Source organism: Nocardia terrae (assembly GCF_009760405.1).
In the GTDB taxonomy this organism is placed as follows: domain Bacteria; phylum Actinomycetota; class Actinomycetes; order Mycobacteriales; family Mycobacteriaceae; genus Nocardia; species Nocardia terrae.
Genome location: NZ_WRPP01000006.1, coordinates 455,175 through 511,331 on the forward strand (window position 1 = coordinate 455,175; position 56,157 = coordinate 511,331).

Annotated in this window: 56 protein-coding genes (2 of these 56 running past the window's edge); 32 read left to right on the plus strand and 24 right to left on the minus strand. The window is 69.3% G+C overall.

Annotated elements, in window-relative coordinates:
• On the minus strand, positions 1–2,358 hold the 5' portion of the coding sequence (locus GPX89_RS30000; protein WP_328602452.1) for an arabinosyltransferase domain-containing protein. 1,413 nt of this gene lie to the left of the window's left edge; the window shows 2,358 of its 3,771 coding nt (coding positions 1–2,358); the start codon lies at positions 2,356–2,358; its stop codon lies beyond the left edge, outside the window.
• Positions 2,359–2,584: 226 nt separating this feature from the next.
• Between GPX89_RS30000 and GPX89_RS30010 the strand changes: the two genes are divergently transcribed.
• Positions 2,585–4,087: an MFS transporter gene (locus GPX89_RS30010; RefSeq protein ID WP_157391030.1), complete on the plus strand. Its 1,503-nt coding sequence runs from the start codon at positions 2,585–2,587 to the stop codon at positions 4,085–4,087.
• A 23-nt stretch (positions 4,088–4,110) separates the two neighbouring features.
• On the opposite strand, the gene GPX89_RS30015 is transcribed toward GPX89_RS30010, so the two are convergent.
• Both GPX89_RS30015 and GPX89_RS30020 read right to left on the minus strand, forming a co-directional pair.
• Positions 4,111–5,124, minus strand: a complete 1,014-nt coding sequence (locus GPX89_RS30015) for an alpha/beta hydrolase (protein ID WP_328602453.1) — start codon at positions 5,122–5,124, stop codon at positions 4,111–4,113.
• A gap of 2 nt (positions 5,125–5,126) precedes the next feature.
• Positions 5,127–5,480, minus strand: coding sequence for a hypothetical protein (locus GPX89_RS30020; protein ID WP_157391031.1), 354 nt, complete (start codon positions 5,478–5,480; stop codon positions 5,127–5,129).
• A gap of 123 nt (positions 5,481–5,603) precedes the next feature.
• On the opposite strand from GPX89_RS30020, the gene GPX89_RS30025 reads away from it, so the two are divergent.
• Positions 5,604–6,644: a hypothetical protein gene (locus GPX89_RS30025; RefSeq protein WP_157391032.1), complete on the plus strand. Its 1,041-nt coding sequence runs from the start codon at positions 5,604–5,606 to the stop codon at positions 6,642–6,644.
• Here GPX89_RS30025 and GPX89_RS30030 read toward each other — a convergent pair.
• From GPX89_RS30030 to GPX89_RS30040, 3 genes are all read right to left on the minus strand, one after another.
• The gene (locus GPX89_RS30030; protein WP_328602454.1) at positions 6,641–7,432 is read right to left on the minus strand and encodes an SAM-dependent methyltransferase; all 792 of its coding nucleotides are present in this window, start codon (positions 7,430–7,432) and stop codon (positions 6,641–6,643) included. The genes GPX89_RS30025 and GPX89_RS30030 overlap by 4 nt on opposite strands.
• 151 nt (positions 7,433–7,583) lie before the next feature.
• Positions 7,584–8,375 carry an SAM-dependent methyltransferase gene (locus GPX89_RS30035; protein WP_328602455.1) on the minus strand — a complete coding sequence of 264 codons (792 nt, stop codon included), beginning with the start codon at positions 8,373–8,375 and terminating at the stop codon, positions 7,584–7,586.
• A gap of 122 nt (positions 8,376–8,497) precedes the next feature.
• Positions 8,498–9,310 (minus strand): IclR family transcriptional regulator, encoded by an 813-nt coding sequence (locus GPX89_RS30040; RefSeq protein ID WP_157391033.1) that lies wholly within the window; start codon positions 9,308–9,310, stop codon positions 8,498–8,500.
• Between the two features lie 74 nt (positions 9,311–9,384).
• Here GPX89_RS30040 and hutH point away from each other — a divergent pair, with 74 nt between their 5' ends.
• The 5 genes from hutH (at position 9,385) to hutI (ending at position 16,587) form a co-directional block, all read left to right on the plus strand.
• Positions 9,385–10,929, plus strand: coding sequence for a histidine ammonia-lyase (gene hutH, locus GPX89_RS30045; protein WP_157391034.1), 1,545 nt, complete (start codon positions 9,385–9,387; stop codon positions 10,927–10,929).
• Positions 10,926–12,575, plus strand: a complete 1,650-nt coding sequence (hutU, locus tag GPX89_RS30050) for a urocanate hydratase (RefSeq protein ID WP_157391035.1) — start codon at positions 10,926–10,928, stop codon at positions 12,573–12,575. The genes hutH and hutU overlap by 4 nt, the downstream gene beginning before the upstream one ends.
• 318 nt (positions 12,576–12,893) lie before the next feature.
• Complete coding sequence (locus GPX89_RS30055) at positions 12,894–14,114, plus strand: allantoate amidohydrolase (RefSeq protein WP_328602456.1); 1,221 nt, start codon at positions 12,894–12,896, stop codon at positions 14,112–14,114.
• Entirely contained in the window at positions 14,111–15,406 is a 1,296-nt protein-coding gene (locus GPX89_RS30060; protein WP_157391036.1) for a formimidoylglutamate deiminase, read from the plus strand. The genes GPX89_RS30055 and GPX89_RS30060 overlap by 4 nt, the downstream gene beginning before the upstream one ends.
• Entirely contained in the window at positions 15,397–16,587 is a 1,191-nt protein-coding gene (gene hutI, locus GPX89_RS30065; RefSeq protein WP_157391037.1) for an imidazolonepropionase, read from the plus strand. The genes GPX89_RS30060 and hutI overlap by 10 nt, the downstream gene beginning before the upstream one ends.
• Before the next feature lie 5 nt (positions 16,588–16,592).
• Here hutI and GPX89_RS30070 read toward each other — a convergent pair whose 3' ends face one another.
• From GPX89_RS30070 to GPX89_RS30080, 3 genes are all read right to left on the minus strand, one after another.
• Positions 16,593–16,985 (minus strand): nitroreductase/quinone reductase family protein, encoded by a 393-nt coding sequence (locus tag GPX89_RS30070; protein WP_157391038.1) that lies wholly within the window; start codon positions 16,983–16,985, stop codon positions 16,593–16,595.
• A gap of 29 nt (positions 16,986–17,014) precedes the next feature.
• On the minus strand, positions 17,015–17,362 hold the full coding sequence (locus GPX89_RS30075; RefSeq protein WP_157391039.1) for a DoxX family protein: 348 nt from the start codon (positions 17,360–17,362) through the stop codon (positions 17,015–17,017).
• A 215-nt stretch (positions 17,363–17,577) separates the two neighbouring features.
• Positions 17,578–18,441: a helix-turn-helix domain-containing protein gene (locus GPX89_RS30080; protein ID WP_157391040.1), complete on the minus strand. Its 864-nt coding sequence runs from the start codon at positions 18,439–18,441 to the stop codon at positions 17,578–17,580.
• A gap of 55 nt (positions 18,442–18,496) precedes the next feature.
• Here GPX89_RS30080 and GPX89_RS30085 point away from each other — a divergent pair, with 55 nt between their 5' ends.
• Positions 18,497–19,294: an alpha/beta fold hydrolase gene (locus GPX89_RS30085; protein ID WP_157391041.1), complete on the plus strand. Its 798-nt coding sequence runs from the start codon at positions 18,497–18,499 to the stop codon at positions 19,292–19,294.
• On the opposite strand, the gene GPX89_RS30090 is transcribed toward GPX89_RS30085, so the two are convergent.
• Complete coding sequence (locus GPX89_RS30090) at positions 19,272–19,844, minus strand: TetR/AcrR family transcriptional regulator (RefSeq protein WP_328602457.1); 573 nt, start codon at positions 19,842–19,844, stop codon at positions 19,272–19,274. The genes GPX89_RS30085 and GPX89_RS30090 overlap by 23 nt on opposite strands.
• 96 nt (positions 19,845–19,940) lie before the next feature.
• Here GPX89_RS30090 and GPX89_RS30095 point away from each other — a divergent pair, with 96 nt between their 5' ends.
• Complete coding sequence (locus GPX89_RS30095) at positions 19,941–20,375, plus strand: DoxX family protein (RefSeq protein ID WP_157391042.1); 435 nt, start codon at positions 19,941–19,943, stop codon at positions 20,373–20,375.
• A 15-nt stretch (positions 20,376–20,390) separates the two neighbouring features.
• Here the strand turns inward: GPX89_RS30095 and GPX89_RS30100 are convergent, their stop codons facing one another.
• Positions 20,391–21,374 (minus strand): cyclase family protein, encoded by a 984-nt coding sequence (locus GPX89_RS30100; protein ID WP_328602458.1) that lies wholly within the window; start codon positions 21,372–21,374, stop codon positions 20,391–20,393.
• A 95-nt stretch (positions 21,375–21,469) separates the two neighbouring features.
• On the opposite strand from GPX89_RS30100, the gene GPX89_RS30105 reads away from it, so the two are divergent.
• From GPX89_RS30105 to GPX89_RS30115, 3 genes are all read left to right on the plus strand, one after another.
• Positions 21,470–21,904 (plus strand): T6SS immunity protein Tdi1 domain-containing protein, encoded by a 435-nt coding sequence (locus GPX89_RS30105; protein ID WP_157391043.1) that lies wholly within the window; start codon positions 21,470–21,472, stop codon positions 21,902–21,904.
• Between the two features lie 56 nt (positions 21,905–21,960).
• Positions 21,961–23,307, plus strand: coding sequence for a hypothetical protein (locus GPX89_RS30110; protein ID WP_198347657.1), 1,347 nt, complete (start codon positions 21,961–21,963; stop codon positions 23,305–23,307).
• Positions 23,308–23,496: 189 nt separating this feature from the next.
• Positions 23,497–24,654 (plus strand): lipase family protein, encoded by a 1,158-nt coding sequence (locus tag GPX89_RS30115; RefSeq protein WP_157391045.1) that lies wholly within the window; start codon positions 23,497–23,499, stop codon positions 24,652–24,654.
• On the opposite strand, the gene GPX89_RS30120 is transcribed toward GPX89_RS30115, so the two are convergent.
• Entirely contained in the window at positions 24,655–25,314 is a 660-nt protein-coding gene (locus GPX89_RS30120; RefSeq protein WP_157391046.1) for a TMEM175 family protein, read from the minus strand.
• Positions 25,315–25,362: 48 nt separating this feature from the next.
• Positions 25,363–25,683 carry a hypothetical protein gene (locus GPX89_RS30125; protein ID WP_157391047.1) on the minus strand — a complete coding sequence of 107 codons (321 nt, stop codon included), beginning with the start codon at positions 25,681–25,683 and terminating at the stop codon, positions 25,363–25,365.
• Positions 25,684–25,939: 256 nt separating this feature from the next.
• On the opposite strand from GPX89_RS30125, the gene GPX89_RS30130 reads away from it, so the two are divergent.
• Positions 25,940–26,818, plus strand: a complete 879-nt coding sequence (locus GPX89_RS30130) for an alpha/beta hydrolase family esterase (protein WP_157391048.1) — start codon at positions 25,940–25,942, stop codon at positions 26,816–26,818.
• A gap of 27 nt (positions 26,819–26,845) precedes the next feature.
• A complete protein-coding gene (locus GPX89_RS30135) occupies positions 26,846–27,412 on the plus strand; it encodes a YbhB/YbcL family Raf kinase inhibitor-like protein (protein WP_157391049.1) in 567 nt (188 codons plus the stop codon).
• Positions 27,413–27,477: 65 nt separating this feature from the next.
• Here GPX89_RS30135 and GPX89_RS30140 read toward each other — a convergent pair whose 3' ends face one another.
• Both GPX89_RS30140 and GPX89_RS30145 read right to left on the minus strand, forming a co-directional pair.
• Positions 27,478–28,266 carry a hypothetical protein gene (locus GPX89_RS30140; RefSeq protein ID WP_157391050.1) on the minus strand — a complete coding sequence of 263 codons (789 nt, stop codon included), beginning with the start codon at positions 28,264–28,266 and terminating at the stop codon, positions 27,478–27,480.
• A 94-nt stretch (positions 28,267–28,360) separates the two neighbouring features.
• Positions 28,361–28,927, minus strand: coding sequence for a lipoprotein LpqH (locus GPX89_RS30145; protein ID WP_157391051.1), 567 nt, complete (start codon positions 28,925–28,927; stop codon positions 28,361–28,363).
• A gap of 130 nt (positions 28,928–29,057) precedes the next feature.
• Here GPX89_RS30145 and GPX89_RS44925 point away from each other — a divergent pair, with 130 nt between their 5' ends.
• From GPX89_RS44925 to GPX89_RS30180, 6 genes are all read left to right on the plus strand, one after another.
• The gene (locus GPX89_RS44925; RefSeq protein WP_235948334.1) at positions 29,058–30,719 is read left to right on the plus strand and encodes a hypothetical protein; all 1,662 of its coding nucleotides are present in this window, start codon (positions 29,058–29,060) and stop codon (positions 30,717–30,719) included.
• The gene (locus GPX89_RS30160) at positions 30,716–31,795 is read left to right on the plus strand and encodes a hypothetical protein (protein WP_157391052.1); all 1,080 of its coding nucleotides are present in this window, start codon (positions 30,716–30,718) and stop codon (positions 31,793–31,795) included. The genes GPX89_RS44925 and GPX89_RS30160 overlap by 4 nt, the downstream gene beginning before the upstream one ends.
• 184 nt (positions 31,796–31,979) lie before the next feature.
• Complete coding sequence (locus tag GPX89_RS30165; protein ID WP_235948336.1) at positions 31,980–33,455, plus strand: tetratricopeptide repeat protein; 1,476 nt, start codon at positions 31,980–31,982, stop codon at positions 33,453–33,455.
• Positions 33,452–34,759 (plus strand): CHAT domain-containing protein, encoded by a 1,308-nt coding sequence (locus tag GPX89_RS30170; protein WP_157391054.1) that lies wholly within the window; start codon positions 33,452–33,454, stop codon positions 34,757–34,759. The genes GPX89_RS30165 and GPX89_RS30170 overlap by 4 nt, the downstream gene beginning before the upstream one ends.
• Before the next feature lie 52 nt (positions 34,760–34,811).
• A complete protein-coding gene (locus GPX89_RS30175; protein WP_157391055.1) occupies positions 34,812–35,144 on the plus strand; it encodes a hypothetical protein in 333 nt (110 codons plus the stop codon).
• Between the two features lie 145 nt (positions 35,145–35,289).
• Positions 35,290–36,576: a serine hydrolase domain-containing protein gene (locus GPX89_RS30180; RefSeq protein WP_235948339.1), complete on the plus strand. Its 1,287-nt coding sequence runs from the start codon at positions 35,290–35,292 to the stop codon at positions 36,574–36,576.
• 1 nt (position 36,577) lies between these two features.
• Here GPX89_RS30180 and GPX89_RS30185 read toward each other — a convergent pair whose 3' ends face one another.
• The gene (locus GPX89_RS30185; RefSeq protein ID WP_157391057.1) at positions 36,578–37,228 is read right to left on the minus strand and encodes a double zinc ribbon domain-containing protein; all 651 of its coding nucleotides are present in this window, start codon (positions 37,226–37,228) and stop codon (positions 36,578–36,580) included.
• Between the two features lie 144 nt (positions 37,229–37,372).
• On the minus strand, positions 37,373–38,095 hold the full coding sequence (locus GPX89_RS30190; RefSeq protein ID WP_157391058.1) for an SDR family NAD(P)-dependent oxidoreductase: 723 nt from the start codon (positions 38,093–38,095) through the stop codon (positions 37,373–37,375).
• A 110-nt stretch (positions 38,096–38,205) separates the two neighbouring features.
• On the opposite strand from GPX89_RS30190, the gene GPX89_RS30195 reads away from it, so the two are divergent.
• The 5 genes from GPX89_RS30195 (at position 38,206) to GPX89_RS30215 (ending at position 41,219) form a co-directional block, all read left to right on the plus strand.
• Complete coding sequence (locus GPX89_RS30195; RefSeq protein ID WP_157391059.1) at positions 38,206–38,844, plus strand: TetR/AcrR family transcriptional regulator; 639 nt, start codon at positions 38,206–38,208, stop codon at positions 38,842–38,844.
• Positions 38,845–38,935: 91 nt separating this feature from the next.
• Positions 38,936–39,247: a hypothetical protein gene (locus tag GPX89_RS30200; RefSeq protein ID WP_157391060.1), complete on the plus strand. Its 312-nt coding sequence runs from the start codon at positions 38,936–38,938 to the stop codon at positions 39,245–39,247.
• A gap of 90 nt (positions 39,248–39,337) precedes the next feature.
• Positions 39,338–39,805, plus strand: a complete 468-nt coding sequence (locus GPX89_RS30205) for a hypothetical protein (RefSeq protein ID WP_157391061.1) — start codon at positions 39,338–39,340, stop codon at positions 39,803–39,805.
• A 93-nt stretch (positions 39,806–39,898) separates the two neighbouring features.
• Positions 39,899–40,234 (plus strand): hypothetical protein, encoded by a 336-nt coding sequence (locus GPX89_RS30210; RefSeq protein ID WP_157391062.1) that lies wholly within the window; start codon positions 39,899–39,901, stop codon positions 40,232–40,234.
• Between the two features lie 55 nt (positions 40,235–40,289).
• Complete coding sequence (locus GPX89_RS30215; protein ID WP_157391063.1) at positions 40,290–41,219, plus strand: DMT family transporter; 930 nt, start codon at positions 40,290–40,292, stop codon at positions 41,217–41,219.
• On the opposite strand, the gene GPX89_RS30220 is transcribed toward GPX89_RS30215, so the two are convergent.
• Positions 41,205–41,864, minus strand: coding sequence for a TetR/AcrR family transcriptional regulator (locus GPX89_RS30220; protein WP_157391064.1), 660 nt, complete (start codon positions 41,862–41,864; stop codon positions 41,205–41,207). The genes GPX89_RS30215 and GPX89_RS30220 overlap by 15 nt on opposite strands.
• A gap of 113 nt (positions 41,865–41,977) precedes the next feature.
• Between GPX89_RS30220 and GPX89_RS30225 the strand changes: the two genes are divergently transcribed.
• Positions 41,978–43,432, plus strand: a complete 1,455-nt coding sequence (locus GPX89_RS30225; RefSeq protein WP_157391065.1) for a DHA2 family efflux MFS transporter permease subunit — start codon at positions 41,978–41,980, stop codon at positions 43,430–43,432.
• On the opposite strand, the gene GPX89_RS30230 is transcribed toward GPX89_RS30225, so the two are convergent.
• Genes GPX89_RS30230 through GPX89_RS43990 form a run of 3 tightly spaced genes read right to left on the minus strand, consistent with a single transcriptional unit; the run spans position 43,377 to position 46,115 of the window.
• Positions 43,377–44,492, minus strand: a complete 1,116-nt coding sequence (locus GPX89_RS30230; protein WP_157391066.1) for an alpha/beta hydrolase family protein — start codon at positions 44,490–44,492, stop codon at positions 43,377–43,379. The genes GPX89_RS30225 and GPX89_RS30230 overlap by 56 nt on opposite strands.
• A gap of 43 nt (positions 44,493–44,535) precedes the next feature.
• On the minus strand, positions 44,536–45,765 hold the full coding sequence (locus GPX89_RS30235) for an RNA polymerase sigma factor (protein ID WP_328602459.1): 1,230 nt from the start codon (positions 45,763–45,765) through the stop codon (positions 44,536–44,538).
• Positions 45,762–46,115, minus strand: a complete 354-nt coding sequence (locus GPX89_RS43990) for a YciI family protein (RefSeq protein WP_198347658.1) — start codon at positions 46,113–46,115, stop codon at positions 45,762–45,764. The genes GPX89_RS30235 and GPX89_RS43990 overlap by 4 nt, the downstream gene beginning before the upstream one ends.
• Positions 46,116–46,327: 212 nt before the next feature.
• On the opposite strand from GPX89_RS43990, the gene GPX89_RS30240 reads away from it, so the two are divergent.
• Positions 46,328–46,618, plus strand: a complete 291-nt coding sequence (locus tag GPX89_RS30240) for a YciI family protein (RefSeq protein ID WP_157391067.1) — start codon at positions 46,328–46,330, stop codon at positions 46,616–46,618.
• 130 nt (positions 46,619–46,748) lie between these two features.
• Complete coding sequence (locus GPX89_RS30245) at positions 46,749–49,181, plus strand: heavy metal translocating P-type ATPase (protein ID WP_157391068.1); 2,433 nt, start codon at positions 46,749–46,751, stop codon at positions 49,179–49,181.
• A gap of 286 nt (positions 49,182–49,467) precedes the next feature.
• Here GPX89_RS30245 and GPX89_RS30250 read toward each other — a convergent pair whose 3' ends face one another.
• Entirely contained in the window at positions 49,468–50,067 is a 600-nt protein-coding gene (locus GPX89_RS30250; protein ID WP_198347659.1) for a GNAT family N-acetyltransferase, read from the minus strand.
• 37 nt (positions 50,068–50,104) lie between these two features.
• On the opposite strand from GPX89_RS30250, the gene GPX89_RS30255 reads away from it, so the two are divergent.
• A complete protein-coding gene (locus tag GPX89_RS30255; protein WP_157391069.1) occupies positions 50,105–51,322 on the plus strand; it encodes an alkaline phosphatase family protein in 1,218 nt (405 codons plus the stop codon).
• 197 nt (positions 51,323–51,519) lie between these two features.
• On the opposite strand, the gene GPX89_RS46015 is transcribed toward GPX89_RS30255, so the two are convergent.
• Positions 51,520–52,104: a QsdR family transcriptional regulator gene (locus GPX89_RS46015; protein ID WP_328602460.1), complete on the minus strand. Its 585-nt coding sequence runs from the start codon at positions 52,102–52,104 to the stop codon at positions 51,520–51,522.
• Entirely contained in the window at positions 52,101–53,048 is a 948-nt protein-coding gene (locus GPX89_RS30265; protein ID WP_328602461.1) for a patatin-like phospholipase family protein, read from the minus strand. The genes GPX89_RS46015 and GPX89_RS30265 overlap by 4 nt, the downstream gene beginning before the upstream one ends.
• Positions 53,049–53,166: 118 nt before the next feature.
• Here GPX89_RS30265 and GPX89_RS30270 point away from each other — a divergent pair, with 118 nt between their 5' ends.
• The 3 genes in view from GPX89_RS30270 to GPX89_RS30280 are tightly spaced (at most 9 nt apart) and all read left to right on the plus strand, a layout consistent with a single transcriptional unit that may run on beyond the window.
• A complete protein-coding gene (locus tag GPX89_RS30270; protein ID WP_157391071.1) occupies positions 53,167–54,333 on the plus strand; it encodes an acyl-CoA dehydrogenase family protein in 1,167 nt (388 codons plus the stop codon).
• A 9-nt stretch (positions 54,334–54,342) separates the two neighbouring features.
• Positions 54,343–55,467: an acyl-CoA dehydrogenase family protein gene (locus GPX89_RS30275; RefSeq protein WP_157391072.1), complete on the plus strand. Its 1,125-nt coding sequence runs from the start codon at positions 54,343–54,345 to the stop codon at positions 55,465–55,467.
• Positions 55,467–56,157 carry the 5' portion of a zinc-binding dehydrogenase gene (locus GPX89_RS30280; protein WP_157391073.1) on the plus strand. The gene runs 422 nt beyond the window's last position, so 691 of the gene's 1,113 nt are visible here — the first part of the coding sequence; its start codon is at positions 55,467–55,469; its stop codon lies off the right edge, out of view. The genes GPX89_RS30275 and GPX89_RS30280 overlap by 1 nt, the downstream gene beginning before the upstream one ends.

The following is a 56,157-nucleotide window of genomic DNA, read 5'->3' on the forward strand; positions in this document are numbered from 1 at the left end:
GAACGCCACCAGGAACAGCACCGCGGCCGCGAACAGCGAGCGCAGATAGCGCACGCGAATACCGTTGCCGCCCACCGCGACCGCGGTCACCGCCGCCAGCGCGGCGGCCAGACCCGCGTAGACGCCGAAGTGGTGGGTCCACTTGGTGGGAGTGAACGCCATCAGCAGCAGCGACATCACCGCGATGCCGAGCACCCGGGCCACGGGCCCCCGCGCGGTGTCGGGAATCCGCCCGCCCTTGCGCAGCACCACGGCGAGGCAGACCGCCAGGCACAGCAGCATGGCGAGGACACCGAAGCGCCGCGCGAGCGATCCGTCGGGCGTCAGCGACAGCAGGGAGATCCAGCGGGTGGGTTCGTCCGGCCAGGACAAATTGGGGCCGACCAGCTTTCGCACCCGGGTCGCCTCCATGACCGAGGCGAAGGTCTGATCCGCGAAGACGACGGTCAGCACCAGCGTGCCCGCCGTCAGCACCGGCGCGATGCGCGCGAGATGGCCCAGCGCCCGGCCTGATTCGGCCCGGACCTGGGTGACGAGGATGGCCAGCACCCGCCGCGATCCCGCGAAAAGCGCGGCCAGGCAGATCAATCCGGACGGACCGGCGGCCAGCGAGAACGCCGCGATGAGCACCGCGACGGCGGCGGGCAGCAGCCGCCGGGTGGCGATGGCGCGTTCGATGGAGCACCAGGTCAGCAGCGCGCCCAGCGCGATGAAGGGTTCGGGGCGCAGGCCGTTGTTGTAGGGCAGCCACATGGCCAGGAACACCAGCGCGGCCGTCCACCGCGCCGCGGAGCTGGTGCGCACGCGAGAACCCAAGCGCGGGAGCACTTCCCGGCTGATCACCCACCAGCACAGGACAGCGGCCAGCAGGGCGGGCGCGCGCATCCACAGACTCGCGTCGGTGAGCCGGGTCATCTGCGCCAGCAGTTCGTAGGGCCAGCCGAACGGCGCTTCGGCGACCCCGTACCAGCGGTAGTAGTTCGCGGTGTAGCCCGCGAACCTGGAAACCCGCGCCATCGTCAGGATGTAGCCGTCGTCGGAGGTATTGGCCCCGATCACATGCCACACGCCGAGCACGAGCAGCACGACCGCGTCGGTGAGGGTGATCCGCCACCAGCGCGCGGGCAGGAACCGGCGCCTGCGGCGGCCGTCGGCGGCGTCGATGAAGTAGAGGCAGACCAGGGCGATGAGCGTGCACAGCGCCGCGCCCGCCATCGCCGCCAGCTTCAGCGCGCTCGGACTCGACGAGAAGCGCGAATCGATCTCGGCGTGCAGGCGGGCGTCACCGAGCCGCGCGCGGTCGAGATCGGTGTACACGCCGACGATCTGGGGGCGCACATCCTTGTCGAGCTTGGTGCGCAAGGGAGTGCCGTCGGCGCGGTTCAGCCCGGTCAGCTCGGCGGTGGTGGCGGTCGCGCTCGAATGCACCACGAGCGCACCACAACCCGGACGCTGCGGAATGTTCGGCGTCAGACCGGCACCCGCGCCGGGACCGATCGCGGTGTCGGTGCCGGGGGCGGCGCTGCTGGCGGGCGGCACGGGCGCGTCGGCGGGCGGCGTGCTGCCCGGGGGCGGAGTCGAACCAGGAGGCGGAGTCGAACCGGGCGGCGGAGTCGAACCGGGCGGCGGAGTCGAACCGGGCGGCGGAGTCGAACCGGGCGGCGGAGTCGCGCCGGGCGGCGGAGTAGATCCCGGCGGCGGAGTGGCACCGGGCGGCGGAGTAGATCCCGGCGGCGGAGTCACGCCGGGAGCCTGGGGCGCACCGGTGGCGGGAGCGGCCCCGTTCGGCGCTGTAGGTGCGGCGGCCGGATTCGCGCTGGGCGTCACGCCTGGGGCAGGAGCCGGGATCTGGGTAGTGCCCGGGGAAGGGGGCGGGATCGGCGTGGCGCTCGCACCCGGTGTCGGGGTCGGGGCGGCGGTCGGCGCAGAACCGGACGGGGTGGCGCTGGCGGGCTCGGAAGCCGTTCCCACCCCGGTCATTTCGAAGATCGACGCGGTGAGCAGCGGAATGCTCCGCAGCGTCACCGACAGCGTGCGCCCGGTTCCCGGCTTGTCCTCGATCCGTGCGATCAGCCCCTTGGCGTCCCCGCCCGGCGCCTGCGCCGGAACGGTCGACAGCACCGTCCCGCTCGGCATGTCCCGCAGCACCGCGCACGGCACGCTCACATCCAGCGTCAGCGGCACGTAATCCACCAGCGGTGCGGTCATCTGCGCCGCCTGCGCCTGCGGCCAGTCGATACTCGCCCGATCCTGCCGGACCGGTAGTAGCGGTGTGAGCACCGCCAGGACAACACCGAGCACCCCCGCGATGAGGGCGATCAGTCGAATTCGGAAATCTCCCCCGGAAACTGAACGCACGAACGCCGATGCTAGCCACAACCTTCGCGAAACTCATCGCGGAATATTCGGGCCGGTCCGGATGCGCCCCGCCACCTGCGCCGCTGTGCGGGCCGTCCGGGAGGCGCTGTGCGCGAAGTTCCGCGGGCTGCGCCGAGTTCCCGGTCGGGGCGATAGCGGTGCTCTATCGTTTGTCCCGGCGGTCGATGGGTAGACAGAGTACGCGGAATCGGACTCGGGAGTTGCGATGTCGGAGGTGCTCGGCGGCGGAGTGGTGCGGACCCTGGTGCCCGCGCGAATAGATCGGTTGCCCTGGTCGAGATTTCATACCCGCCTGGTGATGGCGCTGGGCGTCGCCTGGATTCTGGACGGGCTCGAGATCACGGTGGCCAGTGCGGTCGCCGATACGCTGACCAAATCAGAGACGCTGCACATGTCCTCGACCGCGGTCGGGCTGATCGCGACGGTGTACCTGGCCGGCGAGGTGGTCGGCGCGCTGGTCTTCGGCAACCTCTCCGACCGGCTGGGGCGACGGAAACTGTTCCTGGTCACCCTCGGCGTGTACCTGGTCGGAAGCGGGCTCACCGCCGCCACTCTGGGCAATGGCGCGGGCTGGGTGGCATTCCTGTACGTCACCCGATTCATCGCGGGCACCGGCATCGGCGGCGAGTACGCGGCCATCAATTCGGCCATCGACGAATTGATTCCGGCCCGATATCGCGGACGCGTGGATATCGCGGTGAACGGAACCTATTGGGCCGGAGCGATCATCGGCACGCTCGGCACCTATATTCTGCTCAACCACCTGAGCCTGTCGCTGGGCTGGCGGCTCGGGTTCCTGATCGGGCCGGTGCTGGGCCTGGTGATCCTGTTCGTGCGCCGTCATCTGCCCGAGAGCCCGCGCTGGCAGATCATGCACGGGCGGGCAAGCGACGCCGAGGATTCCATCGAGGAGATCGAGCGGGAGGTGGAGGCGACCGGGGTGCGGCTGCCGCCGGTCGACGAGTCCCGCGCGATGGACGTCAAGCCCGCCGATCGCATCGGCTACCTGGCGCTGACCCGCGTGCTGTTCCGCGAGTACCCGCGCCGCGCCATTCTGGGCGCGAGCCTCATGATCAGCCAATCGTTCCTCTACAACGCCATCTTCTTCACCTACACGCTGGTGCTCGGCAAGTTCTACGGCGTGCCGTCGGGCTCGACGCCGATCTACCTGATCGCCTTCGCGATCGGCAACTTAGCCGGGCCGCTCACCATCGGGCATTTCTTCGACACCATCGGCCGCCGCCGCATGATCACGGGCACCTACATCCTCTCCGGTGCGCTGCTGGCGATTTCGGCCGTGCTGTTCTACGCCGGAGTCCTCAACGCCATCACCCAGACGGCCTGCTGGTGCGTCATCTTCTTCTTCGCCTCGGCGGGCGCGAGTTCGGCGTATCTGACCGTCAGCGAGATCTTCCCGCTCGAGGTGCGGGCCAAGGCGATCGCCGTGTTCTTCGCCATCGCACAGTGTTTCGGTGCGCTGGGGCCGGTCATCTACGGTGCGCTGATCGGGGAGGGCACCCATCCGGTTCGCCTGTTCCTGGGCTATCTGCTCGGTGCGGGCGTCATGATCACGGGCGGCTTGGTCGCCTGGTTCCTGGCCGTCGACGCGGAGGGACGCTCGCTCGAGGACATCGCGCTGCCGCTGGCGTCCACCCGTCGGGAGGGGCCGATGCGCGCCGAGGGCGCGGGCGCACCGTTCTCGATCTGAGTTCGGCACGCCCGCGGACGATCTCAGCCGCTGATGGACCTCATCCAGTCGAGGACCACGGCGTGGTAGTCGCGGGTGTTGGGCGCGAGGTTGATGGCGTGCCCGCTGTCGGGCAGCACGTAGGTGCGCAACTTCGCGTCGGGGGAGAAGTAGGGGTTCTCCCTGGCGAACAGCGTGGCCGTGTCGGTACAGGTGCTGAAGCCCGGCCCGCACACCATGCGGTCGCGGCTGCCGTCCACGATGAGTACCGGAGCGGTGATGAAGCTGGACATACCGGGCAGGGTGGACAGCAGGCCGTCGGGATACTCGGTGAGCGAGAAGGTTTCCTTGGTGGCCTCGTCGAGCGCGAGCACCTGCGGATCCGGATCGATCCCGAAGAAGTCGGCCGCCCGGGTGCCGGGCCGGGTCACCAGGTAGCCGGGATCGAGGCCGCGCCCGGCGAATTGGGGATCATCGACGGCCTGGTAGTAGGTGCTGATGACGCCGAGCACGTCGGGCACGCTGAGGGTGTGCGAGTAGCCGGTGAGCAGAATGCCGTCGACGTCGTGGTGGCTGGTGGCCTCCATGATGGCGGTGCCGGAGGTGAGCGAATGGCCCGCGGTGACCACCTTGGCGAAGGGCGGATTGCCCGCCAGACCGGCGCGCAGCGCCTGCACCATGGTGTGCAGCGAGTCCGCGGTCTCGGTGGCCGTCAGCGTGAAACTGGGCGGTCGGCTACTTGCGCCGTTGCCGAGCCGGTCCGCCACCAGCGTCGCGTACCCGGCGGCGTTCATGGCGCGCCGGAAGTTGTACGTCTCCGGCTGATACGGGAAGTCCCAGTACAGGTGGTTGTAGTTGGACCCCGACTCCAGGACCATGACCGTGTCGGTCGGCCCGTCCGGCAGGCACAGGGTGCCCGCGACGGTGCCCTGCGGCACCGCGAACGTCACGTCCTGACAGCGGTCCGCCGGCGCCTGATCGGCGTGGGCCAGTCCGGGGGTGAAGGACAACAGGGTTGCCGCCGCGCCGACGGCCAACGCCCTGAGCGAGGTGCGCACGTCTATGAATTCCCTTGGGTGAAGTCCACTTCCGCGACATCGCCGGCGACCTCTCCCGCCACCACCTCCAGGGCACGCGCGTCGACGGGCGTGTAGCCCAGCCGCGCGAGGGTGGAGTAGCGATGCTCGCTGTCGGCATCGCGCATGGCGTGTTCGAGGTCTTTCTCCGTGTCGTACAGCGTGATCGAGAACATGGTCCCGTCCTGCTCGTCGAGGAAGAAGAAGATTTGACGGGCGCCGGGATCCGACATGGCGTACGGAACCACTTCGCCCTGGATAATGGGAAGACTGGCCGCGAGCAACTCCGGATCGGCGGGATATGACGCCTTCAGCAAACGGGCATAGAGCTTCTTCATCACCGAATCCCTTCCCAGGAGCGGTTCTGAGTTCCGGCCATCTTCTGGCGAATGACGATACCCCACACGGAGTTCCGCGACCTGCCCATTCGGGAACGTGGTTGAAGATCTAATATGCACGGTATGGGCGCGCGAAATGTGCACTTCGTCGGCAGCTTTCCCGCCGATGGCACGGCCGATGCGATGCGGGCGATGCTGGACGGCGCGGGTTCGCGGATGCGGACGCTGCCGACGGGGGAAACGCGTCGCTACGAGTGGTACATCCAGCCGATCATCGACGACCTGGTGGCGCAGGGCGCGCTGGAGGTGAAGAAGGAGGGCTCCTGGCTCTCCAGCCACGAGCGCACCATCCACCGCGCCGCGCGCGGCGTCGAGTTGACCGGCGGCATGATGGAACTGGGTTACCTGTCCGAGGCGCAGGAGGCGCTGCCCATCTTCCGGGGACTGCGCGCGGAACGCGATCTGCCCGAACTGTCCCTGCAGATCGGCATGCCCACCGCCTTCACGATGGCGTTCATCGCCATGGGCATGTGCGGGGTGCGGCGGCATCGGAAAGCCTTCCAGGACGCCAGTATTCGTGATATCGAGGCGATTCGCGCGCTGGCCGGCGACGATGTGGTGCTGCAGTTCGAGGCGACCGCCGAGATGGTGATCATGGCCAAGACCCAGCCGTTGCACCGACGTGTCGACGCCGCACTGGGTTTGGCGAGCGGCATCGCCGAGATGGCCGCGGCGACCCCGCCGGGGACCCGCATCGGGGTGCACCTGTGCCTGGGCAGCCTGAAGAACAAGGCCCGAACCACGTTGCGGGACACGCGACCTCTGGTGGCCTTGGCGAATTCGATTGCCCGGCAATGGCCTTCGGGAAGAGTGCTGGAGTTCGTGCACGGTCCGCTCGCGGCCGGTGACATTCCGCCGTCGACCCGTCCCGACTTCTACGCGCCCCTCGCGGGGCTGGACCTGCCCTCGGGTACCCGTTTCTACGCCGGTTGCGTCCATGAAAGCCCCACTGACGCCGAGCAGATCGAGACGCTGCGCACCGTCGAAGCCGCCCTGGGCCGCCCGGTCGACGGCGTGGCGAGCGCCTGCGGGCTGGGTCGCCGCCCGCGCCCGATCGCCGACGCGCTCGTGGCCCGGGCCGACTTTCTGGCGGCGGTGGGCTAGTTCTTGCGGCCGATGCCGCAGAGCACGACCAGTTTCGTCGGCTTCAGGTCTTCCTCGAGCCATTCGTTGGCCGCTGCTAGGCCCGGGGGCAGCATCTCCAGGCCCTCGAAGAAGCGCTGCACCTGTTCCGGCGGGCGGAAGTCGACCTGGGCCGGGCTGCCGACGGTGTCATTGCTGGAGGTGGTCTTGAAGAACGGGTGGGTATTGGTGGAGGCGTGCTGAATGGCCAGCAGACTGCCCGGCGCCATGACCTCGCGGAATCGGGCTATGGCGTCGTAGGGCCCCTCGTCGTCCATGACGTAGTGCAGGACGCCGACGATCAGGAAGGCGACCGGTTGGGAGAAGTCGATTCCCGCTTCGGCACTGGCCAACTCGAGTAGTTTGTCGGGTTCGCGAATGTCGGCGAGGATGGGCGTCACGCCCGGCGCTCCGGTCAGCAGGGCATTGCTGTGGGCGTGCACGACGGGGTCGTAGTCGATGGAGGCCACGATCGCGGTCGGCTCGATGCCCTGGGCGACCTCGTGCACATTGGGGGTGATGGGGATTCCCGCGCCGATGTCCACGAATTGGCGGATCCCGGCCTCGGCGGCCTTGCGCACCGCCAGCAGCAGGAAATTCCGGCTGTGCCAGGCGGTGTCCTTGGTGTCGGGGGCGACCTGCAGCATGCGGTCGCCGACCAGCCGATCGGCGTCGTAGTTGTCCTTGCCGCCGAGCATGTAGTTGTAGACCCGAGCGGGGTTGGGACGGAACGGGTCCACACCCACCGGTACTCGCTTGCTCTCGGACACCGCACCTCCCTCGGCCTGCTCGCCGATCGTAACCAATCCACGACGCCCGTCAGAGGGAAATGCGCAGCTTGACGGCAACCTCTCAGGGATTGCCGCCGGATTCGAACCGGCTATCGGGTTCGACCCGAGTTCGGCGCGGCCCCAGGCGATCTCAGTTCTTGCGGCCGATGCCGCAGAGCACTACCAATCTGGTCGGTTTCAATTCGCCCTCCAGCCATTCGTTCGCGGGGACCAGGCCCGGGGGCAGCATCTCCAGGCCGTCGAAGAATTCCCGCACCTGCTCCGGTGTGCGGAAGTTGGGCTGGGAGGGGGTGCCGGCGGCATTGCTGGTCGTGGCGTTCATGAAGAACGGGTGGGTGTTGACCGAGGCGTGCTGGATGATCAGCAGACTGCCGGGCGCCATGGCCTCGCGGAATCGGGCCACCGCCTCGTAGGGGCTCTCGTCGTCCATGACGAAATGCAGGACGCCGACGATCAGGAAGGCGACCGGTTGGGCGAAGTCGATTCCCGCTTCGGTGTGCGCCAATTCGAGTAGTTTGTCTGGTTCGCGAATGTCGGCGAGGATGGGCGTCACGCCCGGCGCTCCGGTCAGCAGGGCGTTGCTGTGAGCGTGTACGACGGGGTCGTAGTCGATGGACGCCACGATCGCTGTCGGTTCGATCTCCCGCGCCACCTCGTGCACGTTCGGCGAGATGGGAATGCCCGCACCGATATCGACGAACTGACGGATGCCCGCTTCGGCGGCCAGCCGCACCGACTTCAGCAGGAATTGCCGGCTGTGCCAGGCGGTGATCTTGGTGTCGGGCGCGACCTCGAGCATCCGATCGCCGTAGTCGCGATCGGCGTCGTAGTTGTCCTTGCCGCCGAGCATGTAGTTGTAGACGCGAGCGGGGTTGGGCCGGAACGGGTCCACGCCCACCGGCACTCGCTTGTTCTCGGCCACCACACCTCCCTCGACGCCCCCGCCGATCCTAACAATCCGGGATTCCCATCAGAGGAGAACGCGCAGCTCCACGGCAATCCGCGAGGGATTGCCGCGCTGCATGATTCGACCGCTCGGTCGGCTCAGGTGGTTCGGTGCGGACGGCCCGGCCGGACTGGTCGGCGGCCGCCGATCGTGGCGGTGAGCGCCGCTGCGGCGGCCCGCACCGGACCGGCGAGTTCGGGCCAGGTTTGTCCGCATTCGGGGGCGTCCGCCGGGCAGTGATGACGGATCGTGAGGCTCATCGCCGCGATCGGGCGGCCCCCATGATCGAAGACCGCCGCCGCGACGGTGGCGAATCCGGTTGTGACGTACCCGTCTTCGATCGACCACCCGCGCTCGCGCTCGATCTGCAGCAGGCTGCGCAGGGAGCGCAGATCGCGGGGGCCGCGCGCGGTCCGCATCGGAAACGCGGCCGGATTCGGGAACAGGGCGCGCACGTGCGCCGACTCCAGGCGGGCGAGCATGGCGCGGCCGGTGGCGGTCAGCTGCGCGGGCAGCCGCACCCCGACATCGGTCACCAGGGTCTGCGGCCATCGCGGCCGCTGCTCGATCAGATACAGCGATTCGTTGCCGTGCAGGATGCCCAGGTGCCCGGTCCCGCCGACGGCGTCCACCAGCCCGCGCAGCAGCGGGGCGGCCACCCGTTCCAGCGGGTCCTGCCGCAGGTAGGCCGAGCCGAGCTCGAAGGCGGCCAGCCCGAGCCCATACTTGCGTTCGGTCGCCAGATACGTCACGTACCCGGCGGCCCGCAGCTCGTTGAGCAGCTGGTAGGTCGAGGATCGGGGCAGGCCCAGCTCCCGGGCGATGAGCGCGGCGGGTACCGGGTGCGGGCGCTGGGCGAGCAGCTCCAGCACCCGCAGGCCGCGCCGCAGCGCGGGAATGTCACCACCCATCCTGTCTGAAATACCAGACGAAACCCGGTCGCGGGTGCTCGATCCGGAGGGCCCGAGGCGCTGGAATGGTGCCCATGACGCGAATCGGAACCGAGCGGGTGCCGGTCGGCGCGGGACCCTTGAGCCCGGCGGCGGTGGTGGCGGTGGCGCGGCACGGGGCGCGGGTGGAGCTGGCCGCCGACGCGCTGGCCGAGCTGGCGCGGGTGCGTCGCCACATCGACGAGCTGGCCCACAGCGACCGGCCGGTCTACGGGGTCTCCACCGGCTTCGGCGCGCTGGCCCTGCGCCACATCCCGCCCGATCGGCGAATCGACCTGCAGCGCTCGCTGATTCGCTCGCACGCCGCCGGGGCGGGCACGCCGGTCGAACCCGAGGTGGTGCGGGCCATGATGGTGCTGCGCCTGCGCACGCTCATGTCCGGGCACACCGGGGTGCGCCCCGAGACCGCGCGGGCGCTGGCCGCACTGCTGGACAGCGGGCTGATCCCGGTGGTGCCGGAATACGGTTCGCTGGGCTGCTCGGGCGATCTGGCCCCGCTGGCCGCGGTGGCGCTGGCCCTCATGGGCGAGGGCGCGGTGCTCGGGCCGGACGGGCCGCGGCCCATCGCGCCGGTCCTGGCCGAGCACGGGCTGACGCCGATCACCTTGGCGGAGAAGGAGGGCCTGGCCCTCACCAACGGCACCGACGGCATGCTGGGCATGCTGGTACTCGCCCTGGCGGACCTGCGGCGGCTGTTCGATCTGGCCGACCTCACCGCCGCCATGAGCGTGGAAGCGCAGCTGGGGACCGATCGGGTGTTCGCGGCCGAGCTGCAGCGGCTGCGGCCGCATCCGGGGCAGGCGGTGGCGGCGGGCCGCATGCGGGCGGCGCTGGCCGGGTCGGAGATCGTGGCCAGTCACCGCGGCGAGGACTGCCCGCGGGTGCAGGACGCGTATTCGCTGCGGTGCGCGCCGCAGGTGCACGGCGCGGCGCGGGACACGCTCGCTCATGCCGAGACCGTCGCCGAGCGCGAATTGTGTTCCGCCATCGACAATCCGGTGGTGCTGGCGGACGGGCGGGTGGAGTCCAACGGCAATTTCCACGGTGCGCCCGTGGGATACGTGCTGGACTTCCTCGCCATCGCCGTGGCGGATGTGGCGAGCATTGCCGAGCGTCGCACCGACCGCATGCTCGACGTGCACCGATCGCACGGGCTGCCCGCGTTCCTGGCCGCCGATCCGGGCGTCGACTCCGGGTACATGATCGCGCAGTACACGCAGGCCGGGGTGGTGTCGGAGCTCAAGCGGTGCGCGGTACCGGCCTCGGTGGACTCGATCCCGTCCAGCGCCATGCAGGAGGACCACGTGTCCATGGGCTGGGCGGCCGCCCGCAAGCTGCGCCGGGCGGTGGACGGGCTGACCACCGTGCTCGCCATCGAATTGCTCACCGCGGCACGGGCATTGGACTTCCGGGAACCGCTGCGGCCCGCCCCGGCGACGGGTGCGCTGCGGGATCTGGTGCGGGAACGGGTACCCGGGCCCGGGCCGGATCGGCACCTCGCGCCGGACATCGCCGCCGTCGCCGACCTGGTGCGGTCGGGGTCGGCGGATCACCTTCTGGAACTGGGGATCTCGTCATGAATCGAACCGTTCGCGCCGCCCACGGCACCACCCTCACCGCACGCTGCTGGCAGACCGAGGCGGCCTGGCGCATGCTGCACAACAATCTGGACCCCGAGGTCGCCGAGCGGCCGCAGGATCTGGTCGTCTACGGCGGCACCGGCAAGGCGGCCCGGGACTGGCCCAGCTTCGACGCCATCGCCCGCACCCTGGTCGACCTGCGCGAGGACGAGACGCTGCTGGTGCAGTCCGGCAAGCCGGTCGGTGTGCTGCGCACCCACGAATGGGCGCCGCGGGTGCTGCTCGCCAACTCGAATCTGGTTCCGGACTGGGCGAATTGGCCGGAGTTCCGGCGGCTGGAGGCGGCCGGGCTCACCATGTACGGGCAGATGACCGCGGGGTCGTGGATCTACATCGGGACGCAGGGGATCCTGCAGGGCACCTACGAGACCTTCGCGGCGGTGGCGGCCAAGCGATTCGGCGGCAGTCTGGCCGGAACGCTCACGCTCACCGCGGGTCTCGGCGGAATGGGCGGGGCACAGCCGCTGGCGGTCACCATGAACGGCGGGGTGGCGCTGTGCGTCGAATGCAATCCGGAGCATGCCCGCCGCCGCGTGCAGACCCGGTATCTGGACGAGATCGCCGACGATATCGACGACGCGCTGCGCCGGGTGCTCGCCGCCAGATCCGAGCGGCGGGCCCTGTCGGTGGGGTTGATCGGCAATGCCGCCGAGGTGCTGCCGGAGCTGCTGCGGCGCGAGGTCGAGGTGGACATCGTGACCGACCAGACCTCGGCCCACGACCCGCTGACCTATCTGCCGATCGGCATCGCCGTCGAGGACTGGGACGACTATGCGAGCAAGAAGCCGGACGAATTCACCCGGCGCGCACGGGATTCCATGGCCGTTCACGTCGGGGCGATGGTCGGGTTCATGGATCGCGGCGCGGAGGTCTTCGACTACGGCAACTCCATTCGCGGTGAGGCGAAGCTCGCGGGCTACGAGCGGGCCTTCGATTTCCCCGGCTTCGTCCCCGCCTACATACGCCCGCTCTTCTGCGAGGGCAAGGGCCCCTTCCGCTGGGTCGCGCTGTCCGGCGACCCCGCCGATATCGCCGCCACCGACCGCGCCATCCTCGACCTGTTCCCCGAACACGAATCCCTCGCCCGCTGGATCCGCCTGGCCGGTGAGCGCGTCGCCTTCCAGGGCCTGCCCGCCCGCATCTGCTGGCTCGGCTACGGCGAGCGCCGGGCGGCCGGACTCCGATTCAACGAAATGGTCTCCCGCGGCGAGGTTTCCGCACCCATCGTGATCGGCCGCGACCACCTCGACTGCGGCTCGGTCGCCTCCCCCTACCGCGAAACCGAGTCCATGGCCGACGGTTCCGACGCCATCGCCGACTGGCCCCTCCTCAACGCCCTCGTCAACACCGCCTCCGGAGCCAGCTGGGTCTCCATCCACCACGGCGGCGGCGTCGGCATGGGCCGTTCCATCCACGCCGGCCAGGTCACCGTCGCCGACGGCACCCCACTGGCCGCCCAGAAGATCGACCGAGTCCTCACCAACGACCCGGCCATGGGCGTGCTGCGCCACGTCGACGCCGGATACCCGGAGGCGGAGACCGTCGCCCGGGGCACAGGCGTCCGGATACCCCTGTGGGAAGGCTGAGTACATGCGCAACAGCGAGCAGCCGCGTGAATTCCGGACGCCCGGGAAGTGTCGGGGTGGCGTCCCCGGGAGCGGTGCGTCCGGCCAGGCACGAGAGGTCGGCGAGCGCGCAAGAACCGAGCATCCGGATTCCGCTGTGGGAAGGCATGAATACATGCGTCGTATCGAGAAGACAGGCGGAGTGCGGGAGGCGGGACAGTGCGGGAGTGGCGTCCGCGCGGAGCGGGCGCGCAGCCGGGCGGGCGTTGGGGGGTCGGCGAGCGCGCGAGAGTCGGCCGCACTCGGGCGGGTGGTCGTGCGGGTCCGCCGGGACGCGCGGTGAGTGGCGACGGGAGGGCGGAGTCCGCCAACGCCCTGCTGGGCGAGATCGCGGGGGTCGGGGCGGATCGTGCGCGCGGGGGATATTCGCGGCATGTGTTCACCACTGCCGAGGGTGAGTTGCGGGAGTGGTTCGGCGGGGCGGCGCGGGCTCGCGGGCTCGAGGTGCAGGTGGACCGGAATGCCAATGTGTGGGCCTGGTTCGGGCGGCCGGGGCCGGATGCGGTGGTGACCGGGAGTCATCTGGATTCGGTGCCCGGCGGTGGCGCGTACGACGGGCCGCTGGGGGTGGTGAGTGCGCTCGCCGCGTTCGATCTGTTGCGGGCGCAGGGGTTCACACCGCGGCGGCCGTTGGCGATCGTGGTGTTCGCCGAGGAGGAGGGCGGGCGGTTCGGGGTGCCGTGCCTGGGGTCGCGGTTGCTGACCGGGACGCTGGCGGCGGAGCGGGCGCTGGGGCTGCGGGACGGGAACGGGGACACCCTGGCCGACGTCGCGCGGGCCGCCGGGCATCAGCCCGCGCATTTCGGACGGGACGAGGAAACGCTCGGGCGGATAGGGACGTTCGTCGAACTGCATGTCGAGCAGGGGCGGGGGCTGGTGCATCTGGACGCGCCGATCGCCGTGGGCAGCGGGATCATTCCGCACGGGCGCTGGCGTTTCAGTTTCACCGGCCAGGGCAATCACGCCGGGACGACGCTCATGGAGGATCGGCGCGATCCCATGATTCCGGCGGCCGAGATGGTCGGTGCGGTGCGGAGATCGGCCGCCGCGGTACCCGAGGCGCGCGCCACCGTGGGGCGGCTGGTGCCCACCCCGGGCGGGACCAATGTGATCGCGTCGCGGGTCGACGTGTGGCTGGACGCGCGGCTGCCGGAACCCGGTGACGTGCGCGAACTGGTCGCGGAGATCACCGAGGACGCCCGGGCGGCAGCCGAACTCGAGGGCTGCCGGGTCGAGGTGCGCGAGGAGTCCTACGAAGGCGCGGCGAGTTTCGATGCCGCACTGCGTGATCGGCTCCGCGCGCTGCTCGGGGATGCCCCGGTGCTGCCGACCGGAGCCGGGCACGACGCCGCGGTGCTGGCGCGGTTCGTGCCGACCGCGATGCTGTATGTCCGCAACCCCAGCGGAATCAGCCATGCGCCCGAGGAATTCGCGGATCCCGCCGATATCGATCAAGGGTCGGCGGATTTGGCGCGGGTACTGCGGAGCCTGGCCGGATGAGCAGCTACTGGTGCCCGCGGGCGTGGCTGCCCGGCGGCGTCGCCGACGGAGTGCGGATCGATATCGCCGAGGGGGTCATCACGGCGGTCACCCCGGGTGAGAAGCCCAGCGGCACAGTGCTTTCCGGTATGGTCGTGCCCGGCTTCGCCAATGCGCACTCGCATGCCTTCCATCGGGCGCTGCGCGGCCGCACCCATGCCGATCGCGGCAGCTTCTGGACCTGGCGGGAGCGCATGTACGCGGTGGCGCGGCGGCTGGAACCGGATTCCTACTATCGGCTCGCGCGGGCCGTGTACGCGGAGATGGTGCTCGCCGGGTACACCAGCGTCGCGGAATTTCACTATCTGCATCATCCCGGACACGGCCAGCGGTACGCCGATCCCAACGAGTTCTCCCACGCGCTGGTCGCTGCGGCGGGCGACGCCGGGATCCGGCTGACCCTGCTCGACGTCTGTTACCTGGCCGGGGGATTCGGGCGGCCCACCACCGGGGTGCAGCAGCGGTTCGACGACGGCGACGCCGACGCCTGGGCGCGGCGGATCGAATCCTTCGAGCCGGCCGGGGAACTGGTCCGCACCGGCGCGGCCATCCACTCGGTGCGCGCCGTGCCCGCCGAGCAGATGCCCGCGGTGGTACACGGTGCGGCCGGTCGACCGCTGCACGTGCACCTGTCGGAGCAGCCGCTCGAGAACGAGGAATGCCTCGCGGTGTACGGCTGCACGCCGACCCAATTGCTCTCGGCGGCAGGGGCTCTCACGCCCAAGACCGTGGCGGTGCACGCCACCCACCTCACCCCGGGCGACATCGCCGAGCTGTCCGCCGGATGGATCTGTCTGTGCCCGAGCACCGAGGCCGACCTCGGCGACGGCATCGGCCCCGCCCGCGCCCTGGCCGACGCGGGCGCGCGACTGTCCCTCGGCAGTGACGGCCAGTCGATCATCGACCCGTGGTTCGAGGCGCGTGCGCTGGAACTGCACGAGCGCCTGGCCGGTGGGCGGCGCGGACGCTTCGAGGCGAGCGAATTGCTTTCCGCCGCAACCGCTCACGCCGCGTCCGGCTGGACCGATCTGGGCGCGATCGCACCCGGCCGGGACGCGGATCTGGTGTGCGTGGACACCGCATCGGTGCGCACCGCGGGCATCGACGGGGCAGGAATCCTGTTCGCGGCCACCGCATCCGACGTCACGGACGTGATGATCGCGGGACGCTGGGTGGTGCGTGATCGCATCCACCGCCTCATCCCCGACGTACCCGCCACTCTCGAAGCCGAGATCGGAGCGCTATGGCAGTGAACCCGGCCGCCACGGTCATCACCGGAATCGGCGAACTCACCACCAATACAGCCGAATTCGGCGTGATGCGCGACGCGGCCATCGTCGTGGAGGGTGATCGCGTGTCCTGGATCGGCCCGGCCGAGTCCGCGCCGGAGGCCGATCATCGTGTCGACGTCGGCGGCCGCGCGGTCCTGCCCGGCTGGGTGGACAGCCACACCCATCTGGTCTTCGCCGGAGACCGTACAGCCGAGTTCGACGCCCGCATGAGCGGAATCCCGTACTCCGCCGGAGGCATTCGCACCACCGTCGAGGCCACCCGCAACGCGGCCGACGAAACCCTCGCCGCCAACCTGCGCCGTCTCCGCGCCGAGGCCCTCCGTCAGGGCACCACCTACCTGGAAACCAAGACCGGCTACGGCCTGACCGTTGCCGACGAAAAGCGCTGCGCGACACTGGCATCGGATGTCGCGGACGAGGTCACCTTCCTGGGTGCCCACGTCGTCCCGCCCGATTTCTCCGCCGACACCTACCTCGATCTGGTCTGCGGCCCGATGCTCGACGCCGTCGCCGACCACGTCCGCTGGATCGACGTCTTCTGTGAGACAGGCGCTTTCGACGCCGCGCAATCCGCCCGCGTGCTGGAGGCGGGCAAATCCCGAGGTCTCGGACTGCGGGTCCACGGCAACCAGCTGGCCCTCGGCCCCGGCGTCCGACTGGCCGTCGACCACGGTGCCGCCAGCGTCGACCACTGCACGCATCTCACCGATTCGGATATCGAGGCCCTGGCCGCGTCCACCACGGTCGCCACTCTGCTCCCCGCCTGCGACCTCTCCACCCGCCAACCCCTGGCCCCCGCCCGCCGCCTCCTCGACGCCGGTGCCCGAATAGCCTTGGCCACCAACGCCAATCCCGGCAGCTCCTACACCACGTCCATGTCCTTCTGTGTCACCACCGCGGTCCTGCAAATGGGCCTGACCATCGCCGAGGCGATCCACGCCGCCACCGCGGGAGCCGCGCTGTCCCTGGCCCACGACCTCTCCGCCCCCGGCGCGGTCGGCGTCCTGCGGCCCACCGCCACCGCCGACCTCCACATTCTCGACGCCCCCGCCGCCATCCATCTCGCCTACCGCCCGGGAGTTCCCCTCACCTGGTCGGTCTGGCACCGGGGCGCACAGGTTTTCGGCCCGCCCGTCGGGTGAGGTCCTCAGTCGAAGTCGATGCGCACGGACAGCAGGTCGGTGCCGAAGGCGCGAACGGCGGTGCTATTGGCCTTCGGGAGCGACCGGAGCCGAGCGACGGGATCGTCCTCGGGGACCAGGTGGGCGGTACCGGTGTACCAATGGCCTCGAATCCGGACGCGAACCCGGTTGTCGGACTGAATATTTCGAACGTACTGCGAGCGCGTCCCGAACTCGGAGACGAGCCAGAACGATCCACCCTCCCGCCGGCCGCCGATCGGCGTGATCCGTGGTTGCCCACTGACCCGGCCGGTGGTCTCCAGCAACGTCTGGATGGGCAATCGACGCAAGATCGGATTGCCCACCCTCCGTTGGAATCCCGTCACCACAGCATGTTGCAGATCGCGTCGGTTCACCATGCGCCGACGCTAACACCCGCCGTGCGCCCTCACCGGGCAAGTTGCAGCGCCAGCGTGGCGGCCGCGGGAGCCAGGTAGAGCAGCGGGAACGGCGTAGTCTTGTACGAGTGGGCGCGCACCGTGGTGATCGCGGCCCCGGTGAAGTACAGGATCAACCCGATCGCGGCCGCGACACCCACGGCCGGTACGAAGAACCCGGCGACAAGGCCCAGCGCTCCGGCCGATTTGGCCGAGGCCAGCCAATTCCACCAGGTTCGCGGCACCCCGTACTCGATCAGCGGGTCGACCACGAACTGCTGCTTCGTGAACAGCGAATACCCGGAGAATCCGATCCACAGGGCCGCCACGATTCCGACGATGTGATAGGCGATGTTCATGGGGATCACGTCCTTCCATTCGGCGATTACTCGGTCGCCTGAATGACGGAGCCCGGCTCTCCGGTGTGACATCCACCTTTCGCTGGCGCGGTAGCGCGAGCGCCCCCGATACTGGTCGCAGAAGGGGAGACACGATGAACACACCGACACCCACCTGGTTGGACTCGGGTTCTCCGGTCCTGGCCGTGATGGCACTGCTGCTGATCGTCACCGCGTCATTCGTGGCTTGGTACATGTTCGGGAAGCGATGACCGGACGGACCCGGACAGGGAGAGGCGGAAGTCGGTGGGGGTGGTGGCGGCGTGGGTGCGGAAGAACTTGGTGAAATTGGCGGGGTCGTCGAAGCCCAGGCGGCGGGCGCACTCGGCGGTGGTGACGGGTTCGTGGGCCAGGAGCCGTTTGGCTTCGAGGATCACCCGGGAATTCAGGTACTGCTTGGCCGTCGAGCCGGTGGCGGATTGGACGGCTCGGGACAGCGTGCGGGGTGAGTAGCCGAGTTGTGAGGCATACCAGGAGACTTCGCGGGTTTCGGAGTGGTAGCGCTCGGTCAGGTGGGCGAAGCGGGTGAACAGGTCGGTCGAATCGGGAAGTACGGGGAGAGCGGCGGCCAGGCGCAGCGTGAGGGCGCTGAGTAGGTGGCGCAGGATGGCGGGATCGGGTGGGGTCGCGGCGTATTCGGTGGTCAGGTGGTCGAAGGCGGCGTCGGTCAACGGGGTTGCCCGGAGATTCGGCGGGGTCGCGGGGGAGGGGAGGTGGCCGAGCGTGGCGGCGGGGAGGAGTTCGGAGGGGCAGAGCAGCAGGTAGCCCCGCAGGTCGGCGATGTCGTCCCAGCGGTGGGTCCAGCCGGGGCGGATCCAGGTGATGGTGCCCGCGGTGACCGGGTGGGTGACGAAATCGACTGTCACGCTGCCGGTTCCGGCGGTGCAGCGGGCGAGGACGTGGAAGTCGCCGCGGACCACCGCGCGGCCCGCCACCGGCATGAGACGCACCTGGCCGAAGCTCAGCAGGTCGAGGCCGGTGGTTGAGTCGGCCTTGGGCGCGTAGCGCAGGGTTCGAATCGGTTGTCCATTATTGACCATGAGAGGTCACGAATCTACCTCGCCCGGACGGGTTTGGGGACCATACCGTCGAGGTATGAGAAAAATCGCCGTGGCCGGGGGCTCGCTGCCGATTCACCTGCACGAGGGCGGGTCCGAGGTGCCGATGCTGGTCTTCCTGCACTACTGGGGCGGATCCCACCGCACCTTCGACCCGCTCGCCGACCATCTTGAATATCCGGGGCGAATGGTCACTTATGACCATCGAGGCTGGGGCGAATCCCGCACCCTGCCCGGCCCTTACGACATCAACCAGCTGGCCGCCGACGCGCAGTGCCTGCTCACCGAACTCGCGCCGGAGCGGTTCGTGCTGATCGGGCATTCGATGGGCGGCAAGGTCGCCCAGCTGCTGGCCGCACGCCGGTTGCCCGGTCTGGAGGGCGTGGTGCTGATCGCTCCGGCACCGGCTCGTCCGGCCGTGACCGCGGAAGGGCAGCGGCAACTCGTGCACGCCTATGACGACGCCGCGGCCGTCGCGGGATCGCTCGATCAGGTGCTCCTGCACCGGCCACTCCCGGACGCACTGCGCGAGCGGGTGATTCAGGACAGCCTCGCGGGCTCGGTTGCCGCGCACGAGGCGTGGGCCCTGGATTCCATCGCCCGCGATCTCACGGCGATCGTTCCCCGGATCGAGGTTCCCGTGCTGGTGCTGGCGGGCGAACACGACCGGGTCGATCCGCCGCAGGTGCTCACCGAACATCTGCGGCCCTACATTCCGACCGCGACCCTGCGGATCATCCCCGACACTGGCCACCTTTCGCCGCTGGAGAATCCGCAGGCGCTGGCCGCGCACATCGGCCGGTTCGTCGAGGCTATGTCCCCGCTGCCCCGGTGAATTCGATGGCGGCGACCATGGCGCGGGCCAGCAGCTCCGGATCGCCGCCGAGTTCGGAATCCATCAGCGCCCCCTCGCGCCACAGGGTGGCGAACCCGTGCACGAGGGACCAGGCCGCCAGCTCGGCGGCGGGTCCCGCGGTCGCGGGAATTCCCAATTCGACCACCCCCGAGCGCAATTCATACCCTGCCCGGTTCCGGGCCTCGATCAATCGCTCATCGTCGGAGCGCAGCAGATCGTGCCGGAACATCACGTCGAAATGCCCGGGATTGCGGCGCGCGAAACGAATGTAGGCCACCGCGACCTCCCGGAAATCCCCGGAGGCCCCGCGCAATTCGGCGTCGAGCAGCTCGAATCCCTCGATGGCGAGCGCGGTCAGCAGCCCCTGCCGATTGCCGAAGTGGTGCGCGGGCGCGGCATGCGACACCCCGGCCCGCTGCGCCAGCGCCCGCAGCGAGACCGAATCGATCCCGTCGGCCGCGATCTGTTCGGCCGCCGCGCGCAGCAGGGCGGCCCGCAGATCTCCGTGGTGATAGGCGCTCTTCGTCACTCCTCGATGCTCGCCCAGAATCTAGACATTGACAAGTTGCCCTGGTCGAACCTATCTTGTCACTGTCTAGATTGCTTTTCTCCCGAGGAGTCCGCGATGGCACCGCTCATCGTTCTCATTGTCGTCACCGGCCTGGCGAGAATCGCCGGCTGGCTGCACGCCACCGACTGGCTCGACTCGTGGCCGCACGCGGCCCGCCTCGGGCTGGCCGCCCTGTTCGCCCTCACGTCATCGGCGCATTTCCTGCAGCCGCGCCGCGACGGCCTGATCGCCATGGTCCCGCCGCGACTGCCCAACCCGGCCGCCCTGGTCACGGTGACCGGATTCCTCGAATTGGCCGGAGCCGTCGGCCTTCTCATCCCCTGGGCCGCCCCGCTGGCCGCCATCTGCCTGGCAGTGATGCTGGTCTGCCTCTTCCCGGCGAACGTGCGCGCGGCACGCGAGGGCAGCGGTATCCAGACGATGCCGCTGCCGCTGCGCGGACTGGTTCAGGTGCTCTTCATCGGGGCCTGCGTACTGGCGGCCTTCTGAAAACCGGTGCCCCGCTTACTTGATCGCGACCGGACTGATCGGGGTGCCCACCGCACCGGGGATGCGCAGGGCGGGAGCGCACAACAGGAAGTCGTACACGCCGTCCTCGGCACAGTCGGCGCCCAGCGCCTCCAGGTCCCAGATCTCACCGAGCGGCATGCCCATATCGCGCAATGCGAGCATGTGCAGCGGCAGCATCACGCCGTCCTCGGGACGCATCACCTCGACGGCCGGATTGTCCACCGCCACCGCCGCGATGTCGTGTTCGCGCAGCCACTCCGCGCAGCGCCAGCTCAATCCCGGACTGGCGCGGAACCATTCGGACTGCTTGCGGTGCTCGAGGAAGTGGGTCCACCAGCCGGTGCGGATCACGAGGATGTCGCCGGGCTCGAGGGCGACGCCCTGTGCCCCGGCGACCGCCTCCAGCTCGTGCGGGCCGACGACGGCTCCGCCCTCGAGCCGGTCCAGATTCCGGTGCCGCGCGACGTCCAGCAGGACGCCCCGGCCCACCACGCCGCCGCGCTCGGCGACCTGTTCGATGCCGAGCCGGGTGGCTCCGAGACTGGTCACCGCCGTGGCCGGATAGCCGTTGTAGAGCAGTCCGTCGTAGTACACGTGCGAGAGCGCGTCCCACTGCGTCGCCGCCTGCAACGGCAGGATCATGTAGTCATCGTTGAACCGCATCGGGCCGTGCGCGTACATCCCCGCCACCTGCGCCTCGGCCGCGCCGCCCCACCCGGCCAGATGGGCGGCGAGCTCGGCGTCCCCGCCGTCGATGGCCATGAGGTGCACGGGATTGCGTCGCATACCGCTGGAGCCCTGCGGGCCGTACGCGTCGAACGGCACCCCGAGCGGGATGCTCCGGCCCTGCCGGGCCCGGGTCGCCGCCCGCGCGATCCGTTCCGGCGTGAGCAGATTCAACGTCCCGAGCTGGTCGTCTTCACCCCACCGCCCCCAGTTGCGCACCCGCTCAGCCGCTTCGCGCCATTCCTCGCCCACCGCACGCCTCCACTCCGACAGCCCGGTCCGATCATTACCCCGTGCCGCGAAACCTGTCGATAGTCAATCCCGGTCAGTCTGGTTGGATGGGTGCGGTGACCAGCGTTCCCTTCCGATTGATCGGCGACCAGCGGTTGGACCGCGTCATGCCGGCCTGGGCCGAGCACTACCCCCGATACGACACCGTCGTCGGCTACTCGGACCTCGGGCACGCCTTCCTCATGAGCACCCGAACCGGCGAATACGGCATCCTCGACCCCTACAGCCCCGGCGTGAAGCCCTACGGTTCCTACACCGAGATCACCGAATTCGTCACCGACGTCCTCTTCGACCCCAACGTCATCACCTACGTCCTCCAACCCCGACACGTAGCCGAAATCCGCAAACGCCTCGGCCCCCTCGCCGACAACGAGGTCTACATCGCCACCCCCTACCCCTTCCTCGGCGGCTCGGAGTCCCCGGATTCGTACCAGAAGGGCGGCGTCTGGGTATTCTTCGATTTGGTCGCACAGGCACAGGAATTCGAATGACACCCGAGGAGCTCGACGAGCTCGCGCAAGCCGAGGACTACAGGTCGATTCCACGGTTGCTCGCGGCGGTGTTCGACACGGCTCTTCCCGAGCCGATTCGGAACCGTGCCTCGCGGGTGCTGGACGGCTTCGACGACACGACCACCGGTGAACAACGCCGAAACTGGTGGGCCAGTGCCGATCCCGTGGTCAGGAGGCACGCCCTGCGCTTCATGACCCGTGCCGAGGCCGACCTCCTGGTCCCCGTGGCAAGCGATGACACACATCCCATGCAGGCAACGGCCGTGCTGTCCATGAGTTTCGGGTTCGAAGAGGCCGAATTCGTGCCGGTGCTCGTCGGCGCCTTGGCACACCTCGACCCCGAAGTACGAAGGGCCGCAGTGGAGGCGTGCTTCTGGAGCGAGCCCATCGCGGCAGAGCCGGGCTTGCTCGCGGCCGCGTGCGACGAGACGGTCGAGTTGGCGGAGGCGGCCCTCGATACGCTGCGCTACTACCCGACGCAACGGGTCCTGCGTGGCGTCGCGGAACTGCGGACGGGTGAGGACGAGCGGATCCGCGAAGCCGCCACGATCACCTTCGATGACCTCCGTGACACGTTCGAATCGGCAGTTACGATAGGGGATGCGAAAGACGTTGCCCTGCTGCGGGAATGGATGAGGCCGGTTTATGACCTGGTCGCCTGGCCGGACCAGATGTCGGTACGTGAGCCCGGAGTGCCGCGCGGCTCCCGAAGGCCCGCGGTGATGCCCGAACCCGAGTTGGTGGCACTGCTCGACGATCCGGATGCCGATCGGGAAGAGCTCGAACGGGCGCTGCGTGCCTGCGATTGGACCGGGTACGACCCTGGGGCGCGGAGCCGGACGGCCGCGCGGTTGATGGCACACCCGAACCCTCTGGTCCGCGAAATCGGCTGTTCCGCACTGGCTGACTGGGACCGCGCGCACAACCTCATGACTCTGGCTGAGGACCGCAGCGCCAACGTCCGCAAGATGGCGATCTACTGTCTCTCCCTGCTTCCTGCCGACCCCGCGGTCGGTGAGCTGGCCTGGCGGTTGCTGCCGACCGTCACGGGAACCGCTGCCCAGGAGATGGTGCAGACCTACGTGGCTCATGTCGGCGACGTCGCGGTGGATCGACTCGTCGAACTGGTCCGGTCGGATCCGCGCGAAGCTGTGCGATACGAATCCATCCACGCCTTGACGAAACTCAACGCGGTCAAGGAGATCCACGCACTGTCCGATCTGCTCGCCCAGCCGCCCGGCGTCCACTGGGGCATCCACACGGCGCTCATCGCTTGCCTCTCCACACTCGACATCAGGGTGCCGATCCCATCGCACCTCGCCGCCGTCGACGAACTCCATCTCCAGAGCGCCCTCGCCGAGTACACCGCCCGCTGGTCGTGATCAGGTCCGCACCGCCGAGGGCCCGCACGTAGTCGTTGCCGTATCGGGTCTACGCACCTTGCCACCGGCGGCAGTCTCGACCTGCGGCGCGCCCGCGTGGGGACACAGCGCGCCAATCGTGATCAAGCGTCGTTCGGTGGGACCGGGGTGCGCGGTATGGTCTCAGGGTTGCGAGAGGGAGTGGTGGCCATGGCAGTTCGCCGCAGGGTCGGGTCCGTTGTTCGGCAGGCCGCGTTGGCTGTGGGGGCGGTGAGTGCGTGTGCGGCGCTGACCGCGACCGCCGCGCCCGCCATGGCGGACGGCAGTGAGCTCGGGCGCATCAGCGGCGTCGAATTGCTGAACAGCGCATGGTCTTTCGACAAGGCCGCCGTGTCGCTGGGGTTCACCTATTCGACGCTCGACCAGCGCGGCAATCAGGCTCGGGCCACCGCCGGGCTGTACTTGCCTGCGGGTCTGCCGCCCGCGGGTGGTTGGCCGCTGGTGGTTTGGGGGCACGGCACCATCGGGATCGGCAATGACTGTGCGCCGTCCCATCGCACCCAGTCCGCTCGAAATCGCGGGTACTTCAACGGGATTCTCGACAGCGGCTATGCGGTGCTGGCTCCGGACTATCAGGGGTTGGGTACGGGCGGCAATTTCAGCTACTACAACACCGCTGTCGAGGCTCGCTCCATGCTCGACGCCGTCACCGCCGTGCGGTCGCTTCCGGTTCCGCTGACCGGCCACTATGTCCTGGTCGGCCAGTCCGAGGGGGCGCATGCGGTGATGAGCGCCGCCGCGGCCTACGCCCGGAACCCCAGGGTCGCACCGGGTCTCACCGGTGTCATCGCCACCGGTCTGCGCACCAACCCGCCCAAGAGCCTGCGCGAGATGTTCCGCAGTTCCTCCACGGGCTCGGCCAATCAGGTCGGTTACGCGGGCTACTACCTCGCGGCGCTGGAGGAGCTCAATCCCGGCAGCGTCACCCCGTACCTGTCCGACTTCGGGCGGGAATACGTGGAAAAGGCTGCCACCGAATGCCTTTCGGACCTAGTGGCCGATGCCGGAGGCCGCCGCCCGGCAGCCCTGGTGGCCGATCCCGACAACCCGACTCCCACCTTCGAAGCCGACATCCGATCCCTGGTCAGCTACCAGGAGGACGTGATCCCCGCCGACCTCATGATCGGCTACGGCACCGCCGACATCGACGTCCCCCCGGCGGACACCCCGGCCTACGGTCCCGAGCTGCAGTCCCACAACCCCTGGGTGAGAGTGTCGGTCACCGCCTACCCGGGCAAGGACCACAGCGGCGCGTTCCTGGCCTCACTGCCCGACGCCCTCGACTTCCTGCACGCCCACCTCCCCTGATCAGAAGCGGTTGAGCGGGCGGATCTGCGGGGACACAGCGGAATTCACCTGCAGGGCGATGATCAGGCCGATGCTCAGGTAGGTGCTGAGCGGGCACAGGGCCACGCTCACCGCGTACAGCACCTGCACGATGGCGATGCGATCGCGGATCGCCCGCAGGTCCTCGGGCACAGTGGTTTCCGCGAGCAGCCCGGCGCGGCTCGCATAGCGCAGACTCGCCAATTGCACGAGCCCGAGGTAGAGCAGGTCGACCCAGTAGACGACCAGCGCGAGCCGCGACTGCGGGAACGCGCCCAGCAGCGCGGTCGCGAAGGGCACCATGGCGATCCCGAACAGGAACATGAGGTGGATCCACGTCAGGGAACGATCGGCGCGGGCCAGCAGGTTCAACTGGGTCTGCTGGCCGATCCAGAACATGCCCAGGGTCAGGAAACCCAGGAAGCAGATGAGGAATTGCGGTCCGACATGCGTGAGCGCATGCCATACCGGTTCCTCCGCCGACACCGCGCCATCCGACCACAGCAGCCGCTCGTGCCACGCCTGGGCGGCGGGGACGTGCAACTCCAGGACGAGCAGTGTCATGGCGACGGCGAAGATGCCGTCACTCAAGGCTCCCAACCGCCCCAGATCCTGTGCGGCGATACGGTGATAACGCGTCATGAGCCGAAACCCTACGGAGTCACGGCCTCCGGCGCGGTGTCCGGCTCGTCAGGCGGGCGGCACCTGATTCCAACAGGCCAATGGCGGTCCGGGCGGGGTGAGCTGGGACCAGCCGACCAGCGCGCCGATGCCCGCGCCGATCGCGGCTCCGGGGAAGGCGCTCAGGGTGCCGCCGATCAATCCGCCGACGAGCGCGCCGATGATGGCGTTGCACTGGTGCATGACAACGTCCGGGTCGTCGACGGGGGCGGTGGCGGCGGGCGCCGGATCGAGGTCGAGCGGGTCAGCATAGGCGACACCGGCGGTGAACACCGTTCCCGTTGCCGCGACCGCGCAAATGCTGGCTGCTACCAATCGTTTTGTAATCATCGCTCCTTCTTCCGTGCTGGTAGAAGTGCTATCGCGAGACTTGCTGGCAACTCAGTAGCAATTTCATACGTACCACTTGCGGCCGAGCTTCACGGCGTTTCGGGATTTTTGTAACCACTGGGCTATTCGTCCGTGATCGGTGCTTCTACCAGCGTTTTTGCGCCTGTTTTCGGCAAAACCCCAGCATGTGCGCGGCCGGATTTCGCCGCCTACTGTGGGGCTGGCTTCGGAGACCGGCCCGCAAGGAGGAACGATCGTGGCAGTTGACCTGGTCGAGGCGGAAGTGACAATCGAGGGCCTGCGACGGGCCTTCGCAATTCGGCCGCCGAGCCGGAAGAACGCGCCAATCGTGCTGGTATTGCACGGCAATCAGAGCGGCATGACGGACGCGCCGGCGGAACCGCTGATGTACGAGTGGACCAGCTTCGCGCGCCATGCCGACGAGTGGGGGATCGGAGTCGCCTATCCGCTCGGGTGGGGCGGATGCTGGGCGGACGGCCGCGGAGTGACCACCGCCGACGAGGCGGGCGTCGATGATGTCGCCTTCCTGCGCGCCGTGATCGACTGGTGCGCAGAGCGATTCGAGACGCAGGCTGACCGCGCCGTGGTGGCCGGGATCTCCAATGGCGCGTTCATGGCCCACCGCATGGCGGTCGAGGCCGGTGACCGGGTGGCGGTGTTCGCCGCCGTGGCGGGCGGATTCCCGGAGGCGCTGGCGGGAATTCGGCCCGGGCACGCGGTGTCGGCGGTGCTCATCAACGGCGACGCGGATCCCATGGTCCCGCTGACCGGCGGGTTTTCTCGCCATCGCGGTCCCGGGGGCGAACTGCGCGGCCGCACCTGGGGATTGACCGAATCGGCGCGGCACTGGCGCGAAGTCGACGGCTGCGCCGGGCCGGGCGAGACCGTCACCACCCAGGGGTCGACCCGCACCGCGGTGAGCCGGGGAACCGGCGGCACCGTGGTCATGGAATGGACTGTCTTCGGCGGCGGCCACACGTGGCCGGGCACGCCTGTTCCGGAACGGTGGGCCGGAACTCCGGGATCGGCGGTGTCACTGGAATTCGATGCCGCCGAGGAGATCTGGCGGTTCGCGGCGCCGCTGCTCATTCCGGCCGATGCCCGCAAGCTCTGAAAACCTCTACCTACCAAGGAGAACGCAATGGCACTGATGGGCAGATTGCTCCGGAACCGGCGCGGTGCGCCCGAGGATCTGGCCTGGTACCGGCCGAATCTGGGTGAGGGCGGGGAATTCGAGGTCACCAGCGGCGACTTCGCGCACGAGTCGCGGCTGGATATCCGCCACGCCATGAAGCGGGCCGGCGGGCGGGACGTCTCGCCCGCGCTGTCCTGGTCGGGTGTGCCCGAGGGGACCGCGCAACTGCTGCTGGTGGTGGAGGACCAGGACGCGCCCTTCGGTGGTCCCTTCGTGCACGCGCTCGCCCTGCTGGATGCCGGTATCGGCGAATTGCCCAGCGGTGCACTGGCTTCCGGCTCCGCGCCGGAGGGCGTCGAGATGCTGCGGTCGAGCTGGGGCCGCGGATACATGGGCCCGGCGCCGGTGCCCGGACACGGGCCGCACCGCTACGTCTTCCAGCTCTTCGCCCTGACCGAGCCGGTCACCCTGACCGGCGGCCGTTCTCCCGGATCGGCCAAACCGCGAGAAGTGCTGGCCGCGGCGCGGGCACACGGCCGGGGCCGGATCGACGGATTCTACGAACGTCCCTGACACCTGACATGACGAAGAGCCGCTGGCGAAACCGCCTGCGGCTCTGAGTTTTTCCGAGATCATGTCTAGTTGGCGGAGTTGACCGGCAGCGACAGCACCACCTCCTGTTCGTTGCCCGGCAGGTAGTGCACGGTCACCACCCGGCCGACCTGGACCAGCGAGACCATCGCGGGGGCCAGGAACTTCTCGGTGCGCACCTCGAACGTGCTGCCGTCCGGGCGGGTGACCACCAGCACCAGATCCAATCGCGAGTGCCCGTCACGGATCTCGCCGGGCACGCTCAGCGACCGCACCACCGCCTGGGCCGCGATGCCGCGCCGGGCGATGTCGAGCTTGGCGGGAGTGGTGAAGCCTTTGCGAATATTGGCCGCGTTCATGGCTTCCTGCGCCGCCGCGGTGTCGCCGGACAGGTCCACCTCCACCTTGTCGAGGCGGTCGGGCAGGTAGCGGACCGGCAGCACCACGCCGGGACGCAGCAGCGCCAGCTGGGTGAGCGGGACGATCATCTTGGCGTGGGAGGGGAAGACCTTGCCGTCGGAGCCCTCGACCCGGAAGTCGATGCGCACCTGCGGCTGTTCGTTGAGGTAGACGCCGGTCTGCCGGACACCCTCGACGGTGCCCAGGCCCACCAGGCCGTTGCGGAACTGGGAGCTGTTGTTGCCGGTGAAGGCCGACAGGATGCCGTCGCCGGTGAAGGCGAAGACGATGGGGACGACGGTCAGGGCGATGATCGGCAGCGCCATCTGCGGGCCGACCCAGCCGAACACATCGTTGGAGGTGAGGCCGTGCCAGAGGTAGTAGCCGACGGCCAGGACGCCGAAAACGACTGCGGCGAGACGTATTTGGTTCTTCATATGCTTTCCGGATCAGAGATGACGGTCCCGCTCATGCCCGGTGGCACGAGCGGGGTGGAACAGGGTGCCCTGGCGTCCGGGGCGGATCGGCGGGTCAGCCGCCGACGACGGTGCTGCAGGCGAAGACGATCTCGAACTTCTCGGTCTTCGGCCCGGCCATCGGGTTGGACATGTCCACGCCTCCGACGCCCTCGCCGCTCACGGTGTAGGTGTTGCCGCTCTTGGTCACCTTGGCCGAACCGCCCGGCATGCCGTTGCCGAAGCCCAGCGCGTACGGCTGGCCGTTGCTGCCGCCCTTGGTGCCCGCGATGCCGACCGCCTGCACGGTGTCGGTACCGGTGATGGTGGCGCTCGCGGTCAGGGTGCCGTAGGTCGAGTTGCTCTGGTCGGTGAGCGCCAGGGCCAGGTTGCCGCCCTGCTTGGCGCAGGTGGTGTCGAACTTGGCGGAGATGGACTTGCCGTCGACCGAGACCGACGAGCTGCCACCGGCGGGCGCCGCGGTGCCCGGGGCCGAGGTCTCCGGACCGGCCGGGGCGGCGGCGGTGGCCTTGGTGGTCGTGGAGTTGGAGTTGGAGTTGCTGCTGCACCCGGTGACCAGCAGGGCGGCCGTGGCGGTGGCGGCCAGGACGGCGGTGGTCAGGCGGATCGGCTTGCTGTTCATGGTCTTTCCTCGTTCTCGTGAAGCTGGCCCCGTGGTGGAACCGATGCCAGAACGGTAGGAATCGGGACGGCCCCTACCGATCCCAACTTCCGGCGCGCGCGAGCCCCGGAAACTGGGATAACCTGGGCGAATGCGACGACCGCGGGCCATGGTGCTGGACGAGGTGTGGCGCCGCCTCGACGGTGTCGAACCCTTGAGCGGACCACACGGCGGACCCCTGCGGCGCACCGTCAAACTCATCCTCGACCCGCTGGTGATCCGTCCCGTCCAGCACCCGCAGTGCGCGGGCTCGATGCTCTCCGCCGACGGCGCGGTCCTGCTGGCCACCCGCGTCCACGCCGCCGCCGACGTCCTGCGCGCCACCGCCGCCTGGTTCACGCTGCTCAAACAGACCCGCCGCGGGCTGCGCATCACCGAGGGCAATGCCCAGGACCTCTACTTCCAGCGCTGCTTCGAACTGGCCACCGTCAACGGCCTGCCGGACCCTGTTCGCGACCGGGCCGCCGCCGAAGCCGCGCTGCGCGAGATCCACGGCCTGTCCGCCGGGCGCACCACCCAGGCGCTGAAGGAATACCTGTCCGAGCCGGCGCGGGGCGACGAGCTCACCGACCTCATCCGGACCGCCTGGCGGCGACGCCCGTTGACCGAGGTACCCGACCATTCGGATCTGCTCGCGGCGCTGCTGGAGACCTGTGCCGCAACCCGATTCGACGACCCGGAGGCCGACGGATCGGGCGGCGCGATCGACCTCGACGAGGCCGTCGCCGCCTCGGTCGGCACCCACACCGGCATCCGCCTGTGGCTGGACCGCAACGGCAGCGTGGCCCAGGAACTCGGCCTCACGCTGTACCCCCTCCCGCTCCCGCCCCGGGTCGGCAACTCGGCCTCCACCGCCACCCTCGGCCTGCCGCTCGACCGCACCATCCACGAGCGCATCTTCACCGTCCTGCAAGCCTCCAGCGAACGCGCCGACCTCCCTCCCATCCCCGAACTGGTGGACGCGGAGATCGCCCGCGCCTGCGCCCCGTGGGCGCTTCTGGACGAGTCCCTGCGCGTGGCCGCCGCCGCGGGTGCCGCCCTGGCCGTCCACCTGCGCCCACTGGGCAACCCGCTCACCCCGGAGCCCGACCCGGACACCGCCCGCGCCTCCCTGACCGGCACGGTCGCAGGTCTGCTGAGCGCGGCGGTCGGCCTGACCGGCACGGCCGCCGGACTGCTCGGCACCACTGCCGGATTACTCGGTGCTCCCATCGGATCGGCGAGCGCCGCCGGAATGGCCGGTGCGGCAGCCGATTCGGCCGATTCGATCCCCACCGAAGGCGGATCCCCGGGCTCGAATGGCGCTCGGCGTGTGGTCGGCGCGGACCTGGGGCGCGCACCTGAGCGAGCGGCAGATGTCATTGCTGGACTGGCCAGTTCGGCAGTCGGCCCGGCCGACACGGCGCACTCGAACGGTAGTGCGGCGGCGCGGGTGATCAATGGGCGCTGGCAGCGGGAGGCGTATGTGCTGCAGGCGCGGCGGATGATGGTCCGGGTGGACGCTGTGGAGGGGCCGTTGGGGGCGATCGCGGCGGATCTGCGGGTGCCGTGGCGGCCGTATCTGCGGAGATTGTGGGCGCGGCTGCACGGGCGGGATGTGCGGGAGTTTCCCGTGTGCGCCGCGGACGAGCTCTGGGATCTGCTCGACGGGGTGGCCCGGTCGGTGATCCTGGACCATCGGATGCGGGTGAAGCGGGCGCTGGCGGTGAGTGCGGTGACCGAGCCCGACGAGCGGGAATCGAGGGTGGGATGACGAATTCGACGGTTTCGATCGACCTGTTTCCCACCGGGTGGTGCATCATCCCCAAGGCGCCCCTCGGTCCGGTCGAGTCGTCCGGAGCCGAAGAGATGGTGCTCGAGGTCGTCGGCGGCGTCCTCGTCTGGGATGTGTTCGACGACAGGCGACTTCCGTTCGCGATGATCAGCGATATCGATATCGCCCAGGACTGGGTGTGGGCCGTTTACGGTGAAACGGTCGCTCTGACTCTCGACGAGATGAGCAGAATCGATTCCGCAATCAGCAGTGCGAGCGATGTCGCGGCGGCCCCTGCACTGCCCGCCCTGGTGGTGAGCGCGCGTCGACTCGCGTACGCGCATTGGGCGTCTCGCTGGTGGCCCGCGTCCACCCTGGACGGGATCGCCGCTCTCGACCCCGTGCTGCTCGATCGCGACATCGCCGTGCTGACGGCGGAATGCGAGTCGCTGGTGGACGGTTCGGACGCGATCGTTCCGCTGGCCCCGACCTACATCGAAAACCCGCCGCGGGCTTCGGATTACGCGCTGGCGGCCGGTGATGAACACCGCGCCGCCGATGCCTTCGTCCTGGCCCGCGGCACCGGCGGCTGGGACTGGCAGCGCTGCCCGCCGGGCCTGGTGGACGCCTCGGAATCGGCCGTGTCCTGGCAGCTCGTTCGTGACCGGGGCGCCACCAAGGTTTCGATCACCGTGGCGGCCCACCCCGACCTGCCCGCGGATATTCCCACCCACTTGCGCGTCTGGGCCGACGTCGACCTCGGCGGTGACGGGCTGGAGATCGAACTCCGTGCCGTCGCGGACACGTGGATCGGCGAGTCACCACTGCCGGCGCCGGCCTCGACCGTTCGGATCGCCATCCATGTCCCGGGTTTCGGTCCGATGCCACTGCCCCGTGAGTTCCGCTGGGGTGACATGGAGCGATCCGGGGACGCCGCCCGTGCCGTGCTGCGCCAGCGCATCCGTGACTACGCGGCATCCAGGCTGCACTACGCGACGACTTCGACGGCCGACGACGACCCCGTCGCGCCACTGCTGGCCGAAATTGCCGCCGCCACTGGGGATTCGGACTTCTAGCATGCCGGAACCCGCCTCCGACGGAAATGCGCCGACGCCGCGCGGAGAGCCGACGCCGGCTGGGCCGGTACCACCCGATGGCAGCTCCGAACCGTGGCATGAACAAGACGCCGGTGGGGAGGTCGTTCCGCCTTGCGGCGAGGCGCGCCGGACGGCAGACGGCGACTCCGCAGCAGAGAGTCCTTTGCTGCGGGTCGGGGCCGAGGCCGTGGCGCGGGGTGAGTTGTGGGAGGCGTTGCGGATCTTCGAGCGGGCGGCGGAGGTCGAGGTGGGGGATCTGCGGCTGTGCGCGCTGGTCGATGTGGCGGTGGTGACCGATCGGCTCGGTGATCATGCGGGGGCGGTGGAGCGGTTTCGGGAAGCGTTGGGGGAGATGCGGGTCGATGCGCCGCGGATGTATCCGGGGGCGTTGATCGGGCTGTCGCAGGCTCTGCAGAATCTGGGGGATCTGGAGGGGGCGCAGGCGGCGTTGGAGCAGGCGCGGGCGGCCCTGGGGAAGGACGATGCGCCGGCGGACCTGCGGTTGGCGTGCCTGGTGTCGTCGACGGCGGTCGCACTGCATCGGCAGCAGTGGTGGCGGGCATTGGACCTGGCGAACGAATCGCTGGACGCGGCACGGCGATTCGGGCCGGAGCAGGCGGGGCATCCGCTGATGAACCTGGCCGCGGCGCATTTCGAGACCGGGCGGTGGGAGCTGGCCCAGGATTTCGCGGGACAGGCGCTGTCGGCGTTCGAAGCCGTCGAGGACAGCTCCGGCGTCGCGGAGACCCGGCAGAACCTGGCGCTGATGTACACGCGCACAGGGTCTTTCGATGATGCCGAACCGCTGCTGGCGGCCGCCCAGGACCATTTCGTCGCCGCCGGGGTGGCCCATCGGGCCGGAATCGGGCTGAAGGTCATGGGGTTCATCGCCGAGCAGCGCGGACAGACGGAGGTGGCGGAGGCCCGATACCGCGAGGCCCTGCACCGGTTCGAGGAATCCCGGGCCGTCATCGACGCGGCCGACGTGCGACTCCGGCTGGCCGCCACGGCCTTCGCCGCGGGACGGTACGAGCAGGGCGAGGAAGAACTGGCCGCCGCGCGCGCGACCTACGCCGTGCGCGGGCTCGGCCTGCACTGCGCCCAGCTCGACTACTGGCACGCCGGTCTGCTGGAACCGTTGGTCACCCAGGTCCCCGGATTGCTCGCGCGGGCCGTGGATCTCGCGGTCCCGGCCGCCCTGGCCCTGGACGCCGTGCGCTACGAACTCCCCGACGGCGCGCAACGCGACACCTGGAATCGTCGTATCGTGAACCCCGCCCTGCGCCTGGCCTTCCGCTACTCCTACCTGGCGGGTGACGCGCGGCTGGTCGCCGATCTCATCGAAAGCCAATGCGCGGGGACGACCTTGGACATCGACCGCCTCTCCGCCGAGCCACCCGCGCCCCTCGACCTGTTCGAGCCCTTCGAACCGCCCTCGGATTCCGCCGCGCCACTGCTGGACGCACTCCAGCTCGGCACCGCTCTCGCGGCGGTGGCGGCCGGTGCGGGCCTGCCCGTGGCGCCGCCGCCCCGGGTCGCCGTGCCGCCGGACGGCCACATCGCGTTGGCGGACTGGCTCGAGGCGGCGGAACTACGTTACGGCCGCCGGTTGCGGACGGCGCGGGTGATCACGGCATGAGCGCCGGAAAGACGTTGCGCCCCACGGTCTTCGTCCGGATGGCCGATGCCGGTGATCTCTATCTGACCTGGCGATGGGCCGGGGAGAGCGCGCCCGGCGGAGTCGGGTTGGTGCCCGAGGATCAGGTGGAGGCGGCGCTGAGCAGGCTCGCCGCCGCATTGCCCGCACCTGGAAGGGCGGGTGGGCTCGAATCATCGCTGACCACCGGTGAACTGTCCTCGTTCGAGGCGGAAAACGCTCTGGCACAGTATCTCTCAGCGACATTTCTGCCCTACAACCTGGCGGTGTCACTGCACGAGCTGTACGTGGGCGGTGTCCGTCCGCACATACGTATCCAACCCTCGCCTCGCACAGCGCAATTGCCCTGGGAACTCATCGCTCCCGACGCGGAGGTGCGCCTGGTCGAGATCGGCGATGTCAGCGTGCTCGCGCCGCCCGGCATCGTGCACGCGCCCGCGCGCGTCACGCGCTCGTGGGCCGAGACGCGCAGCGGCCCGGTCGTCGCGGTACTGGATCCGCGTGTTCCGGGCTTCCGTGCCGACTCGGCGCTGGGATCGGTGCTGGGCCGGATGGATTCGGCCGCGCCGCTGGCGGAACTGGTGGCCGCCCATGCCGCCGCCGATCGCCTCAGTCCGGCCGTCGACGATCCCGTGGACGCCTTCCGCCGCACCGATCTCGATCGCTCCTGGCTGAGCCGCGCGCTGCATGCGGGGGCCGCACGCCTGCTCTATGTCGGGCACGTGACCGCGGCGGCTCCCGAATCGGGCCGCAGCGAATCGGCCACCCTGCATCTGTCGTGCACCGCCGCCAGTCCCGGCTGCGCCCCGGCCTACCGCGATCACCGGCCGCTGTCGGCCCGGGATCTGCTGCTCGGCACCCACGCCCTGGCGGCGAACCACAATGGCTCCGGCGCCGGCGGCCGGCCCGAACCCCGCACCGGCCCCGACATTTGGCCCATCCCGAGCCGGGTCGCGCTCGTCGCCTGTGAGAGCGGCGGCGATCTCCGCTTCGCCGAACCGCTCGGCCTGGTCGCCGCCATGCTGACCGGCGGCGCGGAGCTGGTCACCGCGGGGCGCTGGCCGCTGCCCACCGACCTCGCGTTCCACCGCTTCGCGGGCACACCCGATACCGCGCATCCGTTCCAGGAAGCCGTGTGCGCCATCGACGCCGCCCATGAATCCGAGGATCCCGTCGCGGCCCTCAACGACTGGCAGCGGACCCATCTGGCCGCCTGGCGCGACACCGGGGCGATCGAGCACTCCCCCCTGATCTGGGCTGCCTTCGCGACGGTCGACGCCCGCTGAAAGACACTGATCAGCCGGGATTTTCGGCGGACCGCCCCTTGTTGTAGCGCCCATGGAACCGATACAGGTGGAGTGGGTGCCCGACGCCTGCACGCTGCCGACCGCCGAGCAACCGCTGCGGGTGGCCGAATTCGATGAATTGTTCACGGAATCGGTGCTGCGGCACTCCCGCCCGGAGCCGACCGCGCTGACGCTGGTACTGCCGGCGGCGGCCGAGGACCGGGCGCGGGAGTTGGCGCGGCGTGAGACCGAGTGCTGCTCCTTCTTCCGCTTCGGCTTCGAATCCGCGGGCGCCGAGGTGGTGATGAGCATCGAGGTCCCCGCCGCGCAGTCCGGTGTACTCGACGCGCTCGCGGCCCGACTGGGTGACGCGCCGAGCCCCTGAACGCTGCGCCCCGAGAACTACCGCCCCCAGAAGTCGCGGGTCACGAAAAGATAACGGCCGCAACGGCCCTCCGATGAGCTGAACGGGACTTCAGGGAACGGAGAGTCGTGTGTCGCGGGTAATGACAGGCATAGTGGTGGCGTTGATGACGGTCGCCGTGGCATTGGTCGTCGGGCCGGTCGGCCGCGCCGAACCCGACGGGTTGCGGCACTGCCAGGCCAGCTCGGGCAGGCAACCGGAAACCGCGACACCCGAAGAGGTGGGCCTGGATTCGGCCGAGCTGCGCAAGGCGGTGGACTTCGCCTCCGATCCGACCCGGTTCACCGTGCAGGTGTTCCGCAACAACTGCCTGATCGGCGGCGGACCGAACAATCAGCGTGCGGGCGGCGTCGCCTGGAACCTGTGGAGCGGCACCAAGAGTGTGGTGTCCATGGTCGCCGGGATCGCCGTCGACGAACACAAACTGCGCGTGGACGATCCGATCGGCAACTATCTGCCCGCCGGGCTCGGGGATGCGCAGCACCGCGCGATCACCGTGCGCAGCCTGCTGACCGAGACCTCCGGCATGGAGATCGCCATCGCCTCCGAGGGCGTCACCGGGCTGTTCCGCCTGGACCCGAACGTGGTGGCGCAGGCCCTGGGCATGCCGATCCAGCATCCGCAGGGCGAGGACTGGCAGTACAGTCAGCGCGCGGTCGACTTGCTCGTCTATGTGATCCAGCAGGCCGTCGGCGAGGATTTCCAGGCGTATGTGCAGCGAAACCTGTTCGACCCGTTGGGAATCCAGAAATCCGACTATCTGTGGGCGCGCGACCGCAGCGGCAACACCTACGGGCACGCGCACCTGGTGCTGCCGCCCGACGACTACGCCAAGCTCGGCCTGCTGCTGGCCGATCGCGGCAAATGGCAAGGCCGGCAGGTGATCTCCACCGACTACCTGACCGAGGCCACCACGCCGACCGACGTCAATCCCTGCTACGGCTTCCTGATCACCGTCAACGGTCCCGGATGCGAGGACGTGTTCCCGGGCCTGCCCAAGGACGCCATCCAGATGGCCGGAATGATGCGCCAGGACAACTTCATCGTCCCCAGCCTGGGCCTGCTCGTCAGCTGGACCGGTGTCACGGTTCCCGGTGGCGCGGTGAGCTTTCCGCACGATGTCCTGCGCGGACTCACCATGGCCTTCCGCAACCCGACCCTGCCCGACCCGGGCCCGTACGTGGAGCACCCGGACACGAGTCTCACCGACCCGATGTTCCTGAACCCCGACGCCACCCTCGCCGCACTGGGCCTGGGCCCGATGGCCTACCCGGGTTGCGGTGTCCTGCAATGCCTGGGCAAGCCGCTGTACCCGCCGTTCGACAACTGGCCGCCCGGCTGCTTCATCCTCGGCTGCCTCGGCCCGGACCCCGCGACCCCGGGTATCCGCTGAACTATTGGGGCTGGCCGCAATTGGCGCAGAAGGGCGCGCCCACCCGGGTCTGGTGGCCGCACCCGCGGCAGTTCGACTGCATGGCGAGGGCGGTGCCGCAGGTGGAGCAGAACTTGCCGCCGGTGGTGTTCGCGCCGCAGGTCGGGCAGGAGACGCGGGCCGGGGTGGCCACGTCGTGCTGGGAGACCCAGTCCTGCTGGTAGGCGGCGTCGCGGATCTGGGAGCCGCGGGCCTCCGCCTGCGCCTGGGCGATCTGGTGCTGCACCTGCGGGGAGCAGTTGGTGCACTGGCCCACCTGCTCGTTCCAGCAGACGCGGTGGCAGACCCAGCGGCCGCAGCCCCCGCACAGGCGGAAGTCGTTGCGCACCTGCTCGACCGCGCGGGCGAAGGCCTTGTCCTTGGTGCTCGAGGAGGAGCCGCCCCAGTGGTTGGAGTAGCTCTCCGCGGCGTTCGAGATCTTGTCGATGGCACGCACCTGGTCGCCGAACAGGTCGCGCAGCACGCGCAGCGCACCCCGGCCGCGCGAGAAGTAGTTCTGCTCGAACGGCGACTTGTAGGAAGTGGTGCAGCGATCACATTTGAACTCCCACTGGAACCCGTCGTCATTGGATTCGTCGTGGTAGTAGCTGGTGAAAACGACCGGACCGGTCATGGTCGAGTTATTCCTTTACGGCTGAGCGGAACTCTGTGAACCGACGTGCCCGGAACCCCCCGGACCGTGTTTCGTCAGGTTCTTATCGTATGATCCGCTCCGCCCGCAACACATCCCACGAATCGGTTCCGGTCCGGCCCGGGGTCACTCGGTGAAGCCGACCTCCACCTCGGCGGCCTCGCGTTTCGTGTACATCTCCCAATACCGATCGCCCAGTTCGGTATTGGTCATGCGGGGCAGCGTCACCCCGGCGGGGACCAGTTCGGGATGTTCGTCGATGAGCCGCTCGGCCTGGCTGTCACCGATCAACACGCCGATGTTCAACAATCCGGCGTACACGCCGGTGTCGCGCAGCTCCGCGGCCAGTTGCAGGACGTAGCCGCGCTGGGCGGCCAGGGCGACGCCGAAGTTGGCCAGGTGCGGATACGCAAGGCGCGGTGAGGAACCCGACGAGAACAGCAGTGCTCCGTCGCCGCGTTCGATCATGGCGGGGAGCAGTTCCCGGGCCATGAGCATCGGGGAGTGCAGCTTCAGCGCCATGGGAACGCGCAGATCGGGAAGGTCCAGGGTGCGGGTGGAAGGCGCACGGTCGGCCATGTTCCCGGCCGCGCCGTGCAGCGCTACATCGATCTCGCCGAAGGTCTTTCGGATGGTCCCGACGGTCTCGGCGAGCTGGGCCCCGTCGGTGACGTCGGCGGGGAAGGCGGCCGCCTCGATGCCCTCGGACTTCAGATCGGTGACGTGCTGTTCGGCCTTGTCCGGCTTGCGCCCGATGACGGCCACCCGGAAGCCCTCCCGTCCGAAGCGGCGCGCGACGCCCATGCCCAGGCCGGGTCCGAATCCGAAGATGGCGATGGTCTTGCTCATGCTCGTACCTCATTAAGTTGAGTCATGGTTCAAGTTAATGAGCTCGACGCTAGCATGAAGTTGAACCTATGCTCAACTTAAATTCGACGCCCGATTTGTAGGATCGGCGCATGCCCGTGCAGAAACCCCTCCGCCTCGACGCCCGCCGCAATCGCGACGCGCTGGTGACCGCGGCGCGCGAGGTGTTCGCCGAACGTGGGCTGGACGCACCGCTCAAGGAGATCGCCGCGCGGGCGGGTGTGGCCATCGGCACGCTCTACAACCGCTTCCCGACCCGCGACGACCTGATCGCGGCGGCCGTCGCGGACCGGGTCGAGGCGGGCGGTCGGATCGCGGAAGAGGCACTGGCCCTTGCTGATCCGTGGGAGTCGTTCGTCTATCTGATCGAAAAGATCTGTGAGCTACAGGCTTACGACCGGTTGATGAACGAGCTCGCGCTGCGGGCCGCGCCCAGTCCGGAGATTGCCGAGCAGCGCGATCGCGGTCATGCCACCATGCGTGAAATCGTCACGCGCGCACAGGATGCCGGGGTGCTGCGCGCGGATTGGGCGCTCGAGGACATCGCGTTCATCACCTGGTCGCACACTCGCGTGGTGGAGCAGACCGCACGCGTCGCGCCCGATGCCTGGCGGCGCAATCTGGCCCTGATGCTGGACGGGTTGCGCGCGGAAGCCGCTCACCCGCTGCCGGTTCCGCCGATCACCGCGGAACAGCTGAATCGCTCGCTGGTAGCCGACGCGGGCGGTTAGCGGTTCCGGGGGGCCGCCCCGGCGAAGCGGCGGAATGGACTCCGGTTACCGTCGAGGGGTCAGTATGTTCGCTTGTTCTGGAGGTAGTGAAATGGCAGGGATTCCCGCGGTGCCGACGTCGTTGCTCGCGGCCGGTGGCCTCACCGGTGGTTTCGCCCTCGCCCAGGCCACCAAGAAGCGTCAGCTCGGTGGCGCGGTGTTCGCGGCGGGCACGGCGGCGGCCTTCCCGCGGTGGCGCAGGACGGTCGGGACCGGCGGCGCCGCCGCGCTGACCGGGCTGGCCATCGGCGCGATGGGCGCCTCGCACCCGCTGGCCAAGAAGATCGGCGCGTGGCCGTCGGTCGCGGTGGTGTCGGGTGTGGTGGCGGCCGCCGCCTACATCGCGGTGGATCGCCGTTCCTGATTCGCCCCCGTCGGCGCGTCGCGGATGGCGTGTTGCGGACCGGTAGGTTTTATCCCGTGCCGGGGGAGCGGAAGCGCAATACCGTGGAGTATGCGCACTTTCGTCCATCTGCTGCTGTTCGCGGCCGCCATCGCGGTGGCGGTCGGGGTTTTCGGTCCGCTCGTCGGCTCGGTCGACGCGCGGAATGTGCAATTCGATGACCTGCGGAACGGCTTCGCCTCGGGCCGGACGCTGGATCAGATCGGATCGCACTCGGGGTCGTTCACCAGCTCGCTGGCCATCGGACTGCTCGGTGTGGCGGCGGTGATCCTGCTGGCCGCGCTGTTCGGGTCGCGGATAGTGGGGTGGATCGGGGTGATCGTCGGCCTGGCCGGCCTCGGCGTGCTCACCTGGCGGCTCGACGACCGCTTCGACCACGAGCTGCGCACCGACTGGCGGCACCTGCTCAGCGGAGCCTGGGGGCTGTACCTGGTCGGCGGCGGGCTGGTGCTCTCGCTGCTGTTGCTGCTGATCCCGCGGGAGCGCCGCCTCCCGCCGCCGCCCCGGTTGGGTTCATGATCACGTAATCTCTTGTCGGCCTTCATGATTCGATCTTCCTCTCGAACCGGCGTGTAACCCCTCGACGTATCTAGGGGCGAACGAGGAGGTTCGATGATTCACAACACCGTCATGACCCGGAAACTTTTGGCCTGTACCGCCATTGCCGGGACGATGTTCGCCACCGCCGCCGGGATCGCCTCGGCGGAACCGACCCGGAACGGCCCGGAGCCGTCCGGAAGCGGCGGGACTTCGCACGTGGTGGTCAGCTACGACAACAACGGATACGCGACCTACGACTACGTGAGCGATCCCGCGCCACAATCGCCGTCCACCGGCGCCGGCGACCGCAAGCTCGGCGAAGGCGGGACCGAGCAGGCCTGGGAGCGGATCCTGCTGCCGGACGGCCATTGGATCGTGTGCCGCCCCAACGTCACCGTCTGCCAGTAGTCCCCCGTCCGATTTCCGCGTGAAATCTGCCAGGTCGATGTTCTACCGTCGGTGAATGGCACAGCAGAGCGGATCCGCGGACCGGCGTGCGATGGGGGCGGCCGCCCTCACGGTCATCCTGTGGGCCTCGGCCTTCGTCTTCATTCGCAGTGCGGGACATGCCTTCTCGCCCGGTGCGCTGGCACTGGGCCGCATGCTCTCCGGATCGGTCGCGCTCGTCGCGATCATGATGATCCGCGGTGAGCGATTTCCGCCCCGCTCCACCTGGCGGGCCATCCTGATCACCGGCGTTCTCTGGTTCGGCGTCTACATGGTCGCACTCAATTGGGGTGAACGGCATCTGGACGCCGGAACGGCCGCCATGGTGATCAACATAGGTCCGGTTCTGATCGCGCTGCTCGGCGGATTCGTGCTGGCGGAAGGCTTTCCGTCGCGCCTGATGGCGGGCATCGCGGTGTCCTTCATCGGCGCGGTAGTCGTCGGACTCTCGAACTCCGGCGGCGGATCGGCGGCGGCCCTGGGCGTCATCCTGTGCGTCCTGGCCGCCACCTGCTGGGCCGTCTCGGTCGTGGTGCAGAAACCGGCGCTGCGGGACGCCTCGGCGCTCCAGCTCACCACCGGCGGCTGCGTGGTGGGAGCCGTTGTGTGCCTGCCATTTTCAGGTCAACTGATCAGCGAGGCCGCCGCGGCTCCCGCCACCTCCACCCTGAGCCTGATCTACCTGGGCGTGTTCCCCACCGCGCTGGCCTTCACCACCTGGGCCTACGCCCTGGCCCGCACCACCGCGGGCAAAATGGGCGCCACCACCTACGTCGTCCCCGCTCTGGTGGTCCTCATGTCCTGGCTCGCCCTCGGCGAAATCCCGGCTCCTCTGGCCTGGTTGGGCGGCCTGCTCTGCCTGGCCGGCGTGGCCATCACCCGTTCGGGCGCCCCCCGTCCGGCCCCCGTACCGATCGAGAGCCCGGAAGGCTCACCGGCCGAGTAGGTTGATCAGCGTGCGCAGCTGAGCGCTGTAATACTCCTCGAATTCCGGTGTGCCGGGCTGCTTTCCGGTGGCCTGCGCGGCCGTCTCGGGGAGCATGACCGGGGCCAGGATCATGCCCATCAACGCCATGCGCAGGAAGGCGGGGTCGAGGTCGGGGGAGACCTCGCCGCGATCGCGGGCCTGGGCCAAATGCTCGAGATCGGTGTCGACGGTGCGGGAGCCGTCGAGATAGTCGGTGGCCGAACCGCTTCCGGTCAGGCCCCGCCAGACCAGCAGCCGAGCGGGCCGGGGGTCGGCGAGCACGGCGGACAGATACCGGGCCGCGATCTCGTCGAGCGGCAGCCGCGGATCGGCGCGCTCGGCCTCGGCGGCCGGCCAGTCGCGCTGGATCTCTCGGTACAGGCCCTCCTTGCCGCCGAAGTAATAGGCGATCAGCTGCTTGTTCACCCCGGCGCGATCGGCGATCTCCTGGACCCGCGCGCCGTCGAAACCCTTGGCCGCGAACTCGTCCAGCGCTGCCTCGAGCAGTGCCTGCCGGGACCGTTCGGCGTCGCGGCGACGGTCGGCGGCGGTGGGTGCCCGGCGGGGGCGGCGGCCCGGCGCGGGCGCGGCCGGGTCCGCGGTGAGGTCGGGATCGGGTGCCATCCGGTCATCGTACTGCGCAGATGACTGGATCATCCGGAGTGTGGACTGTGTCATCCACACGTTTGTCATCCATATGGTTGACACTTTTATCCAAACGGATGACACTTTGTCGGGTGACTCTCTCCAAGCGTCCGGACGCGGCGGCGGACCGGCCCGCCCTCACTCCGCAGGCCCGCCGGGCCATCGCGGTCGTGCTGGTCGGCGCGGTACTCGCCTTCCTCGACGCGACCATCGTCAATGTCTCCCTGAAATCGCTCAGCGCCGAACTGGGCGCGACGCTGGACACGATCCAGTGGGCGGTCACCGTCTATCTGCTCGTCCAGGCGGCCGTGCTCCCGATGACCGGTTGGGCGGCGCGGCGGGTGGGAGCGAAAAGGCTCTATATCGCCGCCCTGCTGTTGTTCACCCTCGCCTCGGTGGCGTGCGCCGCGGCCGGTTCGGTCGGCGTGCTGATCGCGGCGCGGGTCGTGCAGGGCATCGGGGCCGGGGTGATGATTCCGGTCGGGCAGATGATCCTGGTGACCGCGGCGGGACGGGAGGGCATGGCGAGAGCCATGGTGGCCGCGGGCATTCCGATGGTGCTGACCCCGGTGATCGGCCCGACCATCGGCGGGCTGCTGCTCGAATACGCGGGCTGGCAGTGGATCTTCCTCATCAACGCGCCGATCGGCGTCGTGGGACTCGTCCTGGCCGTACGGCTGCTGCCACCGGACGGGCGTGCCGAAACAGCCGGGGCGCTGGATATTTTCGGGCTGATCCTGGTCTCGCTCGGCATGGTGGGGATCACCTACGGGCTGTCCGAGGCGGCCTCGCGCGGGCTGACGGACTCCCTGGTGCTCATAACGCTGTGCGGTGGAACGGTATTGGTCGCGGCGTTCGTGGCGCATGCCCTGCGGTCGGACAATCCGCTGCTGGATCTACGACTCTGGCGGGATCGCCTGTTCGCGGCCGGAACCGTCTCGACCTTCGTCATCGGCGCGGTGACCTTCGGGGCAATGGTGTTGCTGCCCTTGTACTTCCAGATCGTCCGCCACCAGGATGCCGCGCACACCGGCCTGTTGATGGCGCCGCAGGGAATCGGCGCGGCCATCGCCATGGGCCTGTCCGCCCGCCTCTACGAGCGGGTCGGCGCGCTCACCGGCCTGCTCGGCGCACTCGTCGGCTGCGCCGCCACCGTGCCGTTCATGCTGCTCACCGCCGACACCCCGTATGTGCTGCTGGGCGGCGCGATGGTGCTGCGCGGGATCGGCATCGGCCTGGCCGCCATGCCCGCCATGACCGCCGCCATGCGAAACCTGACGTCGTCCCAGATCATCGACGCCACACCGCAACTCACGATCATGCAGCGCATCGGCGGTTCGATCGGCACCGCCGCCTTCGTCGTGGTTCTGCAGCGGCACCTGCCCGCCGACGGAACCGGCGGAGCATCGGCCTTCGGCGTGACCTTCGCGTGGGTGCTCGCCGCCGCCGCGCTCGCCATCGTGCCGACGGCGATGATGGCCGCGCTGGACGTCACCGGCGGGCGTCGAGCCATTCGGCCAGGGTATCCAGGGCGGTTTGGTCGATAGGCTGGAAATTGTCGTGCAAGACGTCGGGGGTGCGGCCGAGGGAGTGGCCGAGGCCGGGGAACAGGTGCAGCGTGTGGTCTCGATTGCCGGCGGCGGTCAGGGCGGTGTCGAGGGTGGAGGCGGCGGACGGGGGGACGTTGGCGTCTTCGGCGCCCTGGAGGATGAGGACGGGGGCGGTCAGATTCGGGGCCTGTTCGATGACGCTGGGGAGGGCGCGGGCAGGGTTGTAGATCTGGAACCAGCCGCCGGGCTGCATGGCCGATTCCAGGTAGAACTGGTAAGCGGGGCGGAATTCCAGGTTCACATCGAGCTTTCCGTCCCGGTTGAGGTCCCATTTGGGATTGACGGTGAAGTCGCCGTTGCTCGCGTCTACGCACGCGAAGGTGAGGGCGGCCTTGGCCATCGCGCCGCCGTCGCCGTGCGCCGCGGCGGCGAGTTCGTCGGGGCCGAGCAGTCCGTTCACCGCGAAACTCGCGAGGTAGGGCGCGTACACCCGCTCGCCCTGATAGCCGAAAGTCACTCGCCAGGGGAGAGCGACCGGGCCCTGGAAGATGCTGCCCGCCAGTTCGGGATGAGTGGTGGCCAGGGAGGCCGCGACCGTACTGCCCTCGCTCCAGCCGTAGACGAACACGCGGTGCGGATCGACGTGCGAATCCTGTTCGGCGGCACGCAATACCTGTTCGGCGTCATCGCGCATGCCGTGCAGATCCAATTTCGTCCAATAGCTCGCCGCGTCGACGTCGCCCGGACCGTGGACGTACCGCTTGTTGTAGCGCATTACCGCGTAGCCGCGGCTGGTCAGGTCGTTCGCGATATCCAGAAAGATGTGCGAGCCGGTCGGCATGTCGGCATTGAGATCCTCGGGGCTCGAACCCGGGATCAGCACCACGACCGGGGCGTTCCGGACACCGGACGGGTAGTCCAGTTCACCCGAACCGGTGAAATCGCCGAATTGGAAGGTGAAGTCCGTGTGTTCGAAGGCGGGTTCCGCCGCGGCAGTGCCCGCGGTTCCCATCGCGAGCGCGACGGCCATCGCTACCACTGCCCCGCGAATCCCCATGCGCGGAAATCTAACCGCCGCCTCCGATGGCGGCAACCCCGATTCAGGAATCGAGCTCGTGCAGCCGGACGGTGAGGTGGGCGGCCTCCACGGTGTTCCCGGCCAGCAGCAGGGCCTCCTGGTAGGCGAGGCGCGCCTCGTCCAATCTGCCCAGGCGCGTGAGGAATTCGGCCCGGGCGGCGGGCAGGTAGTGGTATGCGGTGAGTTGCGGTTCGAGGCCGAGCCGGTCGAGTTCGTCCAGGCCGCGCTGGGGGCCGTGGGCGTGGCCGAGGGCGATGGCGCGGTTCAGCGCCACGACCGGCGAGGGCCAGACGGCGACGAGATGGTCGTAGAGCCCGGCGATTTCACGCCAGTCGGTGGCGTCGAAGTCGGGGGCCTCGGCGTGGACGGCGGCGATGGCGGCCATGAGGGGGAATCGACCGGGGGAGTGTCCGCGTAATGACCTGCGCACCAAGGCGATTCCCTCGGTGATCGCGCGGCGGTCCCAGCGGGCCCGGTCCTGGTCGGCCAGCAGCAGCAGGTTGCCCGCGTTGTCGGTGCGGGTGGCCCGGCGCGCATCGGTCAGCAGGAACAGCGCGTAGAGCCCGGCGACGTCGGGGTCGTTGGGCAGCAGCAGGCGCAGCATGCGCGCGAGATCCAGTGCGCGCTCGACCAGTTCGGGGCGCACCAGGTCATCGCCGGCCGGGGCGGTGTGACCGGTGGTGAACAGCAGATGCAGGACGGTGAGGACGGCGTCCACGCGGTCGGGGAGCTCTTCGTCGGCGGGAACGCGGTAGGGGATGTGGGCTTCGGCGATCTTCCGCTTGGCCCGCGTGATTCGCGCCGCCATGGTCGGCTCCGGCACCAGGAAGGCGCGGGCGATCTCCGGTGTGGACAGCCCGCACAGCAGTCGCAGGGTCAGCGCCACCCGGGCCTCCATCGACAGCGCCGGGTGGCAGCAGATGAAGATCAGCCGCAGCCGATCGTCGGCCACCGAATCCGCGGAGACCGGGTCGGGCGGATCCTCCACCAGCAGCGGAATCGACCGCTCGAACGCGATGTCCCGGCGCAGCGCGTCGAGCGCGCGCCGCTTGGCCACCGTGGTCAGCCAGGCTCCCGGCCGTTCCGGAATCCCGGACTCGGTCCACGCCTGCAGCGCCTGCGTGAACGCCTCCTGCACGGCCTCTTCGGCGAGATCGATATCGCGGGCCACCCGCACGGTGGCGGCCAGCACGAAACCCCATTCCCGCCGATGGGCGTCGGCGACTGCGGCGGCCACCTCGGCGGGTGTCACGGCTGCTCGTGCGGATGGATCGGCCGGACCTCGATGCCGCCGAAGGGTGAGGGCACCGCCGCCGCGATCCGGATGGCCTCGTCCAGATCGGCGGCCTCGACCAGGTAATAGCCGCCCAGCACCTCTTTCGACTCGGCGAACACGCCGTCGGTGATGACCGGCCGCCCCTGCGCGTCGTGGCGGACCATGGTCGCGGTCGAGATCGGCCGGAGTTGGTTGCCGCCGCGCAGCCGGTCGGCGTGCGCGATCATGAACTCCCGGTGCTCGTGCTGGATTCGCTCTCGCACGGCCGGATCGGCCGTCAGCCAGGTCTGCTCGTCGTGGTGTATCAGCAACAGATATTCGGGCATGTCACTGCTCTCCTTCGCCGGGACGGATCGCACGGCTCCGATGCCGTGTCTCTGGTGACTTCGTTGTCGCTGAATACGTCGTTCGAGCCGCCCTCGAAATCGACACCGCCGCGAAAAAAAGATTCTCGCCCCGATTGTCGATTCCCGGCTCCCGCCGCGCGACGGATTCACGAGTCGGCCGACCGAGCCGTCCATCCGACAAGGAGAACGACATGTCCACCTTCATCCTGACCTTCCGCAACGACCCGACCGTCACCCCCACCGCCGCGCAGGAACAGCTCTGGGCCGACTGGTTCGCCGAAATCCAGGAGCACATCGCCGATTTCGGCACCCGCGTCGGCCAGGCTGTCATGCTCGGCGACAACCCCGCCACCCCTGACAGCCTCTCGGGTTTCATGAAGGTGGAAGCCGACAACCTCGACGCCGCCGTCAAACTCGCCTCCGGCTGCCCGGGCCTGACCTACGGCGGCCGCGTGGAGGTGGGCGAACCCGTCGCCATGTGATCACGACCGCCCGACTCCGGGTCTCACGCCGGGCCCGGAGTCTCGGCTCGCCCGTGCCCAGGCTGTACCCAATACCCCTAGAGGGTATATGGTCGAGTGTGGCCAGGGTCAATCGGCGGAGGAGCGCGGGATGAATCGGCACGGCGAGCAGCGAACCGCGGTACTCGATATTCGGGGCCTGCACTGGGCCAGCCAGCAGAATGTCGTGAAGTCGGTCCTCGGCCGCCGCCCCGGAGTCCTCGCCGTCGACCCCAACCCCGTCTCCCAGACCGCCACCGTCACCTTCGACCCCGCCCGCACCTCGGTCACCGATCTCCGCACGTGGCTCCACGAATGCGGCCTGCACTGCGCAGGGCAGTCCGTCCCCGACCACGTCTGCGACCCGCTCGCCGAGCCCACGGTTCCCGGCCACGCCGGTGCCGATCACACGGGCATGGATCATCAGGCCGCGCACTCGAGTCCGGGCACGGCCGCCCACCCGGTGCCCGAGGCGATGGATCACATGGATCACGCTGCCCATGAAGGCCAGGCCGCGCACGCGGGGATGGATCATGCCGGGATGGGACATGGCGGGCATGGGGGGATGTCCATGGAGGACATGGCCCGGGACATGCGGAATCGGTTCGTGGTGGCGGCGGTCTTCTCGGTGCTGGTCATGTTGTGGTCGCCGATGGCGACGGACATGTTCGGGTGGCATCTGCCGGTGCCGTTCGGGATGCGTTCCGACATCTGGGAATTGGTGCTCAGCCTGCCGGTGGTCTGCTACTCGTCGACGATCTTCTTCACCGGGGCGTGGGCGGCGCTGAAGGCGCGGACGCTGGACATGATGGTGCTGGTCGCGGTCGGCATCGGGGCGGGATGGCTGTACTCGCTCGCCATTACGCTGACCGGGGGCGGGGAGGTGTTCTACGAGGCGTCGACCATGTTGGCGACGTTCGTCCTGCTGGGGCACTGGTTCGAGATGCGGGCGCGCGGCGGGGCCAATGACGCGATTCGCACGCTGCTCGAGCTCGCGCCACCGCGGGCCGTGGTGCTCCGGGACGGTCAGGAAGTCGAAATCCCGACGGCCGAAGTGAAAGTCGGGGATCTGCTGCTGGTCCGTCCGGGCGCGAAGATCGCGGTCGACGGGGTGGTCGAGGACGGATCCGGCGAGGTCGACGAGTCCATGGTGACCGGGGAGAGCCTGCCGGTGCACAAGGAGCCGGGGTCGGCGGTCATCGGCGCGACGCTCAACAAGAACAGCACGCTGCGGGTGCGCGCGACCAAGGTCGGGGCCGACACCGCGCTGGCGCAGATCGTGAATCTGGTGCAGCAGGCACAGAATTCGAAGGCGCCGGGACAGAAGCTGGCCGACCGGGCGGCCTTCTGGCTGGTGCTGGTCGCATTGATCGGCGGCGCACTGACTTTGGCGGTGTGGCTGCTGGCGGGAGCCGCCTTCGCCAAGGCCATGCTGTTCGCCATCACGGTCGTGGTCATCACCTGCCCGGATGCCCTGGGCCTGGCCACGCCGACCGCCATCATGGTCGGCACCGGCCTGGGCGCGAAGCGAGGTGTGCTGTTCAAGAACGCCATGGCGCTGGAGAGTTCGGCCCGCATCCGGACCGTGGTGATGGACAAGACCGGCACCCTCACCAAGGGCGAGCCCGAGGTCACCGAGATCGTCACCGGCCCAGGACTCTCCGAGGAGGACCTGCTACCCCTGCTGGCCGCCGTGGAACGCGAATCCGAGCACCCGCTCGCCGACGCGGTGGTGCGCTACGCCAAGGATCACGGCTCGAACGACGCTCGCGCCGTGGACTTCCAGAACGTCCCCGGTCACGGCGCGATCGCCACCGTCGACGGCCGCCGCGTCGTCATCGGCAATCGCCGCCTGCTCGAACGCGAGGGCATCGACCTGGGCGAGCTGGCCGCCGCCCGCGACCGGGTCGCCGGTGCGGGCCGGACCGCGGTCCTGGCCGCCGTCGACGGCAAGGCCGCCGCGGTCGTCGGCATCGCCGACGCGCCCCGCGAGACCTCCGCCAAAGCCGTTGCGGACCTGCACGATATGGGTGTCGAGGTGGTCATGCTCACCGGCGACAACCGCGCGACCGCCGAACGCATCGCCGCCGAACTCGGCATCGACACCGTCATCGCCGAGGTGCTGCCCGGTGACAAGGCGGCGAAGATCGTCGAATTGCAGTCCGCGGGAAAGAAAGTCGCCATGGTCGGCGACGGCGTCAACGACGCCCCCGCCCTGGCGCAGGCCGATCTCGGCATCGCGATCGGCGCGGGCACCGACGTCGCCATCGAGACCGCCGATGTCGTCCTGATGCGTTCCGACCCGCTGGACGTCCCCACCGCGCTGCGCATCGGCCGCGGCACCCTGCGCAAGATGCACCAGAACCTGGCCTGGGCCGTCGGCTACAACAGCCTGGCCCTGCCGATCGCCGCCGGCGTCTTCGTCCCGGCCTTCGGCTTCACCCTGCGCCCCGAGATCGCCGCCATGTCCATGTCCGGATCCAGCATCATCGTCGCGCTCAACGCCCTCTCGCTCCGCCGCCTGCGCCTGCCCGAAAGGGACTGAATCACGCCGATGTCGCTGTGTTCGGGCTAACAGCGGCCCCTGTCCGTGAGTCGATTCATGATGCCGGGGACCAGCCGTCGCTAATACGGTGGAACTGCAATATGTCCCCGTCCCGAAAGACTCCGAAACATGCCGATCATCAACCTGGGCTCCGCCGCCATCGACCTCGCCAGCACCCTCACCGGCATCGCCGCCAACGTCACCTACCTGCTGAAGGCGTGGGGCCTGGCCTGATCCGCCTCCCTCAGCTCACGGAAACCGCCTCGTCGAAGGCGGTTTTCGCGTTTCAGGGGCGACCGCGGTATTCGGCCCATTCGGGGGCGAGGATCGACATGACGGTGGCGTCGATCCATTGGTCGCCATAGCGCAGGGATTGGCGGAGTACGCCTTCGGGGCGGAAGCCCGCCTTCTCGTAGGCGCGGCGGGCGCGTGGGTTGAAGGCGTAGACCTCCAGGGAGATTCGGTGGAGGCCGAGCTTGTCGAAGCCGTATCCGATGATGAGGCGGGTGGCCTCGGTGCCGAAGCCGCGGCCGTGGCTCGAGGGGGCGAGCAGGATGCGGAAGTTGCAGCTCTGGTTGCCGGGGTCCCACTGGTTGAGGACGGCTTCGCCGACGCACTCGCCGGTGGCGAGGTCGACGACGGCGAGGTCGAGGCGGTCCGGCTGGGTGGCGCGGGTGGAGTACCAGGCGCGCAAACGCTCCGCGTCGGCCGGGTCCTCGGGTGCGAGGGCGGCGGTCTCGTCGTTGACGCTGCCGGTGAGCCTGCGCACCTCCGGGTCGCGCAGCGCGGCCCGGATCGCGTCCAGGTCGTCGTCGACGAACGGGCGCAGCATCACCGCCGTACCGGTCAGGGTGGGCTTGATGGCGAAATCCGCGGTGTCCGGCACCCGTGAATTATGCCGCCATGATCAATAGAGTCGGGACATGGCCACAGCGTTGCCCGGAACCGCGCCGTACACCCTCGCCGACGTCCTGCCTTCCGTCGCCGCGTCTTTCGGGATTCCCGGGCCCAATCCGCTGGATATCGCGCCCAATCGCGATGTCGTGGTGCTACTGATCGACGGCCTGGGTGCCGAATTGCTGGCGCGGCACCGGGATGTCGCACCCACGCTGGCCGCCCACGTCGCCACGACCCTCACCGCGGGATTCCCGGCGACCACCGCGACCAGCCTCACCAGCCTCGCGCTCGGCGCACCCTGCGCCACGCACGGCATCATCGGCTACAGCTTCGCGCTGCCCGACGGCGCGGGTCTGCGGCTGTTGAATTCCCTGCGCTGGAACCTGGATTCGGCCACGGGGCCGGACGCCCGGGAGGTGTTCCCGCCGGAATCGGTGCAGCAGCGGCCCAGCCGGCTGGAGGATCTCGCCGCCCACGGCGTGCAGCTGCACTATGTGATCCCCGCCTACCAGTACACCTCCGGCCTGACCCGGGCCGCCTTCCGCGCTCCCGGCGTCCTGCATCCCGCCGCCACCCTCGACGAGCTGTGCACCGGAATCCGTGCTGTCGCAGACCATTCCGGCACCGCCTCCCGCTTCGCCTACGCCTACTTCCCCGACCTCGACGCCAACGGCCACCTCTACGGCCCCGGATCCCCGCAGTGGCTGGCGGTTCTCGCCGATATCGACGCCCACCTCTCCGGCCTGTTCGCCGACCTCCCGCCCACCTGCACGGTGCTGATCACCGGCGATCACGGAATGATCCACGCCGACACCGTGATCGACCTCGACGCCCGCCCCGCCCTGCACCGCGACGTCCACCTGATCGGCGGCGAAGCGCGAGTCCGCCACGTCTACCTCGACCGCCCCGCAGCCGTCGCCGACGCCCACGCCGCATGGTCGGGCGAACTGTCCCCGCACGCGACGATCGTGACCCGCGAGCAGGCCCTCGACGAACACTGGTTCGGCCCGACCCCGCCCACCCCCGTCATCACCACCCGCCTCGGCGACCTCATCGCCGTCGCCGAGGACAACGCCGTCCTCGTCCGCCCCACCCTCGAACCCTTGGAATCCGCACTCCTCGGTCACCACGGCGCCCGCACCCCCGCCGAACAACTCATCCCCCTCATCACCACCCCTGATTTCAAGATCAGGGAGCTCTCACCGCCGCCGATCCGGACTTCTTCCACGCTCCGAGCTCCCTGACCTTGGTCGATCGTGGGCTGGGCCACAGTGTGGGGCGCGGGGGAGACGGACCTGCCGACGCATCGGGCTCTAACCGGCGAGCATGCCGATCTGGAATCGCGAATTCGATTGCACCGCAACGTCACCCTGGCGTGGTTCGCCTTCCGGCGGCGCATCTGGTGGTCATGGTCGCCGCGACCTTCCTCTGGGTGCGGCGCTCACCCACGCAGTAGAGCGGTTTGAACCTTGCGAAGGCGTTCCACATCGCCGCGGAAACCTGCCACGGCATCGTTGTAGAGGAATGCCTCCCACAGGCGGACCAGGGCGTAAGCGAGGGTGTCGCGTTCGATCGGCGGTGTGTAGCCCTCATCCTCGGCGCGCTGGATGAAGCGCTCCACCAGGGACACTGCGGTCTGGTGCACGGTCCCGTCACCGCGGGTGATGAGCCGCAGCGCCGCGGTGGACTCGTTGTCGAAATAGCTGCGCAGCGCGTCGTTTTCGACGAGCAGGTCGATGGTCCGGTTGAGCACGGCGGTGAGCCGCTCGCCGCCGGCGCCCCTGCTGCGGCGGTCGGCGTGGGCCACCACCTTCTCCAGCTGGCGGGCCACGGCCGCGCCCAGCAGGCCGTCGCGGGAACCGAACCAGCGGTAGATGCTGGCCCGGCCGACTCCCAGTTGCGCGGCAATGGCATTGACGTCCACCCGCTTGCCGTCGAGGAAGACGGCGATCGCGGCCTCGAGCACATCCTCTCGACTGGCCGAGGCCGGCCGGCCCGGCGCCCTGGTTCCCTCCGCGCGTGTCACGCGGACAGCTTAGGGGCCAGGTATGCCGACAGTGTGCGAGCGGTCACCGCGCGTCCCAGGGTGAGCGCCTCCTGTAGGACCTCGGGATCGCGGGCGATGCGGCCGATATCGGGCGCGCTGCGCGGCGGGCGGATCTGCAGGACCGCGGGATCGGATTCGAACTCCGCCTCGTCGCCGCGCTGGCGCTGCGCGCGCGAGAGCCACGGTTCGACGGTGCCGGGCGCGTGCCGGGACAGGAAGCGGGCCACCACCCGGTTCTCCAGACCGGAAGGCGGACGCGTGATCTCGTCGTCGCGGCGGGTGCGCAGCACCAGCACCCGGGTCGCGCCCTGCGTCAGAGCGGTTCGCACCGGGACGGATTCGGAGAGCCCGGCATCGACGAAGCGGCGCGCGCCGATCCGCACCGGCCGCCCGGCCAGGATCGGCAGGCAGGTCGACGCCTTCAATGCCACCTGCACCGAATACGGGTCGCTGAGTTCGGGATGCAGGTCCACGGCCGCGCCCGTGTCGGCGTCGGTGGCGATCGGGTGGAAGGTGACCGGATTGGCCAGGATCGCCGGGAAATCCATGGGCACCAGGCGTTCGTACACGGTGTGCACCAGGTATTCGGTGTCGACGACCTTGCCGCCGCGCAGCGCCCGGGCGGGGTTGATCACGCGATTGACCACCTCCGGATTCCAGGCGCGGCGCGAGTCCACCGCCCGCCCGCACAACAGCCAGGCGGCGTTCAGCGCGCCCGCGGAAGCGCCGTATATCGCGTCGAAGCAGGGCAGGACGCCCAATTCCTCGATGGCCATGGCCATTCCGTGCGAGTACGCGCCGCGCGAGGAGCCGCCCTCGATGACCAGGGCCAGCCGGTGCGGGTCCGACCGCTGCCCGGGCGTGCTGCCCTCGCGGTGGCGGCGGGCGATGAGTTCGCCGACGCCGAGTGTGCGGTCGTGCACGCGGGCTCCCTTCGATGCGGTCGAGTCGTTCGAGTATACGACCCTATTTGAGACACTCAAGTCTCTGTGTATCATATCCGGCGATGGCGGGGGTAGCCCTGAAACTGGAGGTCAACGCATGCAACTAGCGCTCACCGACGACGAGCTCGCCTTCCGCGACGAGCTGCGGGCGTTCTATCGGAGCGAAATCCCGGCCGAGATCCGCAACCGGCACCGGCACGGCCAGGACCTGAGCAAGGACGACATCGTCACCACCCAGCGCATCCTCAACGCGCACGGGCTGGCCACACCGAACTGGCCGGTCGAATGGGGCGGCAAGGACTGGACCCCGATCCAGCGCCACCTCTGGCACGACGAGATGCAGCTGGCCTCGGTGCCCGAGCCGCTCACCTTCAACACCAATATGATCGGCCCGGTCATCGCGCACTTCGGCTCCCAGGAGCTCAAGGAGCGCTTCCTGCCGGCGACCGCCAACCTCGACATCTGGTGGTGCCAGGGCTTTTCCGAGCCCGAGGCCGGCTCCGACCTGGCCGGGCTGCGCACCGTCGCGGTGCGTGACGGCGACGAGTACGTGATCAACGGGCAGAAGACCTGGACCACCGGCGCGCAGTTCGCCGACTGGATCTTCTGCCTGGCGCGCACCGACCCCGACGCGCCCAAGAAGCAGGCCGGCATCTCCATGCTGCTGTTCCCGCTGGACGCCCCCGGCGTGACCGTGCGCCCGATCAAGCTCATCGACGGCGGCTACGAGGTCAACGAGGTGTTCCTGGAGAACGTCCGGGTGCCCGCGAATCAGCTTGTCGGCGAGGAGAACCAGGGCTGGACCTACGCCAAGTTCCTGCTCGGCAACGAGCGCACCGGCATCGCCGCGGTCGGGCAGACCAAGGTGAAGCTGTGGCTGGCCAAGGAGCACGCCAAGCAGACCCGCCTGGGCGAGAAGACCCTGCTCGAGGACCAGCTCTTCGCCACCCGGCTGGCCGAACTCGAAAACGAGCTGCTGGCACTGGAACTGGTGCAGCTGCGGGTCGCCGCGGGCTCCGCCGACGGCAAGCCCAACCCGGTCTCGTCGATCCTCAAGCTGCGCGGCACCGAGCTGCAGCAGGCGGTCACCGAGCTGCTCGTCGACATCGCCGGACCGGATTCGGTCGCGCGTGAGGACGAGTCGCACCCCGACTGGGCCCGCCGCAGCACCGCCACCTACCTGAACTATCGCAAGACATCGATCTACGGAGGATCCAACGAGGTGCAGCGCGGCATCATCGCCTCGACGATCCTCGGACTGTGAGGCAGCGACATGGATTTCGATCTCACCCCCGAACAGGAAATGCTGCGCGACACGGTGTGTGACGTGCTGTCCCGCGGCTACACCCCCGAGCGCCGCAAGGAAATCATCGGCACCGAACTCGGCTGGGACCCCAGGATCTGGGCGACGTTCGCCGAAATCGGCGTGCTCGGACTGACTTTCGCCGAGGAGGACGGCGGCATGGGCGCGGGTCCCATCGAGGCCATGCTGGTCATGACCGAGCTGGGCCGCAGCCTCGCGCCCGAGCCGGTGCTCGACTGCGCGCTGCTGCCGGGCTGGCTCATCTCGACCGTGGGCGGCGACACGCAGCGCAAGGACCTGCTGCCGCGCATCGCGGAGGGTGCGCTGAAACTCGCCTTCGCGCACGCCGAACCGGGACTGCGCTGGCCGTCGGCCGAGACCGCGACCGTGGCGCAACGCCGCGAGGACGGTTACCGGATCACCGGCCGCAAACACCCGGTCTCCCACGGTGATTGCGCCGATCTGCTCATCGTGAGCGCCGCGGTCGAAGGCGGCATCGATCTGTTCCTGGTCGATCCGGCCGATCCGGGCGTGCGCCGCCGCGCCTACGCCACCCATGACGGATTGCGTGGCGCGGACATCGAATTCGACGGTGCCGTGGCGGTCCCGCTCGGCGACCCGGGCGACGCCTCGTCCGCCATCCAGGCCGCCCTCGCCGGGGCCCAGGCGGCGCTGTGTGCCGAGGCCGTGGGCGCGATGGAGGAGTCGCTGCGGCTCACCGCCGAATACCTGAAGACCCGCAAGCAGTTCGGCGTCCCGCTGCGCACCTTCCAGACGCTGACCCAGCGCGCCGCCGACATGTACGTCTCGCTGGAACTCGCGCGCGGCATGAGCATGTACGCGTCCATGTCGCTGGCCGACGGCATCGTCGACCCGGTGGTGGCCTCGCGCGCCAAGCTGCGTATCGGGCGCTCGGCCGCGCACATCGGGCAGGAGGCCATTCAGATGCACGGCGGCATCGGCATGACCGACGAATACCCTGTCGGCCACTACGCCGCGCGGCTCACCGCCATCGAGCACACCCTCGGCGACTCCTCCGACCACCTGCGCTACCTCGGCGGCTCCGTCGCCGACTACCAGATGGTCGAAATCTGATGCATATTCGCGGCGCGGTACTGGAGGAGATCGGACGTGAGCGGCCCTACGCCGACTCCCGCCCGATCAGCGTGTGCCAACTCGAACTCGGCGATCCCGGGCCCACCGAGGTCCTGGTAGCCATCGAGGCGGCCGGGCTGTGCCACTCGGATCTCAGTGTGGTGGACGGCAATCGGCCGCGCCCGCTGCCCATGCTGCTCGGCCACGAGGCCGCCGGCACCGTGGTGGCGGTCGGCGAGCGGGTGGCCGATCTGCTCATCGGGCAGCGAGTGGTCATGTCGTTCCTGCCGCGCTGCGAGGAGTGCGACGCGTGCGCGCGGGACGGGCAACTGCCCTGCACCGCGGGCACGGCCGCCAATACCGCCGGGGAGCTGCTGCACCATGCCGGGCATCTCTCGCGCGGCGGGGATCGGGTGCGGCATCACCTCGGGGTGTCCGGGTTCGCCACGCATGCGGTGGTGGACCGGGCATCGGTTGTGCCGGTGGGCAATTCGGTGCCGCCCGAGATCGCGGCGCTGTTCGGGTGCGCGGTGCTCACCGGCGGCGGGGCGGTGCTCAACGTCGCCGATCCGCGGCCGGGGGACAGCCTCATGGTGATCGGGCTCGGCGGCGTCGGCATGGCCGCGCTGCTGACCGCGAAAGCCGTTGGTGTGGAACGGATCATCGCCGTGGACCGGATGGCCGACAAGC

Bases quoted from the DNA above. Each gene is read 5' to 3' on its own strand.
- GPX89_RS30010 (WP_157391030.1), top strand. From the start codon at position 2,585: ATGTCGGAGGTGCTCGGCGGCGGAGTGGTGCGGACCCTGGTGCCCGCG.
- GPX89_RS30020 (WP_157391031.1), bottom strand. From the start codon at position 5,480: ATGAAGAAGCTCTATGCCCGTTTGCTGAAGGCGTCATATCCCGCCGAT.
- GPX89_RS30025 (WP_157391032.1), top strand. From the start codon at position 5,604: ATGGGCGCGCGAAATGTGCACTTCGTCGGCAGCTTTCCCGCCGATGGC.
- GPX89_RS30040 (WP_157391033.1), bottom strand. From the start codon at position 9,310: ATGGGTGGTGACATTCCCGCGCTGCGGCGCGGCCTGCGGGTGCTGGAG.
- hutH (WP_157391034.1), top strand. From the start codon at position 9,385: ATGACGCGAATCGGAACCGAGCGGGTGCCGGTCGGCGCGGGACCCTTG.
- hutU (WP_157391035.1), top strand. From the start codon at position 10,926: ATGAATCGAACCGTTCGCGCCGCCCACGGCACCACCCTCACCGCACGC.
- GPX89_RS30060 (WP_157391036.1), top strand. From the start codon at position 14,111: ATGAGCAGCTACTGGTGCCCGCGGGCGTGGCTGCCCGGCGGCGTCGCC.
- hutI (WP_157391037.1), top strand. From the start codon at position 15,397: ATGGCAGTGAACCCGGCCGCCACGGTCATCACCGGAATCGGCGAACTC.
- GPX89_RS30070 (WP_157391038.1), bottom strand. From the start codon at position 16,985: ATGGTGAACCGACGCGATCTGCAACATGCTGTGGTGACGGGATTCCAA.
- GPX89_RS30075 (WP_157391039.1), bottom strand. From the start codon at position 17,362: ATGAACATCGCCTATCACATCGTCGGAATCGTGGCGGCCCTGTGGATC.
- GPX89_RS30080 (WP_157391040.1), bottom strand. From the start codon at position 18,441: ATGGTCAATAATGGACAACCGATTCGAACCCTGCGCTACGCGCCCAAG.
- GPX89_RS30085 (WP_157391041.1), top strand. From the start codon at position 18,497: ATGAGAAAAATCGCCGTGGCCGGGGGCTCGCTGCCGATTCACCTGCAC.
- GPX89_RS30095 (WP_157391042.1), top strand. From the start codon at position 19,941: ATGGCACCGCTCATCGTTCTCATTGTCGTCACCGGCCTGGCGAGAATC.
- GPX89_RS30115 (WP_157391045.1), top strand. From the start codon at position 23,497: ATGGCAGTTCGCCGCAGGGTCGGGTCCGTTGTTCGGCAGGCCGCGTTG.
- GPX89_RS30120 (WP_157391046.1), bottom strand. From the start codon at position 25,314: ATGACGCGTTATCACCGTATCGCCGCACAGGATCTGGGGCGGTTGGGA.
- GPX89_RS30125 (WP_157391047.1), bottom strand. From the start codon at position 25,683: ATGATTACAAAACGATTGGTAGCAGCCAGCATTTGCGCGGTCGCGGCA.
- GPX89_RS30135 (WP_157391049.1), top strand. From the start codon at position 26,846: ATGGCACTGATGGGCAGATTGCTCCGGAACCGGCGCGGTGCGCCCGAG.
- GPX89_RS30140 (WP_157391050.1), bottom strand. From the start codon at position 28,266: ATGAAGAACCAAATACGTCTCGCCGCAGTCGTTTTCGGCGTCCTGGCC.
- GPX89_RS30145 (WP_157391051.1), bottom strand. From the start codon at position 28,927: ATGAACAGCAAGCCGATCCGCCTGACCACCGCCGTCCTGGCCGCCACC.
- GPX89_RS44925 (WP_235948334.1), top strand. From the start codon at position 29,058: ATGCGACGACCGCGGGCCATGGTGCTGGACGAGGTGTGGCGCCGCCTC.
- GPX89_RS30160 (WP_157391052.1), top strand. From the start codon at position 30,716: ATGACGAATTCGACGGTTTCGATCGACCTGTTTCCCACCGGGTGGTGC.
- GPX89_RS30170 (WP_157391054.1), top strand. From the start codon at position 33,452: ATGAGCGCCGGAAAGACGTTGCGCCCCACGGTCTTCGTCCGGATGGCC.
- GPX89_RS30175 (WP_157391055.1), top strand. From the start codon at position 34,812: ATGGAACCGATACAGGTGGAGTGGGTGCCCGACGCCTGCACGCTGCCG.
- GPX89_RS30180 (WP_235948339.1), top strand. From the start codon at position 35,290: ATGACGGTCGCCGTGGCATTGGTCGTCGGGCCGGTCGGCCGCGCCGAA.
- GPX89_RS30185 (WP_157391057.1), bottom strand. From the start codon at position 37,228: ATGACCGGTCCGGTCGTTTTCACCAGCTACTACCACGACGAATCCAAT.
- GPX89_RS30190 (WP_157391058.1), bottom strand. From the start codon at position 38,095: ATGAGCAAGACCATCGCCATCTTCGGATTCGGACCCGGCCTGGGCATG.
- GPX89_RS30195 (WP_157391059.1), top strand. From the start codon at position 38,206: ATGCCCGTGCAGAAACCCCTCCGCCTCGACGCCCGCCGCAATCGCGAC.
- GPX89_RS30200 (WP_157391060.1), top strand. From the start codon at position 38,936: ATGGCAGGGATTCCCGCGGTGCCGACGTCGTTGCTCGCGGCCGGTGGC.
- GPX89_RS30205 (WP_157391061.1), top strand. From the start codon at position 39,338: ATGCGCACTTTCGTCCATCTGCTGCTGTTCGCGGCCGCCATCGCGGTG.
- GPX89_RS30210 (WP_157391062.1), top strand. From the start codon at position 39,899: ATGATTCACAACACCGTCATGACCCGGAAACTTTTGGCCTGTACCGCC.
- GPX89_RS30215 (WP_157391063.1), top strand. From the start codon at position 40,290: ATGGCACAGCAGAGCGGATCCGCGGACCGGCGTGCGATGGGGGCGGCC.
- GPX89_RS30220 (WP_157391064.1), bottom strand. From the start codon at position 41,864: ATGGCACCCGATCCCGACCTCACCGCGGACCCGGCCGCGCCCGCGCCG.
- GPX89_RS30230 (WP_157391066.1), bottom strand. From the start codon at position 44,492: ATGGGGATTCGCGGGGCAGTGGTAGCGATGGCCGTCGCGCTCGCGATG.
- GPX89_RS43990 (WP_198347658.1), bottom strand. From the start codon at position 46,115: ATGCCCGAATATCTGTTGCTGATACACCACGACGAGCAGACCTGGCTG.
- GPX89_RS30240 (WP_157391067.1), top strand. From the start codon at position 46,328: ATGTCCACCTTCATCCTGACCTTCCGCAACGACCCGACCGTCACCCCC.
- GPX89_RS30245 (WP_157391068.1), top strand. From the start codon at position 46,749: ATGAATCGGCACGGCGAGCAGCGAACCGCGGTACTCGATATTCGGGGC.
- GPX89_RS30255 (WP_157391069.1), top strand. From the start codon at position 50,105: ATGGCCACAGCGTTGCCCGGAACCGCGCCGTACACCCTCGCCGACGTC.
- GPX89_RS30270 (WP_157391071.1), top strand. From the start codon at position 53,167: ATGCAACTAGCGCTCACCGACGACGAGCTCGCCTTCCGCGACGAGCTG.
- GPX89_RS30275 (WP_157391072.1), top strand. From the start codon at position 54,343: ATGGATTTCGATCTCACCCCCGAACAGGAAATGCTGCGCGACACGGTG.